Consider the following 57,671-nt stretch of genomic DNA (forward strand, 5'->3'; position numbering starts at 1 on the left):
AAGCGGCTCTGCACGAGGCCATCGGTTGGATTACTAGCCAAGATGCGCGCAACTGGTTTGACCACTGTGGGTATCACACTCAACCAGCTAAATGAACGGACGAACCGTTCACGAATCCGCTATATATTATACGCCGTTTTATTCATACATCTCAAGTACATATTTTACGTTGTCGTTATTTAAACCTTTTAATTTCTCTAAAGCATTATTAGAAATATCTGTATTGATTGTCTGTAATGCGTGAACACATTTTCTCAAAGTTGACTCCAGCTCATCATCTTACCATCGAAATGTTTCTCTATTTAAGGCAATATTTACAATCGGTTCTACAAATCTATCATCACGTAGACTCTCCAAGTAAATTGTATTCACTAAGTCTTCGTGTTGGCCATGCCAAGTTGCAATCAACAATTTTTCAATATATTCAAAACTATCAGTCTCAAACTTATTTTGATTTGAAAAGTCAAGACACTGAATAAGTCCCTCTTCGTCTTCATTTTCTACAGCTCGTTTTAGTTCGTCTTTCATTTTTACACGGATTTTTCAAAATGGCATATAACATTAGGGTTGTCGAAACTCGGCAAACTTACAAGTTTCGGCAACCGGCGCTATTTACACAAGTAGTCTTCGGGAAGCATAGCCAGATTGGTATGCTTCCCGGAACTCCGGTTCAAAGTCCCAACGTATCGAGGGGTGAAGCTGGGCGGGAGGTTTGGGCCACATGGGTGTAGATTTCGGTGGTTTTGATGCTGCTGTGCCGCAACAGGTTCTAGAATAGGCAAATATCGGCACCAACCTCCAACCAGCTACGCCCCTCGTCTTTTTTGCAGGAAAACCGTAATAGCACGGCGTATTCCTACAGTCATTACGTACCGGCTAACCTTCCGAGCTTCGGCTCCGGGCCTGTAGCCAACGTACAGCTGCTCCGGATACCTTTGCAGCGGCCTGCCGCCCAATAACCCGGGCACGCGGGCCGGCTGCACGCTTACAACACTGCTTTTTTCACCCAACCAACCTACATGGCCTCCGGACTTTTTGCATTACTAGATGATATTTCGGCTTTAGTGAAAGTCAGTGCCGCCAGCCTGGACGATGTGCCGGCGCAGGTGGCCAAAACCACCGGCAAGGTGTCGGGCATCGTGATTGACGATACGGCCGTGACGCCCAAGTACGTGGTCGGCCTCGACCCCAGCCGGGAGCTATCCATCATCTACCAGATTGCCAAAAAGTCGCTGTTCAACAAGCTGCTGATTCTGACGCCGGCGGCGCTGGTGCTGGGCTACTTCGCTCCCTGGGCCATTACGCCCATTCTGATGCTGGGCGGGGCCTACCTGTGTTACGAGGGCTACGAGAAGGTGCATTCCCTATTCAGCAAGCACCCCGAGGCCCACGCGGAAACCGAGCAGCTGGAAACCATTACGCCGGAGGAGCTGGAAAAGCAGCGCGTGGCCGGCGCCGTCCGCACCGACATCATTCTGTCGGCCGAAATCATGGCTATTGCCTACAGCCAAGTAACCGACCAGCCCATCCTGAACCAGGTGCTGGTGATGCTGGCCGTGGCGGTATTCATCACAGTGGCCGTGTACGGCTTTGTGGGGCTGATTGTGAAGGCCGACGACATAGGCCTTCACCTGGCCGAGGGCGACAACAGCGCGGCCACCAAGAGCTTCGGCCGCGGCCTCGTGAAGTTCATGCCGAAGTTTCTCAGCATCCTGAGCTACGTGGGCACCGCCGCCATGCTGTGGGTGGGCGCCGAAATCATTGCCCACGGCATCCCCTTCACCGCCCACCTCCTGCACGAGCTGGAAGTAGCCCTGGCCTCCATGCCCGCCGTGGCCTGGCTGGCCAAAGTAGTGGCCTGCGGCCTGGGCGGTCTGGTGATTGGCTTCGTGATTGACCAGGTAGTACGGCTGGTGAAAAAGCTGCTACCGGCTAAGAAGGAGGTTGCGCAGTAGCGCGAACTTTGCAGTTCGCGCTACTGCATCTTATATAGCACGTCATGCTGAGCTTGCCGAAGCATCTCTACCGCTTCGTTGCAATCCTAACCTAACGAAGCGGTAGAGATGCTTCGGCAAGCTCAGCATGACGTGCTGGTGTTCTGCAGCCGTGTTTTCCCCCTTGTCATTCCCATGCACATCTTCGTCATCAACTCCGGTAGCAGCTCGCTGAAGTACCAACTGTTTCGCTGGCCGCAGGAGCAGCCACTGGCCCGCGGGCTGGTGGAGCGCATCGGGCTGCCCGATGGCCAGCTCACGCACACCACCCTACGGCCCGATGGCCAGGAGCACACCGTGCGGCGTATTTTGCCCATTCCCGACCACCGCGCCGGCCTGGAGGAAGCTATGCGCCTGCTCACCGACCCTGAAACCGGCGTGCTGCAGAACCCTGAGGACGTACAGCTGGTCGGCCACCGGGCCGTACACGGCGGGGAGGAATTCCGGGAGCCGACGCTGGTGACACCGGAGGTGAAGGCCCGCATCCGGGAGCTGTTTCCGCTGGCTCCGCTACACAACCCGGCCAACCTGTTAGGCATGGAAGTGGCCGAGCAATTGTTTCCGCAGGCCCGGCAGGTAGCGGTGTTCGACACGGCGTTTCACAGCACGCTGCCTCCCTACGCCTACCGCTTTGCGCTGCCCGAGGAATTGTACACCAAGCACGGGCTGCGCGCCTACGGCTTCCACGGCACCAGCCACCAGTTCGTGAGCCGCGAAACCCTGCGCTACCTGGGCCAGCCCGACGCCCGCGTTATCACAGTGCACCTGGGCAACGGCTGCAGCATGACCGCCACCGTGGCCGGCCGCGCTGTGGATACCAGCATGGGCTTCGGCCCTATGAACGGGCTGGTGATGGGCACTCGTGCCGGCGACACCGACCAGGCCGTCATTTTCCACCTGGTAGAGCAGCTGGGCTACTCGCTCGATGACGTGAAGAACCTGCTCAACAAGGAAAGCGGCATGCTCGGCCTCACCGGCCACAGCGACATGCGAGACATCACGCGCCTGCTCAACGAAGGCGACCCGCGCGCCCGCCTCGCCTACGACCTCTACGCCTACCGCATCAAGAAGTACCTCGGCAGTTTCCTGGCCGTGCTCAATGGGGCCGAAGCCGTGGTATTCACGGGCGGCGTGGGCGAAAACGACGCGCTGGTGCGCCAGCTGGTGTGCGCCAACCTGGATTTCATGGGCATCCGGCTCGATGAAACCGAAAACGCCCGCCGTGCCCCCGGCATCCGGGACTTATCGGCGGCCGGCACCCGGGTGCGGGTGCTGGTAGTGCCCACTAACGAGGAGCTGGAAATTGCGCGGCTGTGTGCGGGAATTGATGTATGATTAGTAGTTAGCCGGAAAGCACTGTGGGCCGATAGCACCGCCACCATATTCCAGCACTAGCTCTTCCGACTGAACAATATGAGTGCAACCGCGTGCGTATTGTTCCCGAAGGCTGTCCGCAATTGGCCTGCTGAAAACATTGAACGAATACATGCCCATACCGCTTCTCTTGAAGCCCAAAACGGCCGGCTCACCGTTCTGAATGGAAATACAGTCGGCGGCCTCCAGCTTTTCCTGAAGCTGTTGAATTGCAGCCTCACTCCACCCCAAACTGGTGACTAAACTATCAAGTTGGTGTTTGGACGAACTGGCCCACGCCAAACTGTACGTGGGATGTTGCGCAGGACCTTCTTGCACTACTATCCGGTCAATAGCACCATCTTCAAACTCAACTTCTACCTGCTTGCCAGCTGGCACTATTGAATCGTAATAACCGATGGCCGTTTGAATTGCGGAATAATGTTCGGTATAGCTATCCACTATTTCTTTTCGGGTATAGTCTTTATCAAATACCCCAAAGGCATGTGCAATGAATCCCACATACCCGAGAAACGCGGCCATCAGCACAACAATAACAGTACGTATACCAATGATAATCTTTAACGCTAGGCTCACTACAAATCAATTTTATCTGTATCTGAATCGAAAGCTCAAATTCAAACCTACTTTTTCTCCAGCTCCCCCGCAACCTGCTACCTTCGCTACCCGGCCCCGGCGCGCGGCGCAACTATGGGCGCGGGTTTGGGGTTTTTAGGTTCACACTGATTTCTGTCGGCTTTTGCTGTTATCTGCTTCTCCCTGGTTTATTGCGCTGTGCCTGCTGGTGGGGCTGGGCTACGCGGTCCTGCTGTACTCGGCCAAAGCTCCGTGGAGCCGAAGCGTGAACTACGCGCTGGCGGCCGTACGCTTTGCGGTGGTGAGCTTCCTGTGCTTTCTGCTGTTGTCGCCGTTTCTGAAATCCACCACCACTACCCGACAGGAGCCCACGCTGGTGCTGGCGCTGGATAACTCGCAGTCGGTGGGGCTGTTTACGCCCCCGGCGGTGCTGCGCCAGGCCACGCAGGGGCTGCAGCAGCTGGCTACCGAGCTGCGCGGCCAGGGCTTTCAGGTAGAAACCCGCACCCTAAGTCCCAGTTCGTCCACCCGACCCGATTCAGTGCGGTTTCAGGCCGCCGCTACCGATGTGGATAGGCTGCTCGCGGGCATCGATAACGAGTTTGAAGGACGCAATCTGGCGGGTGTGGTGCTGCTGTCGGATGGGCTGGTGAACCAGGGCCGGGCTCCGCAGTACGCTGAGTATCCCTTCCCGGTGTACGCCGTGGGCGTGGGCGACACTATTCCGAAGAAGGACGTAAGCCTGCCGGCCCTGACTTATAACCGCGTTGCCTTCAGCGGCAACCAGTTCCCCATTGAGGCTGAAATCGGGTACGATGGGTACGCGGGCAGTACAGCCACCGTGCAGGTGCGCGAAAACGGCCGGGTGCTGCAAACCCGGCAGGTACGCCTGCCCACCGGGCAGCGGCGCGTGAAAACAACTTTCCTGCTCACGGCCCCGGCCCCCGGCAAGCGCCGTTACGAGGTGGTAGTGGCCCCGCTGGCCGGCGAGTTTACCCGCCTCAACAACCAGAAGTTCGCCTACCTCGACGTAGTGAAAGGCAAACTGCGGGTACTGCTGGCCGGGGCGGCTCCCCACCCGGATTTGAAGGCATTGCGGGCTGCTATTCTGCAAAACGACAACTTCGACCTGACTACGTACCTACCCGGCATCACGCCTCTGAAAACGCAGGACTTTGACGTGGCCATTCTGCACCAACTGCCCGCGCAAAGCGGCGTGGGTGCCGAGGTGCTGGCCCAGGTGAAAGCCCGCCGGGTACCGGCCCTGTACGTGCTGGGCTCCCAGACCAACTTCGGAGCCTACAACGCCCTGGGCACCGGCCTTACCGTAACGCCCCGGGGCGGCCAGACCGATGAGGTAACGCCCGTACCCAACCCCAGCTTCACGCGGTTTTCCTTCGAGGAAGATGCGTTGCGCCGGTTTCTGGCGTACCCGCCCGCCGCAGTACCGTTTGGGGATGTGCGCGTGGGCGGAGGTGCTGAAGTAGCGTTGTGGCAGCAGGTAGGCCGCCTAAAAACCCAGAAGCCGCTGCTGGTTTTCGGCGGGTCGGCGGCCCAGCGCCAGGCCACCCTGCTCACGGATGGCAGCTGGCAGTGGCGCCTGCAGGAAGCCGTGGAACACGACGACCGGCCCGAAGCATATGACCGGCTGGTGCTGCGTACCCTGCAGCTACTCACCCAGAACGCCAACAAGAAGCGTCTCGACGTGTACCCGACCCAGGATGCCTTCGATACCCAGGACGATGTCACCTTCGGGGCCGAAACCTACAATGCCATTTTTGAGCGCATCTATAACCAGCAAATCACACTCACCCTCACCAACGAGCAGCAGAGAAACCGCACGTTCACATTTGCCAATTCCGAGGATGGGGCTCCGCTGCACCTGGGCCCGTTGCCGGCCGGCCTGTACCGCTACACGGCCCGCGCTACCGTAAGCGGGCAGCCCCAGCAGGACCGGGGCGAGGTGTTAATACAGGCTCAGCAGCTGGAAGCCACCCAGTCCAAAGCCGACCACAACCTGCTGGCGCAGGTAGCCCGGCGTAGCGGGCAGCGGCTGTATTTTCCGCAGCAGCTGCAGCAACTAACCCAGGACATCCGCAAAGCCAATTATAAGCCCGTTTTGTATGAGCAGGAGGATTTGCAGGATCTGATTAATCTGAAATGGCTGTTTTTCCTGCTGCTGGGGCTGCTGACCATAGAATGGGCCACACGCAAGTATTCCGGCGGCGTGTAAGGCGCGGTTCGGGGCCAGTTCTTTCTTTTTTCTTGATATGAAACGCTTTCTTCTCCTTCTGCTGCCGGCTACGGCTCTACTGGCCAGCTGCTCGAAAACCACCGAAGAGCAGGCCAAGCTGGCCGTGCAGGATTTCGTGCGCACCCGCGCCTCCGACCCCAGCAACTACTTCCCCGAGAAGTTCCGGTTCCGCGCCTATACCAAGCGTGATTCGCTGCTGTACCTGGCCGATATGGCCCGCATCAACAACCTGCCGGCCCCTCCCGCCCCTACGCCTAAAGACTCCGTACGCATTGGCACGCTGGTACACCACAGCTACCGGGACCAGATGCGCAACGGCGTGATGGTGCAGGACAGCGGCGAGTTTGTGGCCCGGGCCAACGGTACCGTGCGCAGCTTAGTGGCCGAAAGCCTCCGGCGTAAGCGGTTGGCCGGGAAGTAGCCGTACCTTTGCCGCATAAATTTCACGGTGAGCCGCAAGGCTCATGCCCCGCATGCGCTACATTCTGCTCAACAAGCCCTACGAAGTCCTGACCCAGTTTACCGACGAAAACGGCCGGCAAACGCTCAAGGACTTCGTATCCGTACCCAACATTTACCCCGTCGGCCGCCTCGACTACGACTCCGAGGGCCTGGTGCTGCTCACCGATGATAAGCAGCTGCAGCATCGCCTCTCCGAGCCTCGCTTCAAGGTGCCCAAAACCTACTGGGTGCAGGTGGAGGGCGTGCCGACGGAAGAGGCGCTTGCCACCCTGCGCCGCGGCGTGGACCTGAAAACCGGCTTCACCACCCCTGCCGAGGCTGAGCTGCTGCCCGACGCGCCCCAGCTCTGGGAGCGAAGCAAGCCGGTGCGGTTTCGGGCCAATATCCCCACCAGCTGGGTGCAAATCCGGATTTCGCAGGGTATGAACCGGCAGGTGCGCAAAATGACAGCCGCCGTGGGCTTCCCCACTCTGCGCCTGGTGCGCGTACAGCTGGCTGACCTGAAAGTGGCTGACCTCCAGCCCGGCCAGTGGCGCGAATTGACGGAGAAGGAAGTGCAGGCTCTCACCGAAGACATGGCCGCCCAGACAGCCGCCGCCGGCACCTTCAAAACGCCCAACAAAGGCTCCGAATACTGGCCCGGCGGCATCCGGCCGGCCAATGCCAAACCAGCTCCCACGGGTGGCTTCAACCGCACCGCTCCCAAATCTGCGCCGGAAGGCACCAAACGGGGCACCGGCAGCCGGGGCGCGGGCCGCGCAGCGGGCACTGGCTCGTTTGCACCTAAGTCAGCGGGCGGCAAAAGTGGCGGCAAAGCGGCTACGGGTGGTGCCGGCCGGAAGCCCGGCGCTAAGCCCACCGGCCGCGGCCCGGCCACTCCGGGTGGCCGCCCCGGCAGCACCGGCCGAAAGCCGGGTCCCACGGGTGGCAAACGCTCCGGGCGCGGCTAATGCGTACTCATCACATCTTCCGCCACGGCCGCCGCACCCTCGTGCTGGCGGCCGTGGTATTTGCGGGCCTGAATGTGGTAGCTGCTTTCCACGCCTGGCGCTTCACGCACTTCACTGTAGCGGCCGGAACTCATACCGACAACCCCGAGCAACTCACGCCACTGCAGAAGCTGGGGGTGTTGCTTACGGGTATCAAAAACCCCAAACCGGTCAACCAACAGTACCCTTCCTTCCCATTCGCCACGCTGCACCTGGCCAGCCCCAACGGCCGGCTGGAATGCTGGTACGGGCCGGTGGCGCAGCCCCGCGGCACGGTGGCCCTGTTTCACGGCTACACCAGCTCTAAGGGCAAGTTACTGACGGAGGCGGCCCACTTCCGCAGCCTCGGCTACAACGTGCTGCTGACCGATTTTGCCGGCAACGGCGGCTCCACGGGCAACGTGTGCACCGTGGGCCACCACGAAGCCGCCGACGTGGCCACGGTGTTGCGCTGGCTGCAGCGGCGGAACAGTCCGGTGTTTGTGTATGCCAATTCCATGGGGGCCGTGGCTACGCTGCGGGCGGAGGCCGAGTTGGGCGTGCAGCCCACGGCCAATGTGCTGGAGTGCCCCTACGGCTCCATGCTCGAAACGGCCCAAAGCCGGTTCCGCTCCATGCGGGTACCCTCTTTCCCCATGGCCAACCTACTGGTGTTCTGGGGCGGTGTAGAGAATAACTTCTGGGCCTTCGACCTCGACACCAAGCACTACGCAGCGCATGTAACTACCCCCACCCTCCTGCTCTGGGGCAACGCCGACCCGCGCGTCACCCGCACCGAAACCGAAGCCATTTTTACGGCACTGGCTGGCCCTAAACAGCGGCAGGATTTTGCAGGCTCCGGCCACGAACCGTATTGGTGGAAGCACCCGCACCAGTGGCGCACCGTTACCGGAGAATTCCTGCGAATGCACTACCAAGCCACCACTCACAAATAGAATTATTTCTACCCAACCCCTTATAGATACGCAACTACTTTTCTATAGTGCGTAGCTGCCGTCTGACGGCCGTTGCTTGGCCTAAAATTGAATTTATTCCATTTAATTCAACTTTTCATTGATATATCATTCAACATTCAACCATATTAATCATCAAACTCATATTCAAAAAAATATAAGAACAGTAGATAGTTTTCAAAAAACCTCTTACTTGCGGATACTTAACAATTCCGTAACATGGAGGCAGAAACTGTAAAATACCCGGTTGTTCGCAACTACGTTGCTGGTCAGTTTGTCGATACTGAAGCTGCCAACACTCTAGCGGTGGAAAGCCCCCTGACGGGTGAGGTGCTGGCCGAAATGCCGCTTTCGGGCGCGGCGGCGCTGGATACGGCCGTGCAAGCAGCCAAAGCGGCATTCCCGGCCTGGTCGACCACGCCGATTAAGGAGCGAGTGCAGGTATTTTACCGCTACAAAACCCTGCTGGAGCAGCACATGGCGGAATTGTCGGAACTGGTGCATCAGGAAAACGGCAAGACGCTGGACGAGGCCCGGGCCGAAGTGGAAAAAGCCATTGAGCTGACGGAGTTTGCCTGCTCCCTGCCCCAATTGGTGGCGGGCGAGGTGATGGAAGTCAGCAAAGGCGTGGAATGCCGCATTGAAAAGCGGCCGTTGGGTGTAGTGGCCTCCATTGCCCCATTCAACTTCCCCAACATGGTGCCGCACTGGACCATCCCTAATGCCCTAGTGCTGGGCAATTGCATGATTCTGAAACCCTCGGAGCTGGTGCCGCTGAGTGCTATGCGCATTGCGGAGTTGCTGAAGGAGGCCGGCCTGCCCGATGGCGTGCTCAACGTAGTAAACGGCGACAAGGAAATTGTGGAAGCCATCTGCGACCATCCCAGCATTCAGGCCGTGTCGTTTGTGGGCTCCACGCGCATTGCGCAGGTGGTGTACCGCCGGGCCACCAGTAACCTGAAGCGGTGCGTAGCCCTGGGCGGGGCCAAAAACCACCTGCTTGTACTGCCCGATGCGCACGCCGACATGACGGCCTCCAATGTGGCAGCTTCCATGTCGGGGTGCGCGGGGCAGCGGTGCATGGCGGGCTCAGCCATGGTGGCCGTGGGCTCCGTGGACCACATTATCAGCAAGCTGGTAGAGGAAGCCCGCAAGATTGTACCCGGCCAGAACCTGGGCTCCGTTATCAGCCGGCAGGCCAAGGAGCGGATTGAGCGCTACATTACCGAAGCTGAACAGGCCGGCGCAAAAGTGCTGCTGGATGGTCGTAACCCGACCGTAGCGGGCAACGAGAACGGCTACTACGTGGGCCCTACCGTTATCGACTACGTAACACCCGATATGGCCATTGCCAGCGAAGAGGTGTTTGGCCCGGTACTGGCCATTATGCGCACCAATACGCTGGATGAGGCGCTATCCATCGAAAACGCCTCCAATTACGGTAATGCCGCCGCCGTATTCACGCAAAGCGGCGGCCTGGCCCGCCACGTGATGGAACAGGCCTCGGCCGGCATGATTGGCGTGAATATCGGCGTGCCCGTACCCCGGGAGCCCTTCTCCTTCGGCGGCTGGAATGAGTCGAAATTCGGGGCCTGCGACATCACCGGCAAAAGCTCCATCGAGTTCTGGACCCAGATGAAGAAGGTCACCACCAAGTGGAACCCCGAGTCGCGCACCAACTGGATGTCTTAAATGAGTTTCTAGTTGCTGGTTTCTGGTTTCTAGTTGTCCTGACGACGGACTACTCAGACTCGCGCATCAGCAAACCCGACAACTAGAAACTAGAAACCAGCAACTAGAAACTTCCTCGTATGGAAACCACCTTCGACACCGACAAGCATCAGATTCTGCAGGACAACCTCGACCACACGCTGTTTTCGTGGTCGAAGCAGGCGGGGCTGAACCCGATTAGCGCGGAGCGGGCCGAGGGTGTTTACCTCTGGGACCGGGACGGCAAGCGGTATATCGACTTCTCCTCGCAGCTGATGAACGTAAACATCGGCCACGGCAACCAGAAAGTGACGGAGGCGGTGGCCGCCCAGATGCGGGAGCTGAGCTACGTGTACCCCGGCATGATTACCAAGGCCCGCGGCGACCTGGGCCGGCGGCTGGCGGAAATCACGCCACCCAACCTCACCAAGGCCTTTTTCACCCTGGGTGGGGCCGAAAGCATCGAAAACGCCGTGAAGCTGGCCCGCGTATATACCGGCCGATATAAGATTGTCAGCCTGTACCAGTCGTTTCACGGTGCTTCGTACGGGGCCATCAGCGTGGGCGGCGACCCGCGCAAGTTCGCCGTAGATTCGCAGGCCATGCCCGGTACGGTGCACGTCGAAAATCCTTACTTCTACCGCTGCCCTTGGTACAGCAGCACCCCAGAGGAATGCGCCGAGCGGGCCGCTGCCGCGATGGAGCGCATCATTGGGTACGAGAATCCGGGCAGCGTGGCGGCCGTTATCCTGGAGGGAGAATCGGGCACCTCGGGCTGCATCAAGTACCCGCCCGGCTACTGGCAGCGGGTGCGCGAAATCTGCGACAAGCACGGTATTCTGCTTATTGCTGACGAGGTGATGTCGGGCTTTGGGCGCACCGGCAAGTGGTTCGGCTCCGACCACCACGGCGTGAAGGTGGATCTGATGTGCATGGCCAAGGGCATTACGGCCGGGTACCTGCCACTCGGCGCGGTAATGGTGGACGAGCAGATTGCCCACTACTTCGACGAGCGGCCCCTGCCGTTGGGCCTCACCTACTCGGCCCACCCCGTATCCTGCGCCGCCGCCGTAGCTGTGCTGGACATCTACGAGGAGGAAAACATGCTCGAAAACGTGCAGGAACTGGGCCATTACCTGGATGCCCGCATCTGTGACCTGATGGGGGAACACCCGAGTATCGGTGACTGGCGCAATACAGGTCTGTTTGGTTGCCTGGAGCTGGTGAAGAACCGGGAAACCAAAGAGCCGATGGCCCCCTGGAATGCCGCCCCTTCTCAAATGGAAGTGATGAACCAGGTGGCGGCCAAAATCCGGGAGCTGGGTATGTACACCTTCGTGCGCTGGAACTACATTTTCATTGCCCCGCCCCTCAACATCACCCGCGACGAGCTGGATGAAGGCCTGGCCATCATCAGCGAAGCCCTGCGCATAGCCGACGCCCATACCCACTAGGCTTTACCCCCGACTTCCTGCTTGATTTTTCGGCTCGTCAGCAGACGAGTCCAGCTGGCTTGTTTGCTTTTGCGGCGCGGAATTTCATTCGGCAATTTGTATCTTTTCCTTTTCCAATTCGCTCACAATCATCCTGTTTGATGGCAACTGTACTGGTAAAAAATGGCCGGGTAATTACTGCTGACTCCGACAGCGTGTGCGACATTCTGGTGGAGGATGAAATCATTACGGCCATTGGCAAAAACCTGCCCGTGCAGGCCGATGAAATCATTGACGCCACCGGCAAGCTGGTGCTGCCCGGCGGAATTGACCCACACGTACATTTGGATATGCCCTTCATGGGCACTTTCAGCTCCGATACGCACGAAACCGGCACCCGCGCCGCCCTCCACGGCGGCACTACTACCGTCATTGATTTTGTGCTGCAGAAGCAGGGCCATAGCCTGCGGGAGGCGCTGACGGAATGGCAAAGCCGCGCCAACGGCACGGCCGTGGGCGACTATTCGTTTCACATGGCCGTAACGGATTTCAACCCCAGCACCAAGGAGGAAATCAAGGATATGGTGGCCGAGGGCATCACCTCCTTCAAAACCTTCATGGCCTACAAGGGCGCGCTCATGATTGACGACGCGCAGATGGTGGGGCTGATGCAGGAGGTGAAGAAGCACGGCGGCCTCGTGACGGCCCACGCCACCAACGGCGACCTGATTGACACGCTCATTGCCCAGCACCGCGCCGCTGGTAAGCTCACGCCCCGCTACCATTACCTCTCCCAGCCCGAAGTAACGGAAGCCGAAGCCTCGGGCCGCTTCTGCGACATTGCCAACTACACGGGCGTGAATGCCTACATCGTGCACCTTACCTGCGAGGGCGCGCTCAACAAAGTGCGCCGCGCTACTGAACGAAACCAGCGCGTGCTGGTGGAAACCTGCATTCAGTACCTGTTGCTGGATGCCTCGCTGTATGGCGAAGAGTTTGAAGGAGCCAAGTGGGTGATGTCGCCGCCGTTGCGGGAGAAAAAGGACCAGGATACGCTCTGGGCCGGCATCAACCAGGGCCTGGTGCAGGTAGTGGGCACCGACCATTGCCCCTTCATGTGGGAGCAGAAGCTGATGGGTAAGGACGACTTCTCCAGGATTCCGAACGGGCACCCGGCCATTGAACACCGCATGGAGCTGCTGTTTTCGGAAGGCGTGATGAAAGGCCGCATCAGTCCGCAGAAGTTCGTGGAAGTGACCAGCACCAACGCCGCCAAAATCTTCGGCATGTTTCCCCGCAAAGGCACCATCAGCATCGGGGCCGACGCCGACCTCATCCTCATCGACCCCAGGAAGAAGCATACCATTTCGGCCGAGACCCACCACATGAATGTGGATTACTCCAGCTACGAAGGCTGGGAACTGACCGGTAAAATCGACACGGTGCTGCTACGTGGCAAAGTGGCCGTGGACCACGGTGAAACCAAAGTCGGGCGCGGCTACGGGCAGTTCATCAAGCGCGGAAAAGTGGGTTTCTAGAACCTGTTTACCACTCATTGTACGGCTTACGCATCCTCTTACACATCTTTCTCTCACCCCTATAACCGCTTACCTACAATGCCCAGAATTATCAAATCCGGCCTGATTCAGATGAGTTTGCCGATGACGGAAGGTGAAGGCAGCATCGAGGAAATCAAGGAAGCCATGGTGCAGAAGCACATTCCGCTGATTGAGGAAGCCGGCCGCCAGGGGGTGCAGATTCTGTGCCTGCAGGAAATCTTCAACACGCCCTACTTCTGCCCCGGCCAGGACAAAGCGTGGTACGCTTCTGCCGAATCGGTGCCCGGCCCCACCACGGAACGCATGGCTGAATACGCGAAGAAGTACAACATGGTGATGATTGTGCCGGTGTACGAGCGGGAGTCGGCGGGCTTCCTCTACAACACCGCCGCCGTAATCGATGCCGATGGCACCTACCTAGGCAAATACCGCAAAAACCACATTCCGCACACTTCCGGCTTCTGGGAAAAGTTTTTCTTTAAGCCTGGCAACATGGGCTACCCCGTGTTCCAGACCAAGTATGCCAAAGTGGGCGTGTACATCTGCTACGACCGGCACTTCCCCGACGGGGCCCGCGTGCTGGGCCTGAACGGCGCGGAAATCGTGTACAACCCTTCGGCCACCGTGGCCGGCCTGTCGCAATACCTCTGGAAGCTGGAGCAGCCGGCCCACGCGGCGGCCAACGGCTACTTTATGGGCTGCATCAACCGCGTAGGCGAGGAAAAGCCCTGGAATCTGGGCCGCTTCTACGGCAGCAGCTACTTCGTGGACCCACGCGGCCAGATTTTCGCCCAAGCCTCCGAGGAAAAAGATGAACTGCTGGTAGCCGAATTTGACCTCGACATGATTGAGGAAGTGCGCTCTACCTGGCAGTTCTTCCGTGACCGGCGCCCCGAAACCTACGAGAAGCTGGTGGAGCTATAGGAGTTTCTGGTTGCTGGTTTCTTGTTTCTTGTTGACAAGAAGCTCCGGCCTGCAAGCAGTAGGTTCCTGCTGTTGCGGATGAACTATGCATCCAACTAGAAACAAGAAACCAGCAACTAGAAACTTTTAAGAAATGGCCGAATACGCTACTCCAACTACTGAGCAGGAATTTGCCGGAAACTTTGCGCAGCTCAAGCCGCTGATGAGCAACTCGGAGGCCCTGCTGGAAAGCTCCCGCTGCCTGTTCTGCTTCGATGCGCCCTGTATCAAGGCTTGTCCTTCTGGCATCGATATTCCGCTGTTCATCCGCCAGATTAATTCCGGTAATGCCACCGGCGCGGCCCGCACCATTTACGAGGCCAACTACTTCGGTAACGCCTGCGGTAAGGTGTGCCCCACGGAGGTACTCTGCGAAGGATCCTGCGTGTACACGGCCACTGGTGCCAAACCCATTGAAATTGGAAGGCTGCAAAGCCACGCCACGCGCAAAGTGATGGACCAGGGCAAGCACTTGTTCCAGCCGGGCGCGGCTACGGGGTTTCGGGTGGCGGTAGTTGGGGCCGGACCGGCCGGTATTTCCTGCGCCTGCGAGCTGCGCAAGCTGGGCCACGAAGTAGAGGTGTTCGAAGCCCGCAGTCAGCCCTCTGGTCTGACGCTGTACGGCGTGGCCCCCTACAAAATCACCAACGAGGAAACGCTGGCCGAAATGGCGTATCTGGAAGCGCAATTCGGCTTTCAAGTGCACTACAACCATCTCATCAGTACTCGCGCCGACCTGGAAAAGCTGGAAAATGAGTACGACGCCATCTTCCTGGGCATTGGGCTGGGCCACACCTCGGCGCTGGGGTTGCCGGGCGAAGAGCGGGAGAACTGCGTGGGGGCGGTGGAGTTCATCGAGCAGCTGCGCATCCGGCAGGAGCAAACCGCCGTGGGCCGCAAAGTGGTAGTGCTGGGCGGCGGCAACACGGCCATGGACGCCGCTTCCGAGTCGGCGCGGCTGGGGGCGGAGCGGGTGGTGCTGGCCTACCGGCGCGGCAAGGAGGAAATGGGCGCGTATGAATTTGAGTACGACCTCGCCAAAGGAGTTGGGGTGCAGGGCCTGTTCAACGTAGCGCCGCTGGAAATCCTGGGCAATGGCAAGGTGGAAGGCGTGAAATTCGTGCGCACCGCCGTCCTCAATGGTCAGGTGCAGCCCGTGCCGGGTTCGGAGTTCGTGGAACCCTGCGACATGGTGATAAAAGCCACCGGCCAGGCCAAGCAGACCAGTTTCCTCCACCTCATTCCGGAGCTGCAGCTGGATGGCAAAGGCCGTATCGTGTTCAACCCCGGCACCGGTCAGACGACCAATCCGCGCTACTTCGCCGCCGGCGACGCGGCCAATGGCGGCGCCGAAGTAGTAAACGCCGCCGCCGACGGCAAAGCCGCCGCCCACGGCATTCATACGTTTTTGACTCGTTAAAACGTCATTCCGAGCGAAGTCGAGGAATCTCGCGTGCTGATGTTGCAATGGTAACTGTCATGCTGAGCTTGTCGAAGTATCTCTACCGCTTCGATTGGATTACGACCACACCGTCAGCACGCGAGATTCCTCGACTACGGCTACGCCTTCGCTCGGAATGACGTTCTGATGGCCCCAAATAGCCACCACCTAACGGCACAGGCACCGGCCAACCAGAAACCAGAAACACGAAACCAGCAACTAGAAACTCATTCCCATGCCTGACCTCTCCATCAACTTTGCAGGTATCAAGTCGCCCAATCCGTTCTGGCTGGCTTCGGCGCCGCCTACCAACTCCGGGTACCAAGTGATGAAGGCCTTTGACGCCGGCTGGGGCGGGGCCGTGTGGAAGACGCTGGGCGTGCCCGTGGTAAACGTGTCGAGCCGCTACGGCAGCGTGAACTACCGGGATAAGCGTATGATGGGCTTCAACAACATTGAGCTGATATCGGATAGGCCATTGGCCGACAACCTGCGCGAGATTGAGGAAGTGAAGAAGCGCTTCCCCCACCACGCCGTCATTGCCTCCCTCATGGTGCAGAGCCGGCAGGAATGGCACGACATTGTGCGCGACGTGACCAACGCCGGCTCCGATGGCATTGAGCTGAATTTTGGCTGCCCGCATGGCATGTGCGAACGGGGCATGGGCTCGGCCGTGGGTCAGGAGCCAGAGGTGCTGCAAACCATTGTGGAATGGGTGATGGAAGTGGCCCGCATTCCGGTTATCGTGAAGCTTACGCCTAATATCAGTGACATTACCGAGCCCGCTCTGGCCGCGCGGCGCGGGGGTGCCAACGCCATTTCGCTTATCAACACCATCCAGAGTATTGTGGGCGTGGATCTGGACCTGTTTGCCCCCTACCCCATTGTGGATGGCAAGGGCAGCAACGGCGGCTACTGCGGCCCGGCCGTGAAGCCCATTGCCCTGAACATGGTGAAAAACTGCGCCCAGCACCCCGATGTGCGCCTGCCCATTTCCGGCATCGGCGGCATCGAAACCTGGCGCGATGCGGTGGAGCACATTCTACTGGGAGCATCATCGGTGCAGGTGTGCACGGCAGCCATGCACTACGGCTTCGGCATCATCCGGGAAATGACCAGCGGGCTGGAGCAATACATGACGGAGAAAGGGTTCCATACCATTGACGACATGGTGGGCCGGGCCCTGCCCAACGTGAAGCACTGGGAAGACCTCAACCTCCAGTACAAAGTCACCGCCAGCATCAACCCCGACAAGTGCATTGGCTGCCAGCTGTGCTACACGGCCTGCGAAGACGGAGCCCACCAAGCCATCCGGCTGCAGCCCGGCACGCGCACCCCAGAAATCATCGACGAGAACTGCGTGGGCTGCAACCTCTGCTCTTTGGTGTGTCCCGTGGAGCAGTGCATCACCATGGAGCGCCGCGACGACGGCACCCAGCACCAAACCTGGAAGGAGCGCACGGCCGCCGACGACATTCCTACAACTTTTAACGACGAGCGGGCCGGCGGCCGCCACCACTGGGTACCCGAGCCCGCGGCGGCGTTGGGTAAGGAAAAGGAAAAAACGCTGCCCGGTAAGGCGCGGTTGTATACACCGGAGCCGGAGAAGCAAGTGGTAAATGAGTAGCTTTAACAGCCTCATTCTAAGAAAAAGCCTCTGCATAAGATATGCAGAGGCTTTTTATCGTTATTTACTTATGCTTTCCTCGTATTCAACTCAAACCCTTTCAGCCCTTCTTGAAGCCTTTCCTGACTTCCGGGATTCTGTAAACCTTCAGGGAGATTACTTCAGCATAAAACTAAATTCCCCTTCCGGGCTACCTTTCATTATCTCCTCTGAAAATGATGAACTGACTGTTTATTTCTCCGAGCACCACTGCCATTTCACCAGCGTTGATGAGCAAGGTAGTGTGGGCGGCTATCCATTAGATGATGCGGAAGATGCAATTGATTATATCCGAAAGTTAATTTCCGGCGAGGTGGCCTTAGCCGTTTGGACTAAAGACGGCAACTTCTCAATGTCTTCTACCTATCAGATTAAAGATGGGCCGTGGCCCATAGGAGCAAACTGGGTTACTTCCTGGCTCTGGCGTTGCTGGGCACGTAAACGAAAGTTGGAGACAATAAAATGGTCCTCCTAAGCCAAGGCCTCATCGCTCTGCTGCGTTGGAGCCCATTCGCTTTATAAAAATTCCATCTTGAACGAGAATGACCAATTTATTACAACGACTGCAATGCTGGTATACAACCAATTGTGATGGTGATTGGGAGCATGATCATGGGATTTCCATTGCGACTCTGGACAATCCAGGTTGGTATGTAATAATTGATTTACAGGATACTTGTCTTGAAAAAGCTGTTCTCCCTAATAAACCTGTAGAAGAACGTTCACCGACCAATTGGGTAACTTGGCATATCGAGGATTGTAAATTTATAGCATCTGGTGGGCCTATGAATTTGTCTGAAATACTATCCTATTTTTTGGATACGCTTTTACCAGAGCAGAAAGATGAGACACTTGAATACAAGGTCTACATTCCGCTCAAAGGCTATGAAGGTTTAATTTGGAGGCTGGCTCATGCTGTACTTATTACGGAAAGTCAACTCCGCATTGTTGATTTTCCTAATCCCGAAAGCACAAACTCCTACAGTGTAGGAGATGAGAGAGGATTTGAGCCATTTAGCTTACTAGAAGCTACCTCCTTGGGGTCGGCTGTTGCTGTTGCGGAAGTAGGTGATTTAATCGAAGTAACAATCGAGGAGCATCAGTTCAGCACCGACCTAGTTTATGTTGGTCATGTAAAGGCACAGGGAGTAGAATAACAATTACTGCCCGCCTGTCAGGAAATCCCGACGGTGATTTTCCCGTAGAAGTCAGACCGTCCGGAAAGAACGGCCCAGTTTGCCCCAAAATGACAATCTGTCACGAATAAAGGGCGTTTTTCGGGCTGGTACGCGTCTTGTAATTACCCCGGCGTGAGTGCTTCGGCGCTCTTTCTATCTGACACCTCAACACCCTAACGATACTCCTTAACATGGGAAAAATAATTGGTATTGACCTCGGCACCACCAACTCCTGCGTGGCCGTAATGGAAGGCAACGAGCCGGTGGTGATTCCAAACAGCGAAGGCCGCCGCACGACTCCGTCGATTGTCGCGTTCCTCGACAACGGTAAAGGTGAGCGTAAGGTAGGTGACCCGGCTAAGCGTCAGGCCATTACCAACCCGCATAACACCATCCAGTCCATCAAGCGTTTCATGGGCCGTAACTTCTCGGAGGTTTCCGAAGAAGCCAAGCACGTGGCCTACGCCCTGGGCAGCGGCTCCAATAACACGGTGGGCGTGAAAATCGGCGACCGGCAGTACACGCCGCAGGAAATTTCGGCCATGGTTCTGCAAAAAATGAAGCAGACCGCCGAAGATTACTTGGGCCAGCCCGTAACCGAAGCCGTTATTACGGTGCCCGCCTACTTCAACGACGCTCAGCGTCAGGCTACCAAAGAAGCAGGTGCTATTGCCGGCCTCGATGTGAAGCGCATCATCAACGAGCCCACGGCCGCTGCCCTGGCTTACGGCCTCGACAAAGACCACTCGAACCACAAAGTAGCCGTGTATGACCTCGGCGGTGGTACGTTCGATATTTCGATTCTGGAGCTGGATAACGGCGTATTCGAGGTACTGAGCACCAACGGTGACACCCACCTCGGCGGCGACGACTTCGACCAGGTTATCATCAACTTCCTGGCCGACACGTTTGCCTCGGAAAATGAAGGACTCGACCTGCGCAAGGACGCCATGGCTCTGCAGCGTCTGAAAGAAGCCGCTGAGAAAGCCAAAGTGGAGCTGTCTTCGTCGACGGAAACTGAAATCAACCTGCCTTACATCACGGCTACGGCTTCAGGCCCCAAGCACCTGGTGGTGAAACTGAGCCGCGCCAAGTTCGAGCAGCTGGCTGATTCGCTGATCCGTCGCTCGATGGAGCCGGTGAAAAAAGCCCTGCAGGACGCTGGCCTGAGCACTTCGGACATCAACGACGTGATTCTGGTAGGTGGCTCGACCCGTATTCCGCGCATTCAGGAAGAGGTAGAGAAGTTCTTCGGCCGCAAGCCTTCGAAAGGTGTTAACCCCGACGAAGTAGTAGCCGTGGGCGCTGCCATCCAGGGCGGTGTACTGACCGGTGAAGTGAAGGACGTGCTGCTGCTGGACGTGACTCCGCTGAGCCTCGGTATCGAGACGATGGGTGGCGTGATGACCAAGCTCATCGAAGCCAACACCACCATCCCGACCAAGAAATCGGAAACCTTCTCGACGGCTTCGGACAACCAGCCTTCCGTGGAAATCCACGTGCTGCAGGGTGAGCGCCCGATGGCTTCGCAGAACCGCACCATCGGTAAGTTCCACCTCGATTCCATCCCGCCCGCACCTCGTGGCGTGCCGCAGATCGAAGTAATCTTCGACATTGATGCCAACGGTATCCTGCACGTAACGGCCAAGGACAAAGGCACCGGTAAGGAGCAAAAAATCCGCATCGAGGCCTCCTCGGGCTTGTCGGATGCTGACATTGAGCGCATGCGCCAGGAAGCAGCGGCCAACGCTGAGGCCGATAAAGCCGAAGTGGAGCGCATCTCGAAGCTGAACGCAGCCGACTCGATGATCTTCCAGACCGAGAAGCAGCTGACCGAATACGGCGACAAGCTGAGCGGCGGCAACAAAACGGCCGTGGAAACGGCTCTGGCCGACCTCAAGAAAGCCCACGAGAGCAAGGACCTGGGTGCCATTGATACGGCTATGGCCGCCATCAACACCGCCTGGCAGGCTGCTTCGCAGGAAATGTACGCTCAGAGCGGCCCCGAAGGGCAGCCCGGCGCGGAAGGTGGCAACCCCTTCGGCGGTGCCGGCCAGCCCGGCGGCAACGGCCAGCAAGGTGCCGGCCACGACAACGTGACCGATGTGGACTACGAAGAAGTAGGCAAGTAAACTACAGATAGTGCTGATTTCGCGGATAACGCAGATGCAGCGCTGAGTTAGAAAAGGCCCGGAGCAGCTTGCTTCGGGCCTTTTTGCGTGTTACCCTGTACTTTTCGGCTGTATGACTGACTTTCTGATAATCGGGGCGGGTATTGCCGGGCTGGCGGCGGCGCAGGCGGTCCGGCAGCTGGGCTACACGGTGCAGGTGCTGGAAGCCGCCCCGGAACTGCGCGAAATCGGGGCGGGCGTGGTGCTGGGGGCCAACGCCATGCGCGCGCTGGATACGCTGGGCCTGCACGATGCCGTGCACGCGCGCGGCTTTGTGGTGGAGAGCATCGGCCTGCTGGATGAGCACGGCCGCCCGCTGAACGTGGTAGACACCCGCCCGTTCACCCAGCGGCTGGGCTTCGATAACCTGGCCATTCATCGGGCGGAGCTGCAACAGGCGTTGCTGGCGGCGTTGCCCTCCAATATTGTGCAGCTGAGTAAACGCCTGGCCGGCTTCGAGCAGACGGCCGAGCACGTAACCGTTCGGTTTGAAGATGGCACTACCGCCACCGGCCGCGCCCTCCTCGCTGCCGACGGTATCCGCTCCCGGGTGCGGCTGCAATTGCTGCCTGATAGCCAGCCCCGATACGCCGGTTATACTTGCTGGCGGGGTATCATGGATGCCACCGGCCTGCCGCTGGTGCCGGGCCGCACCACCGAAAGCTGGGGCCGCCACGGCCGCTTCGGAGTGGTGCCGCTGGCGAACGGGCGCGCTTACTGGTTTGCCTGCATCAATAGCAGCACGCCCCGCAACCCGGAGTTTCAGCAGTTCACGCTGGCAGATTTGCAGCAGCACTTCGGGCATTTCCACGCGCCCATTCCGCAGGTGCTGGCCCATACCCAGCCCGGACAGCTGCTGTGGGGTGATATTCTGGACTTACGGCCCCTACCCCGCTTCCACTTTGGGCGGGTGTTGCTGCTGGGCGACGCGGCCCACGCCACCACGCCCAACATGGGCCAGGGCGCGGGTATGGCCGTGGAAGATGCCGCCATGCTCGCGCGCTGCCTGCGGGACCAGCCCCACGACTGGCCCGCGGCGTTTGCCCGGTTTACGGAGCGCCGACGTCCGCGCACTACCCGCATTGTGGAACAGTCATGGCAGTTGGGAAAGGTGGCCCAGCTGACGAGTGCGCCGCTGGTGAGCCTGCGCAACTGGGTAATGCGCCACCTACCTCGGCAGCTGAACGAGCAGCAGATGACGTTTCTCTACGAAGGCGAATAAAAAACCGTCCCCGGCAGTAGCCAGGGACGGTTTTTTATCAGAGAAGCGTGAGTAGCCGCTGTAAATGATCAGCTCCCTTTTTCGTCAGTTTTGGCTGCTTCTTCGGCTTCTTCTTCATCCTCTTCCTCAAAGCCTTCCTTTATTTTTTCGTTGGCTTCCTCATGGTCGCCGGCATCGGCTTCTTCGCAGTTTTCTTCCTGCTCCTCCTTGTCGTGGGGCTCGTAGCTGAGCTTAATGTAGATGGGAAAGTGGTCGGAGCCGACGTAGGGCAGGCGCTCCATATCGTCCACTTTAAAATCGGCCGATACGAACACGTGGTCGAGGGGCCAGCGCAACAGGGAATAGTCAGCGTGGAAAGTAGGCAGCAGGCCCCGGCCCACACGCGGGTCCATGAGGCCGCTGATACGCCTAAACAGCTCGGAAGTATGCGACCAAGCCACATCGTTCATGTCGCCGAACACGATAGTGGGTTCATCCTTTTTGTCGATGGTTTTGCCCACTAATAGCAGTTCGGCGTCGCGCTTGGTACTGGTCTTGGACTCGGCGGGGGCTGGCGGCTTGGGATGCAGGCCGTAAATCCGCACCCAGGTGCGGCCATCGGGCAACTGCACGCGGGCGTGCAGGCTGGGTACGTCGTCGTCGAGTAGGTATTTGATTTCGCAGCTTTCCAGCTTCAGGCGCGAGAAGAACAGCAGGCCGTAGGTGTTATCCAGCGGCTCGTGGCAGGTGTACGGATGGGTTTCCTCCAGCGGCTTAAGCTGCTGATACCACCACTCGTCCGTTTCCACCGCCATAATGATATCGGGGTCAGCTTCCTGCAGCACCTGTAAAGCCTTACGGCCCTGTTTGTTGTATTGCAGCACATTCATCATAGCCAGGCTCAGATGCCGGTTGCCGTCGGAGAGGGTACTGTCCCCGATCTGCTTACTCACCAGCCGGGTATAAGGCATAATCCGGAAGCCCTGGTACAGCACGGCTACCGTGAGGGCCACCAGCAGGCCAATGCCGTAGTAACCGGGCAAATCCGTCCAGCCCAGGGCCAGACCGCCCAGTATCACAACCAGCAGTACGCCTACAATCTGCAGGCGAGGAAAGTCGAATACCCGAATCCACCACGCAGTCTGGCGCAGCAGAGGTAATACCGTGGCTACCAGCGCAGCTACGGCCAATAATGCCGTAAGGCCGTGCAGAAGGGTAAGCCAGAGAGGAAGTGAGTCGAAGTCAGGCAAGGGGCGGGAGTAGTAAGGGAGAATGAGGGCAGATACGGACAGGCGAAGGGGCGGTTAATCGTCGTTGAGGCCGCCTTTGCGCAGCTCCTCAATGGTACGCATGACTTTATCCTTGAGTGAGGTTCGGTATTTTTCCAGCGCATCCTGCAGGCGGGCGTTGCTGAGGGCCAGCATCTGGGTAGCCAGCACGGCGGCATTGGTAGCACCATCCAGCGCCACGGTAGCCACAGGCACGCCGGCCGGCATCTGGAGCATCGACAGAATGGAATCGAGGCCGTGAATGGAGGTAGCCGAGTTGATGGGCACCCCAATAACGGGCAGCGTGGTGAAGGAGGCCACCATACCGGGCAGGTGCGCGGCCCCACCCCCACCGGCAATAAGCACGCGCAGCCCGCGTTTGCGGGCCGTTTCGGCGTACTCTACCAGCCGGTGCGGAGTGCGGTGGGCCGATACCAGCGTGAGCTCATACGGAACGCCAAACTGGCGCAGCAGCTCAGCCGCCGCCGTCATAATTTTCAAATCGGACTGAGAGCCCATGATAATACCAACCAGGGGCGTATCGGTGGGTACGGCTTCGGAATTGGGAGCGGGAACGGCGGTGGTCATACTACTGGGAGAGAAAAATTGGGCGGCACCTGACCCGGACTGGCTTCTACGGGCCGTTGCGGCCATGGTTGAGACTCTAAACATAGCATTTTCCCTGTTTGCTGATTCTCAAAGGCTCGTACCTTTACCTGCCGCCTACCGCCCCCTGCCGATGGAGATACTACTTGCCACCTTCACTACCCTGTTTTCCGTGGTTAACCCCTTCGGGGCCATGCCCGTGTTCCTGACGCTCACGGAAGAAGACAGTCCGGCCGAACGGGCCAATATCGGCCTGAAGGCCTGCCTGTACATGGTGGGCGTACTCACGGTTTCGTTTTTCGCGGGCCAGTATGTGCTTAACTTCTTTGGTATCAACATTCACCACCTGCGCATTGCGGGTGGCATCCTGCTCATGCGCTCGGCCTTCGATTTGCTGACGCCGGGCGGCAACCGGGCCAAGGTATCGGAAGCGACCCTGGAGGAAAGTATGCATAAGGATGATATCAGCTTCACGCCCTTAGCTATGCCCATGCTCTCGGGCCCCGGCTCCATGGCCGTGTGCATCGGCCTGTTCACCAAGAAGCTGAGCATCCCGGATATGGGTCTGATTGTGCTGGGCTTTGTGCTGGTAGCCCTAGCGGCCTACATCATCCTGATGTCGTCGTTGCGCCTGACACGGTTTTTGGGCCGCCCCGGTATGGCGGCGCTGGCTCGCATCATGGGCTTCCTGACGCTGGCCATCGGGGTGAACTTCCTGGCTACGGCCATTGTAGCGCTGTTTCCGGGGCTGAGCCGGTAGCGGTGCATGTGGGCTCTGATTGTTATTATTCCTGTACTGCTCATTTTGGCGTTCCTCGCCATTTGCTGGGCAGTGTACAGGTGGCTCCGACGGCGCATCGGCTATTGGGCAGGTATTCTTTTCCTAACCGGCGTGAGTTTACCGGTCTTCTACAGTCTCTACACAGCACTTCATCCCCTTGATGAGTTTTATAAAGACAAATACGAGCAGATAACCTTACATCCCTTTCCAGCTTCCGTCCGCATCATCAATAAAGATGCTTCCTACCCGAGTCTTCCCCAAGGCCACTACCAAGCTTGTGCGCTTATACAAGTGGCTCCGCAGGAGTACCGACAGTTGCAACAGCATCTGGCGCACAACTCCCAATTTTCGCCCCATTCCTGTGTTTTAGACACTGGTTCTGAGTACTATCGAAGCCAATCATTCGAAAAGGTAGCTGGTGCCATTCCATGCTCCCGGTACGCCTATGGTTATGCCCAGAAGGACAGCTTTCAGCTACTCTACATTGGCTTATTAAATGACGGTAAGTCTATTGTCATGTACAGATTCAGCATTTGAACTACTAAGCGTCTAACAACATACCTGGGAGACGTATCTTTGCGCTTCCTATGCTGAAGAACGACCTCCTCCTCCGTGCCGCCCGTGGCGAAGAAACTGAACGCACTCCTGTGTGGCTCATGCGTCAGGCCGGCCGTATCCTGCCCGAATACCGCGCCCTGCGCGCCCGCCTCAGCGGCTTCAAAGAGCTGGTAGAAACCCCCGACCTCGCCGCCGAAGTAACCATCCAGCCCATCGACGCGCTGGACGTGGACGCGGCCATCATCTTCTCCGATATTCTGGTAGTGCCCGAGGCTATGGGCCTCACCTACGAGATGGTGGAAGCCCGCGGCCCGCTGTTCCCGGAAACCATCAAAACGGCTCACGACGTGGAGCGCATGCGCATAGCCGACCCCGAGGAACACCTGGGCTACGTGCTGGAAGCTATCCGGGTAACCAAGCGCGCCCTCAACGGCCGGGTGCCGCTCATCGGCTTTGCCGGGGCTCCCTGGACGATTCTGGCCTATATGGTGGAGGGCCACGGCTCCAAAACCTTCAGCAAGGCCCGCCGCATGCTGTATGCTGAGCCGGAGTTGGCCCACGCGCTGCTGCGTAAAATCACGGCTACTACCATTGCCTACCTGCAGGCGCAGGTAGCAGCCGGGGCCAATATCATTCAGGTGTTTGATTCCTGGGCCGGCATTCTGCCGCCCGCCCACTACCAAGAGTTCAGCATCCGCTACATTGCCGAAATCTGCGCGGCCATGCCGGCCGATATTCCGGTAACGGTGTTTGCCAAGGGTGCTTTCTGGGCTGTGGAGGAATTTGCTCAGCTGCCCTGCCGTACCATCGGCCTCGACTGGAACCAGGACCCGCGCGCCGTGCGTCCTCTGGTAGGTGACAAAACCCTGCAGGGCAACCTCGACCCCTGCGCCCTCTACGGCACACCCGAGCAGGTGCGCCAGGCCACCATTGCCATGCTCGACCAGTTCGGCCCGCACCGCCACATTGCCAACCTCGGCCACGGCGTGTACCCCGATACCAACCCTGACAACGTGAAGGTGTTCATCAACACGGTGAAGGAATACAGCACGACACTGCGCAAATAGCTGTCATTGCGAGATGGAACGACGAAGCAATCCGTCCTTCACAACGCGCAAAGCCCTGAACCTATTCAAAAGCCCCTGACGCCAGCATGGATGTCAGGGGCTTTCTGCTTGTTCAATGTTTGGCGCACTGAATAGGAAGGATTGCTTCGTCGTTCCTCCTCGCAATGACAGGCTATAAGGCCAGCCCTACCCGCTCGGCTTCCTTCAGCAGCAGGTTTTTCTCGATGGGCACCACGCCTACCTGCTCACACACCAAGCCGCCGCCCAAGTTGGCCAGGGCAGCCGTAGCCGGGGCCGACAGACCCAGGGCCACGCACAGCGCGGCAATGCTGATGACTGTGTCACCGGCCCCCGACACGTCGGAGATGGTGCGCAGGTGGGCCGGAATGTACGTGCGAGTTAGTTGGCTGTTTTCCACGAAAACGCCACGCTCGGACAGGGTTACGAGGACCGACTCGGGTTGCAGCAGCTCACGCAGGCGGGTTACGGCGGCTTCGAACTGCGGGCGGGCGGCTTCGGTTTCGTCGAATTCCAGCTTCAGGCCTTCGCGCAGCTCCTTGAGGTTGGGCTTGAACAGGGTGCAGCCCCGGTAGGCCAGGAAGTTCTTTTTCTTAGGGTCCACCACCGTGGGCACGCCGTGCTGCCGGGCCAGTTGGATGAAGTGCTGAATGCTGCTTTCCTGCAGCACGCCCTTGTCGTAATCCTCGAAAATCACCACGTCGGCGCGGCTGAGCAGCTGCTCGAAGCGGGCAGTGAGCTGGGCGTTTTCCTCAGCGTTGAGGTTGGTTTCCACTTCCGAATCGATGCGCAGCAGCTGCTGGCCGTGGGCCAGAATGCGCTGCTTCACGGTAGTGGGCCGGTGGCCGGAGCGCACCATCCCGTCGGCCGACAGCCCGGTGGTGTGCAGCAGCTCCAGCAGCTGGTCGCCCCCTTGGTCCTCCCCTATCACGGCGCACAGCAGCGGGGTGGCACCCAGGGCCTGCACGTTCAGGGCCACGTTGGCGGCTCCGCCCAGGCGGTTTTCGGTGCGGCTCACGTTTACCACCGGCACCGGGGCCTCGGGCGAGAGGCGGGCGGCTTTGCCCCACACGTAGGCATCCATCATCACGTCGCCCACAATGAGCACCGTGAGGCGGTTGAAAGCGGCAAATAACTCGGGCAGCGAAGCAGGAACGGCAGCGGGCATTACGGCGTGTTCAAAGTAAGAGGCCGCAAAGGTAACCTACCGGAAGAAATAAGGCTTCTTTGGTGGCAGATGACATCCGAACGTCATTCCGAGCGGAGCGAGGAATCTCGCGTGCTGACGTCAGAATTACTCTGCAACATCAGCGTGCGAGATTCCTCGGCTCCGCTCGGAATGACGTTCTTTTAGGAAGTCTATTGCAGCTTAGCTAGGCTGTTTTTGATGCGAATGAAGGCTTCGCGCAGCTTCTCATCGGCAGCGGCGGTGCTGAAGCGCATGCAGTTGGGCGCGCCGAACGCGCCGCCGTCCACGGCCGCTACGTGGGCATCGTTGAGCATGTACAGGGCCAGGTCGGCGGCGCTGCTGATGACTTCGCCGGTGGGCGTGGTTTTGCCGAAGTAGCCGGTTACATCGGGGAAGATGTAGAAGGCCCCACTGGGCGTGGGCGTGCGGAAGCCGGGAATGTCTTTTACCAGTTCCAGCACCATGTCGCGGCGGCGGCGGTAGGCTTCCACCATCTCATCGGCTGAGGAGCGGCCGCCCTGCAACGCGGCCAGGGCGGCCCGTTGCGTAATGGAGCAGGTGGCCGAGGTAATCTGACTTTGCAGCTTCTCGCAGGCGGCGGCAATTTCCTTGCGGGCCGCCAGGTAGCCGATGCGCCAGCCCGTCATGGCGTAGCCTTTGGAGAAGCCGTTGACGGTAATTACCCGGTCCTTCACGGCGTCAAACTGGGCCAGACTGGCGTGCTCCCCGGTGAAGTTGATGTACTCGTAAATCTCATCGGCCAGTACGTACACCTGGGGGTGGCGGGCCACTACCTCGGCAAAGGCCGCCAGCTCTTTCCGACTGAATACCGAGCCGGTGGGGTTGCAGGGCGAAGAGTACATGATGAGCTTGGTGCGGGGCGTAATGGCCGCTTCCAGCTCCTCGGCGGTTACCTTGAAGTCGTTTCCCAGGCTGCCCATCAGCTGCACGGTGGTGCCCTCGGCCAGCTTCACCATCTCCTCGTAGCTTACCCAATACGGGGCCAGCACCAGCACCTCGTCGCCGGGGTTAATGAGGGCCAGTACGGCATTGGCCAGGGCCTGCTTGGCCCCCGTGCTCACCACAATGTTTTCGGGCTTGTAGCTGAGCTGGTTGTCGCGCAGCAGCTTGTCGCAGATGGCCTGGCGCAGTTCGGGGTAGCCGGGCACGGGCGTGTAGAAGGTGTAGCCTTCGTCCAGGGCCTGCTTGGCGGCATCCTTGATGTACTGCGGCGTCTGGAAATCCGGCTCCCCGAAGCTCAGGCTAATCACGTCCACACCCTCGGCGGCCAGCGCCCGGGCCTTCTTGGCCATGGCAATAGTCTGGGACTCCTGCATGGCATTGATGCGGTCAGATAGAACGAGGGGCGCGAGAGTGGTAGCGTCAGCCGACATGAAACAGGGAGAGTTTGGGAGAAAATGGGTGGAAGCAAAGGTACGAGTAAGGTACGGAGGTTTTGTGTGTGAACCGATGAGAGGTAACAGGAGAAGGGGCAGACAGTCATACTTCATCTGGCGTCCATCTGTCAACTTTCACTTCTTACCTGTCACCCTCTCCTACCCTTCTTCCCGGCCCAGCTTGCGGAAGCACTGCCACAGTACCCGCACATCGGTGGAGGGCTCGTAATCCTTGGCATACAGCAGCTCCAGGCGGCGGCGGGTGGCCTCGGTGAGCGGCTCCACGGCCTGCACCGCATCGGCGGGGGAAAGCACGGCCCGGGCCTGCCGACGGGGACTGGTGGCGTAGCGCAGCCCGACCCAGGTGCTGCGGCCGGCCACGACGCGGAGGCAGTTGCGCAGGAAACCGATTTTCTCCTCCTGTCGCCATACCAGCACCGGTGCCAGCCCCAACAGCCCCACCCCCAACAGCAGGTCCAGCACCCGCTTGTTGCGCACCTGCTGGGGCCGGTACAGGTTCAGGGTAATATCGAGGGCATAGTAGTCGCCGGGCGAGTCTTTGCCGGAGCTGCCGATGATGTACTCACTGTCCTGGGGCAGAATTTTGTAGGCCACCGGCGGGTGCTGGGGCAGCCCTACCATCAGCCCGATAATCTGGCTGGCGGGCAGGTCACGACCACAGAAAACCAGCTCGTTTAGCCCATAAATCCGGATAATATCTTCCAACTGTCGTACTTCACCCAGCAGGTCGTCGGGAACGGCCGGGGTGGCGCGCGGCGCCGCTGGGGGCTCCACGTAGCCGATTACCCGGGCAGGCACGGCGGCCTGCTCCAGCAGCTGGCGTACGCGCTGGCTTTCCTGCCAGGAGCCCACAATACCCACGTTTTTCTGCTGCCGGCTGGCCAGACTGAAAGTGTGGTAGCGCAGAAAATTACCAGCCATTCGGCGCAGAATCAGGGCCGCCGCAGCCCACACCCCGCCCAGCACAATCAGGGCCTTGGAGAAGCGCCAGGCGTCCAAGAAGTTGCTGAACGCCGAAATCAGGACCGTGCCTAAAAATACGCCCCGCACAATGCGGCTGGCCCGGGTGGGTGTATCGTAGGCCCCGCTAAAAAAGGCCGTCAGCAGCCACACGGCAACGTACACGGGCACGGCCACCAGCATAAACTGTGGTGGGTAGGCCGTAGGCACATATTTGTGGTTGTCCTCCCAGTAGTTTTTCAGGAAGTACATGCCCACGTATATCAGGGCCGCATCCAGCAGAATGGGTGCGGCCTGCGTTACCAGCCGCTGGGCCACGGCCGCGCCGGCCCGCAGCCAGATGGCCATGTTTATCAGAAAGCTGAACGTGCCCGCCCGCCCCGGCGCAAAGTGCTTACGGGCAAAAATGACCATAGCCCGGTAGAACACGAACACATAGTTTACACTCGTGCGCTTGGTGCTCTCGCCTTTGTAATGAATGATACGGGTACCCGCGAAGTAGTAGTTCTTCCAGCCGCCCAACGTGAGCCGGTAGGAAAGGTCAATATCCTCGCCGTACATGAAATAGTCCTCATCCAGCAGCCCCACGGCATCCAGGGCCGTTTTGCGCATGAGCATGAAGGCCCCGCTCAGCACCTGAATTTCGTGGGTCTGCTCGGAGCTGAGGTAGCCAAGGTGGTAGCGCCCAAACCGCCTCGACTTCGGAAACAACCTAGCCAGCCCGAAAATCTTGTAGAATGCCACCCAAGGCGTGGGCAGCCCCCGCTTGCTCTCGGGCAAAAACCGCCCCTGTCCGTCCAGCATCTTCACCCCCAGCCCACCGGCCTCAGGGTGCGCATCCATGAACTCGCAGCACAACCGGAAGGTGTCTTCCTCCACCACCGTATCGGGGTTGAGCAGGAGCTGGTACTCGCCGGTAGCCTGGCGCAGGGCCTGGTTGTTGGCCTTGCTGAAACCGGGGTTATCGTGGTTTTCGAGGAGCATGACCTCTGGAAACCGGGCCTTCACCATGGCTACCGAGCCGTCCACGGAGTTGTTGTCCACTACAAACACCTCAACCGGCGCACCCAACTTTTCCACTGCCCGCCGCACCGACAGCAGCGCCTGCTCCAGAAAGTAGCAGACGTTGTAGTTGACGATGACGACGGAAAGCTTAACGGACGCGGGCGGCACAGAAGAAGATCAGAAGGGCTCCGAAAGGTAGCAGATTTGGCTGCAAGCGTACATGTCAGACTGTACGCTTCGGTTGGAAATCACTGTCACAAAAAAGCCCCACCGGCTAAGGTGAGGCTTCAGAGGACATCAGTGACGCAAAGGTATTCGCATTACCGGGCCTGCCGCTGGCGCTCTACAATACTGCGGCCCAGGGTGATTTCATCGGCGTATTCCAGCTCTCCGCCCATGGGAATGCCACGGGCAATGGTGCTCACGTTGATTTCGGGCAGGTCGCGGAGCTTGCGCGAGAGGTAAAAGGCGGTGGTGTCGCCTTCCATGGTGGGACTGATGGCCAGAATCACCTCCTTGATTTCCGAGCCTTCCTTCGTCACCCGCTCTACCAGTGAGTCAATGGTCAGATCAGAAGGGCCGATGCCTTCAATGGGCGAAATCACGCCGCCCAGCACATGGTACATGCCTTGGTACTGGGCCGTGTTTTCAATGGCAATTACGTCGCGGATGTCCGATACCACGCACACGGTGCTCTGGTCGCGCAGGTGGTTGGCGCAGATGGCGCACTCGGGCGTATCCGAAATATTATGGCAGGTGTCGCAGTAGCGAATCTCGAAGCGCATCTTGGCCAGCGCCTCCGCCAGCGACGCCGTGCTGTCGGCCTCGGCCTTCAGCAGGTGCAGAGCCAGGCGCAGGGCAGTTTTTTTGCCCACGCCCGGCAGCTTCGATAACTCGCCAACGGCGTTTTCAATCAGTTTGGAGGGAAATTCCATTCAGGTCGGGAAGTGGGTAAAAGAACTGTCATCCGGGGTTTGCCCGGTACATCGCAGGGTCTGGCTGATAACACCAGATGGGCTCCGATAGGTCCTTGGCAAGCGCCGGATGACAGATTTTTTTGGGAGGACGCCGGCTACACTACGTCGGCCGAAATGCCCCGGTCGTGAATGGCAGTGCACATGCTGGCCAACTCCTCGTATACGCCGTGCTTCACGGTGCACTGGCCTTTGTAGTGAATCAGCAGGGTGCACTGCTCAGCCTGTTCCGGCTGGTGGCCGCACACGTCCATCAGGGTTTTGATAACGTGGTCAAACGTGTTGATATCATCGTTATACACCACCAGGTCACGCACATCAGTGGTTTCTTCCAGGAGCAGTACGTCCTCGTCGTACTCGATTTGCGGGTTACTGTTCATAGAGCAAAATTACGCAAAAACCGCTAAACAGGCGCAGGAAACACCCGACTTCGGACCGGTATAACTATCTGACTGCATGAATGGTTGAGCAATCCACCGCTGGTTGGGCTGAATATTGCGAGCTGCCCAGGCAGCGTGAAGCGTCGGCTCAGCCTGCTTATCAGGTGTAGCCACGGCAGCAACTGCTCCCGGCAGTGTACCCATTCTTGCGCCGTTGCGTTTGTAGCGTACTTTTAGTCTGCATCCGTTTCCTGCTCCACCCATGCCCGTTCCATCCGCCGAGTTCAAGCGTGCCCTTAAACGTCTCACTGATAAAGAAAAGGAGTCCCTGCTCCTGCGTGCCGCCCGCCGCGACGCGGAGCTCTACGACACGCTGTGCTTTGAACTGCTGCCGGATGTAACCACAGAAACCGTTTTCGAGCAGGCTTCCGACCAGATTCATGAGTTGTTTGCCGTGGGAGCCACGGGCCGCCTGCTCAACCGCAGCCTCACCAAGGCACTGGGCAAAGCGACCAAGGAAGTGGCCCGGGCCCGCCGCATCACTAAGGACAAGCGCCTGGAAATCGACCTGAACCTGTACACCCTGCGCCACATCTTCGAGAACTATACCGGGCAATTCGAGAGCGTGTACGCGGGGTTTTATACCGGCACCGCCCGTTTGGCGGCCCGCACGGCCCAGCTCATCCTCAGCAACCTCCACGAAGACCTCTGGCTAGAGTACAAGGCGGACTTGGATGATTTCCTGCAACAGCTGCACGCCCGCAGCAAAAGCCGTAGCCTCAAATTTGAACTACCCCGGGAGCTGGTGCTACCTGATTAATACTCTCAACAGACCATTGCCAGCCTGCCGAAGCACCGCGAGAATAGGCTCCTGCCCCGAGTGTTGACAGGGAACAGCCTAAGAAGGGTGCCAGCCAAAAACGAATAATCCCCGCTAGAGCACTCTGGCGGGGATTATTCGTTTGTACAGCTGACGGGTTAAGCGCCAGGTGCGCCAGAATTACTTCTTGGCAATTACGTTGAAGCTCATGGTGAATTCGTCCATGATGGCTTTGTCGCCGATGCTTTCAAAGAACGACTTCGAACCGTATTTGATGTCGAATTTGGTACGGTCGATGGTAGCCGTGCCACTGGCCGAAGCTACGCCACCTTTCACGCCCACTTTGGCGGGGAAGGAAATCTTCTGGGTGATGCCTTTAATGGTCAGGTCACCGGTAACAGTAGCATTGTTGCCGTTGGCGTCACCTTTCAGCGGGGTTACGCTGGTGATTTTGAACGTTGAGGTCGGGTTTTTATCGATGCTGAAGAAATCCTCGGAACGCAGATGGCCTACCAGCTTGGCGTTGTATTCGGCTTCCTTGATGTCCTCTACTTTCAGCGAGTTCATATCTACCACAAACGTGCCGCCTACAATCTGGCTGCCGCGCACCAACACCGTGCCTTCTTTGAACTGCACGTTACCGTTGTGCTGCCCGGTCACTTTTTTACCCAACCAGCCCAGCGTGCTCAGCTGTGGCTGCAGAGCATACGACTGCGAAGCCGCCTTTTCGGAACCGGGCGTAACTTTTTTCTGAGCCGAAGCAGGCGAAACCGCAAACAGAGCAGCAGCCAGCAGCGCCGGCATAAACAGTTTTTTCATGACGAAAAACAGAAAAAGGGAGTGAAAATGAGCGTATTTGATTGACTGAAACCGTCAGTCACGGATTTTATCCAAGAGGTTGCTAAGTTGAGCAGCTTCCTCGTCGGTGAGATGTTGCAGACCATTGCGGCGGTTTTCGAGCTCGGCATCCAACTGATGTAATAGCTCCAGGCCGGTCTCGGTAATGCGGATATCCACGGCCCGGCGGTTGCTGGGGCACACGGTACGCGTCACTAGCTTCTTTACTTCCAGCTTATCCACAATGCGGGAGGCATTGCTGGTTTTATCCAGCATCCGCTCGATCAACAGATTCACGGTGGCCGGCTTTGGGTGCTGCCCACGCAGAATGCGTAAAATATTGAACTGCGGCAGCGTCAGGCCATACCCTTTAAATAAGGCACTCTGCTGCTGCTGCACCCAACCTGTGGTGAACACCAGATTGATCAACGCCTTCTGGTGGTTGTCTTTGAAAGTTGGCTGCTTGATTTCGTCCTCGATTTTCATGTACTGCTGGAAAGTAACAGAACGCGCTGCAAATATATGTACATACATTTAATGTGCAAACATAGTTCCGGTTATTTCTGCAAAACTAGAAGAACCTGTCCGAATGTTGCCGGAGCGGGTGGCAATTATAGTGCCTGATGGAAACGCCGCACGCTGCTACCCGTAAGTAGCACTGTATTTGCCACTACTGTGCCTCTCACCACCATGAAAAAATTTCTGCTACCATTTGTGGGCCTGCTACTGCTGGCCAGCGCCCCGTGCTTTGCACAAACTGATAATTCTACCGTAGCCGGCCCCGTCGAGACTACCGCTTCCGACCGGTTTATCATGCAAAATGGTGAGGTAGTACAGGTACGCGGCCGGCGCCCCATGCCACTTACGCATAACGTATTGCTGGCCAACGGCACCAAAATCAACTATAAGAGTGGTATTGTGGAGTTTCCGGGCGGTAAAATCACTACGCTAAAAGAAGGCGACTACGTGCGTCCGACCGGCGACGTGGTGTTTGCGACACCGGGCAGTGCGGCACAGTCGCGCGGCGACAAGACGGTGCCCACCGACGCCAAGTTTGAAAGCTACATAGACCCCCGCCCCGCGCCGGCCACCCCGGCCGCCATGGAAACCCGCCTGACGGAAATGAACACCAAAATTGGTTTGATGGCAGAGAAGATTCAGCTGTTGAATCAGAAAATCAGCCTGCTCGGCACCAATGCCCAGCGCCCCACCGACACGTCCGTTCTGGACCAGAAAATTCAGGCCATTGATGCCAAGCTGAAGTAAACAGCCCCTATTTATCGGACATAGAAAGCGGAGTGTTGTGTTGCTTGCTCTGGCAACACAACACTCCGCTTTCTGCTGATATCAGCCAGCTACCAACATACCATCCCGCTCGTGCACCAAGCCAAACGGCTCGTCGCGCACGATGATGATGCCGTCCAGGTCGCACACGTCGGCCAGGGCACTGAGCTGCACCGCCGACCAGATACCCAGCGAGGTTTCCACCATGCAGCCTAGCATGGTTTGCAGACCATGGGCACGAGTTTCCCGCAGAATCCGGAGGCCGTTGAGGTAGCCGCCGGCTTTCATCAGCTTCATGTTCACGCCATCAAACTGCCGGGCTATGTCGGCGAAGTCGGCCTCGTCGGTTACTGATTCATCGGCGAAAACCGGGCACTGCAGCTGACCTTTCAGGGCGCGGTAGTCGGCGGCGCAGGTGGCGGGCAGGGGCTGCTCCAAGAGGCGCACGTTCAGACCCGGCAGCGGCAGTATCTGCTCCCAACTCCGGCGGAGGCTGTCGGCATCAGTCCAGGCTTCGTTGCCATCCACAATAAGCGGGTGGCCGGGTAGCAGGCGCGTTACCTCGCGCAGCAGGTCCACGGCCCCTTCCCGGTTCACCTTCACCTTCAGCAGCGGAAAACGGCTGAGCTGCTGGGCTTCCAGAAAACCGGCCACCTCGCCGGGCTCTATAATGGGCAGTGTGGCCGCCGTGCCCACCGCCGCCGGTGCGGGCACGCCCAGCCACTGCGGCACCGTCTGGCCCCGGCGGGCCGCCTCCCGGTGCACAAATGCCGACTCCAGCGCGAACCGTAACGCATGTGCCGGCTGGTGGTGCTGCAAAAAAGCCGTCAGCTCGTCCATGGTTTCACACTGGCCCAGGCCCGCTGCCTGCAGTTGCGCAAACTCCTGCTGCAGGCCTTCGGGGGTTTCGCCGTAGCGTATGTTGGGGGCGGCTTCGCCCCGCCCCTGCCAGCCTCCGCCGGCAACTTCCAGCAACAGGTTAGTTTTGAAGGTGGAGGAGTTACGGGAGATTTTCCAGGTGTAGCGCAGAGGCAGCTGCAGGGGCGTGAGAGTCCAGGTGAGCATGGAGAGGAACTGAAGAGAGGGCCGGAAGGCAGTTGGTAAACTTCATCGGCTACTGCCAAGAAGGAAATTTAACAACCACCGGGCCAAGCTACGGCATCGGGCACAGTTCTCAGCCCTGAGAAACCTATCTTTGTCCGGTTCCCACTGTTTTTCCTTTCCTGAATTGCCGCGCATGAAGTTTTCGCGACTCTCGCTCCTTGTTCTTATTCTGTTTCTGGTAGCGGCGGTACTCACCGTGCTGGCTGCCCAAACGCCCCCCGCCTTCGACCCGATGGTGGCCCTGGTAACGCGGTGGCTGGCCCTGGCCGGTATCATCTTCCTGGCCGCCAAGCGCCGCTCCATCACCTTCTGGATTGTGGTGAGCATGCTGGTGGGGGCTGAAATCGGCCACGACTTCCCCAAGCAGGCCGTGGAGCTGAAAGTGCTCAGCGACGTCTTCCTGCGGCTGGTGAAAACCATCATTGCCCCGCTGGTTTTTGCCACGCTGGTAGTGGGCATTGCCGGCCACGCCGACCTCAAGAAAGTGGGCAAAATGGGCCTCAAGGCGCTGGTGTACTTTGAGGTGGTTACCACCTTTGCCCTGTTCATCGGGCTGGCGGCCATCAACCTGAGCCGGGCCGGTGAGGGCGTGGACCGCAGCGGCATTGCCGCTGACACCGAGCAGCTGGCCACTGTCAAGCAAACCACCGCCGACATCATCCTACACATCTTCCCCGAGAACATTGCCAAATCCATTGCCGAGGGGCAGGTGCTGCAGGTGGTGGTGTTTGCCATCATCTTCGCTATTGGCTTGGCCATGGTGCACCAGAAGCACCGCCAGCCCATGCTGCAGTGGACGGAAAGCCTCTCGGAGGTGATGTTCAAGTTCACCAACGTGGTGATGTTCTTCGCGCCGCTGGGCGTGGGTGGGGCTTTGGCCTACACGGTGGGTAAGATGGGCTTTGCGCCGCTGCTGAACGCCTTCAAGCTGCTGCTCACGCTGTATGGGGCGCTCATTGCTTTCGTGCTGCTGGTGCTGGTGCCCATTGCGCTGCTGGCCCGCATTCCGCTCAAACGTTTTGTGCAGGCCATTGCCGAGCCGGTAAGCATTGCCTTTGCCACTACCTCCTCCGAGGCGGCCCTGCCCCGGGCCATGGAAGCCATGGAAAGCATCGGCGTTCCGCGCCGGATTGTAGCCTTCGTGATGCCCACGGGCTATTCCTTCAACCTCGATGGCACCACCCTGTACCTGTCACTGGCGGCCATTTTTGTGGCTCAGGCGGCGGGTGTTGACCTCACGTTCGGGCAGCAATTGGTGATGGTGTTTACCCTGATGCTGACCTCCAAAGGCGTAGCGGGCGTGCCCCGGGCTTCGCTGGTAATTCTGCTGGCTACGGTGGCCTCGTTCAACCTGCCCTCGTGGCCGGTATTTATTATTTTGGGAATCGACGCCCTGATGGATATGGCCCGCACTGCCGTCAACGTAATGGGCAACTGCCTGGCTACGGCCGTGGTAGCACGCTGGGAAGGTGAGTTTATCGACAACTACGTGGCCCCGGAGCCCGTGGGCGAGCTGGCCGAAGCCGATAGCACGCTGGCCCACCACGCGCACTAGCCGGCCATACTATCAACTATCTTTTTGGGATTCCCGCTTCCTGTTTTGGGGAGCGGGAATGTTTTTGCCAACTAGTACGTACTGCCGATAACCACCTGATTCCGGGCCACTCACCGAGTTTTTGCATAATTCCGGCCCGAGCAGTGAATTAGTGCCTGGTTACTGGCTATTTTTGAACTTCTTCGCGAATCAACGACCCTCTTCTACTTCCAGCCTATATGATGTACCGCTACGCCTCGCTCCTGTGCCTGTTGGGTTTTTTGGGTTTGACGAGCTGTAAATCGACGGAAAAAGCTGTGTACCGCACGGTTCGCTCCAACAATTCAGTAGCGCTGGGCCGCTTACCTAAATTGGACGCGGTAGTGGAGCCAGGTCCCATGAATATGCAGGAAGGCGAAGGAGCCCACCCCGACGATGCCAGCAAGCTATTCCGCCAGGAGCTCTCCTACCACTTGGCCGAGCCCCAGGACGATACCACGCGCTATGGCTATGCCAAATTCATGGTCACCAAGGCCGAACAGCAGCGCACCGGCCGCGTATTGCAGGCTTTCCAGATGCTCACCCTCATGACACCGAGCCTGCTGGGTGTGCCGCTGGAATGGTACCGTACCAACGTAACGGCTGAGGTACAGATCATCAATGCCCGGGGCGAGGTAATTGGTACCTACACCGGCACCGGCCGCAGCAAAGTGCGCGTGGCCATGTACCACGGCTACGGCCAGTCGAAAGCCGCCCGCCTTTCCGACGTGCAGGCCTTGCGCCTCGCCCTCGACCAGATTCGCCCGCAACTGGATGCCGACGCCGACACCCTCCGCCTGCAGCTGGCTACTTCCGGACCTGTAGAGGAAATTATTGGCTCGGCGGAGCTGAAGTAGAGTTAGCTCGATTAAACGTCATTTCTCGGCTGCGCTCTGAATGACGTTTTGTTTTTTTATCAGGCGAATCTCCTTTCTTCTTACCCCAAAAAAAACAACCTGCAAGCCCGGCCGGCCGGAGATAAAGCCTACCTTTGTTTCCCGTTATGCCAGACCGAAATTCCACTTCCGCGGCTGCCACTACGGCCAAATTCATTTTCGTAACGGGCGGCGTTACTTCCTCGCTGGGCAAAGGCATCATTTCGGCCTCCCTGGCCAAGCTGCTGCAGGCCCGCGGCTTCCGGGTCACCATCCAGAAGTTTGACCCCTACATCAACATCGACCCCGGCACGCTCAACCCCTACGAGCACGGCGAATGTTATGTAACCGACGACGGCGCCGAAACCGACCTGGACCTGGGCCACTACGAGCGGTTCCTGAACGTGCCCACCTCCCAGGCCAACAACGTCACTACCGGCCGTATCTACGACCACGTGATTACCAAGGAGCGCGAGGGCGCGTACCTGGGCAAAACCGTGCAGGTGGTACCCCACATTACCGACGAGATTAAGCGCCGCATGCTGCTGCTGGGCCAGACCGGGCAGTTCGACGTGGTGATTACCGAAATCGGGGGCTCCATTGGCGACATTGAAAGCCTGCCTTTCGTGGAATCGGTGCGGCAGCTGCGCTGGGAGCTGCCCGAAAACAGCTCCCTCGTGATTCACCTCACGCTGCTGCCCTACCTGAAGGCGGCCGGCGAGCTGAAAACCAAGCCCACTCAGCACTCGGTGCGCGACCTACGTAGCGCCGGCCTGCAGCCCGATATTCTGGTATGCCGCTCCGAGTACCCGATTCCGGCCGAAATGCGCCGCAAAATTGCCCTGTTCTGCAACGTCAACATCAACTCCGTTATCGAGAGCCTGGATGCCGACAGCATTTACTCGGTGCCCCTGCTCATGCTGAAGGAGCACCTGGATGAACGGGTTATCAAGAAGCTGAAGCTGCAGGGCGGCACCCACCCCGATCTGGAAGCCTGGAAAGACTTCCTGGGCCGCCTGAAAAACCCGACCGAGGAAGTAACTATTGCGCTGGTAGGCAAATACGTGGAGCTGCCCGATGCCTACAAGTCCATCATTGAGGCCTTCGTGCACGCCGGTGCGCAGAACGAGTGCAAAGTGACGGTACGCAGCGTACAGTCGGACCACATCAACGCCGATAACGTGGCTCAGCTGCTGCACGGCGTGGATGGGGTACTGGTAGCGCCCGGTTTCGGGGAGCGGGGCTTTGAGGGCAAGATTCTGGCCGTACAGCACGTGCGGGAAAACGGCATTCCATTCTTCGGAATTTGTCTGGGCATGCAGGTAGCCGTGGTGGAGTTTGCCCGCAACGTGCTGGGGCTGAAAGATGCCTCTTCCACGGAGATGGACGCCCAGACGGCCAACCCCGTCATTGCCATGATGGAGGAGCAGAAGAACATCACCCAGAAAGGCGGCACCATGCGCTTGGGGGCGTACGACTGCGAATTGCGCAAAGGCTCGAAAGCCGCCAAAGCCTACGGCCGCAACCACATCAGTGAGCGGCACCGCCACCGCTACGAGTTCAACAACGACTACTTGGAGCGCTACGAGGAAGCCGGCATGCTGGCCTCGGGCCGCAACCCCGAAACGGGCCTGGTAGAAGTGGTAGAGTTGCCCAACCACCCCTGGTTTGTGGCCGGTCAGTTCCACCCCGAGCTGAAAAGCACCGTGCAAAACCCGCATCCGCTGTTTGTGCGTTTTGTGAAAGCCGCCATTCAGTTCCGGAAAGGGTAGCATAGCACGTCATGCAGAGCGAAGTCGAGGAATCTCGCGTGCTGATGCTGTGGTAGTAATTCAGACGTCAGCACGTGAGATGCTTCGGCTGCGCCTCTGCATGACGTTGTGGAGGATTGCTTCTGTTACACAGCTATTTCACCCATTCCGGCTGACAAAAACGCCGGCCCGAAAAATATTCGCCTGACAACACCGACCTTTGTAGCAGGGTTGCCGGATTTTTGCTGGCCGCCCTGCTACTCTTTTTTATTTGCTTCACCAGTACCTAGATGGACAGAAATTCAGCAATTGGCGTCTTCCTGATGGCCGCCTTGCTTCTGATTTACCTGCAGTTTGCGCCCAAGCCGGAGCCGGAAAAGGCCGCCCCCGCCAAAACCACGGCCGCGGCCAAAGCGCTTGGTGCGGCCCCCGCTACCCCCGACTCGGTGGCGCTGGCCCGGCAGCTGGGCACGTTTGCCGCTGCAGCCCAGGGCACGGCCCAGACTACCGAGCTGAAAAACGACTTGCTGACGGTTACTTTCTCCTCGAAGGGTGGCCGCGTAGAAGCCGTGCGCCTGAGCAAGTACAAAACGTTCTTCGGGCAGCCGCTGGATTTGTTTGATGCCAAAAGTGCCCAGCTGGATACCCGCTTCCGCACCACCGACGGCCGGCAGATCAAACTCTCCGACCTGTACTTCCGGCCCGAGCCCCAGGGCAGCAACGCGCTGCGCTTCGTGGCCGACGTGGCCGGGGGCCAGATTGAGCAGCTGTACACCCTGCCCACCAACAGCTACGAGCTGAGCTACAACCTGCGCTTCAACGGTCTGAACTCGGCCGTGGCCCAGGAGCCGCTCACGTTCACTTTCGTGGACAATGTGCGCCAGACCGAGCAGGACCGCAAGCAGAACCGCAACCACACCACCATCAACCGCTACCTGGCTTCCGGCGACCATACCGCCCTGGCCGAAGCCTCGGAGAAGCCTGAGGAAATCAAGGTGACGGAGCCGCTGAAGTGGGTGGCCCACAAGCACGACTTCTTCGTGGCCGGTATTGTGGCCGACCACGAGTTTTCGTCGGGGCAGCTGAACTCTACGGTTGACCTGAACGACTCCACCTACATCAAAACCCTGAGCACCACGCTGGCCATTCCGGCCGCCGACGTGCAGCAGGGCAAAGCCAACTTCCGCTTTTACTTCGGCCCGAACTCCTTCAACATCCTGAAGGAAGTGGCTCCTGATTTTGACAGGAACGTGTACCTGGGCTGGGGCCTGTTCCGCTGGGTGAACCGCTTTGTGGTGCTACCCGTGTTCCACTTCCTGGAGCAGTTCATCAGCTCCTACGGCATCATCATTGTGCTGCTGGTGGTGTTGATTAAGTTGGTTACCTGGCCGCTCACGTACAAAACCTACGAGAGCCAGGCCAAGATGAAGGTGCTCAAGCCGGAGCTGGACGCCATCAAGGAGAAGTACCCCGACGACCAGGTGAAGCAGCAGCAGGAAACCATGAAGCTGCACCAGAGCATGGGCGTGAACCCGCTGAGCGGCTGCATTCCCACGCTGCTGACGATTCCGATTCTGTTTGCCATGTTCCAGTTCTTCCCGAACGCCATTGAACTGCGGCAGCAGCCCTTCCTGTGGGCGCACGACCTGAGCACCTACGACGACCTGATCAAGCTGCCCTTCACGGTGCCGTTCCTGGGCAACCACATCAGCCTGTTCACGGTGCTGATGACGTTGTCGACGCTGGCTATGACCTACCAGAGCAACCAGACCAACAGCGCCATGCAGGGCCCCATGAAGTTCTACAGCTACCTGATGCCGCTGGTATTCTTCTTCGTGCTGAACAGCTTCGCCGCTGGTCTGACGTGGTATTACCTGGTATCGAACCTGGTGACGATGGCACAGCAGGCCATTACCCGCCGCTTCGTGGATGACTCCAAAGTGCGCGCCAAGCTGGAAGCCAACAAGGTGAAGAACAAGGACAAGAAACCCACCGGCTTTGCCGCCCGCCTGCAGGACGCCATGAAGGCCGCCCAGGAGAAAGAGGCCCAGAACCGCCAGGGTGGCCGTGCTACCGCCGCCGCTTCCGATGATGATGATTCGGACGTAGAGCCCGGCACCGGGGCCTCGGATATTTCGCCGAAGAAGCCCCGCAAAACGCGCCGCTCGTAGAAAGCAGATACTTAACAGACCCGAAAAAGCCCCGTTACCCAAGTTGGTAACGGGGCTTTTTTTACATCTGGCATCAAGTTTGGCTATAGGGTTTCGGCTATATTGCTGTTCTCATTTCTCTCTCCCTCCCCGTTATGCGCCCCTCCCTACTCGTTCCGGTTATTACGCTGCTGGGTTTGGCGGCTTTGCCGGCCTGCACGGTCAACTACTACGTTCCGGCTGCTACCGATGCGCCTACGGTAAGTAATGTTCCGCGACGCATGCCACCGCGCGGCCGCTGGCAGCAGGCTCCGGGCCCGCATACATCGTATCCGCCAGTAGCTACGGCCCCGCCACCGTCGTATCCGGCTCCCGGGCCCGGCAGTGGCCCTATCCGGCACACGCCGCCGGCCCCCACTCCTGCCCCACCCCATCATGGTCCCGTCACGCAGGCTCCGGGCAATGGCCCTATCCGCCAGACGCCGGCCCCAACGCCTGCTCCGGCTCCATCTTCGCCCCAAACGTATCCATACCCAACTGGTGGCGTGAAGACGCCCAAGCCGGTAACACCAGCTCCGGCTCCAACGCCCACGCATAACCCGGCCCCGATACCCACGCCCAACCCGGCTCCTGCTCCAAGCCCGGCACCAGTTCCTACGTATCCATACCCAACCGGCGGCATCAAACCCAGCAAGGATATTGCCGTTCCGGCCCCAGCACCAGTGGCGGCACCGGCTCCGGCCCCTGCGCCCAGCAACTCGGAGCAAACGTATCCGTACCCGACCGGCGGTATCAAGCCCAGTAAGGAAAGCGTAGCTGAAACGGTACCGGCTCCCAGCCCGGTGCCGGTTGTGGTAGTGGCTCCGGCCCCAGCACCTGCGTCCGAAACTACGGTTGAAACCGGGGATATCAAGCCGAGCAGGGAAACCGGACCGTCGGCGGATGTAGTAACGACTACCCAGCCGGAAGCAGGTGGTGTGCGGCCTACCAAGGAAGAACAGGCGGCTGCTCAGGACCCCGTGATGGTGTTTAGCCGGACGCCCTGCTTCGGAACCTGCCCTCACTTCACGGCCCGGCTGTTTGCTGATGGCCGCGTGCAGTACGAAGGCTTCCGGTATGCGCCGGTGGAAGGTCAGCGCGACGCGAAACTGGACCCAGCTACCATCCGGGCATTTCTGCGGGAATCGGAGCTGATTGGGTTTCAGCAGCTGGAAAACAGCTACGTGAGTGGCGCTACCGATTTGCCCGCCACCGTCCTGACCATTACCTACCCCGACGGCTCTACCAAAACGGTGCGGGCCGAGGAAAGCGCCCCCGTGGAGCTGCGCCACCTGTTTGCCACCATCAACACGCACCTGAATAAAGCGCTGGGCGTCACGGCCGACCAGTAACAACCCGCTCACAGACACAAAAAGGCCTTCCTCTTGCACGAGGAAGGCCTTTTTTCATGTACTCTCAGCAGGTTATTTAGCCCTTGCGGGCTTCGTCGTAGCGGCTGCTGACCTCACCCCAGTTTACCACGTTCCAGAATGTTTTAACGTAGTCGGGGCGCTTGTTCTGGTGCTTGAGGTAGTAGGCATGTTCCCACACATCCAGGCCCAAAATGGGCGTACCGCGCTGAATACCGGCCACATCCATCAGGGGGTTATCCTGGTTGGCAGTGGAGGTAATCATCAGCTTGCCGGCTTTTTTATCGTAGATCAGCCAGGCCCAGCCGGAGCCGAAGCGGCCGGTGGCGGCTTTGGCAAATTCCTCGGTGAACTTGTCGTAGGTACCGAAGTCTTTGTTAATGGCCGCGGCCAAGCCACCCGTAGGCTGCCCGCCGCCTTTAGGCGACAGAATCTGCCAGAAGAAGGAGTGGTTCCAATGGCCGCCGGCGTTGTTTCGGATGGCATCGGGCTGCTTGCTGGCGGAGGCCAGCAGCTGGGCCAGGCTCATCTTTTCTTCGGGTTTGCCCACCACGGCTTCATTCAGCTTCGATACGTACGTTTTGTGGTGCGCATCGTGGTGAATTTCCATGGTTTTGGCATCGATATGCGGCTCCAGGGCATTGAAGGCATAGGGCAGCGCGGGCAGCGTGAACGGGCCATCGGCCATGGGAGTGGCACGGGCTTCGCGGAGCAGGTTTTCTTCGTGGGCAGCGGCCAGCACGGCTGGGCTTACCAAAGCGCCCACGGCCGTGAGCAGGGCATTTTTCAGGAAATCTCGCTTCAGCATGGGAATGGAAGAGAAGAAAGAGTGGAAGGACACACGGGCCGGCGGCAGGCCGGGGCGTTGCGCCCAAGGTAGGACTACTTACCCGGATTGGTAGCTTCCTGTTACGTTTGGCGGCTACTTTTGTGCAAGCGGGCACGGTTTTGGGTCGGGTCTGCGTTCCACTCTCAGCCGTTCCGCTGTTTCATCTGCCTGTTTTCCTATGCTGTCTGCTCGCCCCCGCTCCTTTTCTCCGCCCACTGTGATTTTTCAGCGTTTTTTGCCGCTGTTGTTTCTGCTGCTCGGCCTCGCTCACCTCAGCCAGGCCCAGGTGCAACTGCGCGGTGTAGTGCGCGACAAAGACACCAAGGAAGCTCTGCCCTTTGCCAGCGTGGCCGTACCCGGCACCACCAACGGCACCACCACTAACCTGGAGGGGGAGTTTACGCTGGTGGTGAAGCAGCTGCCCGTAACGCTGCTGTTCTCGGAGCTGAACCACGTGAAGGACACCCTGCGCATCACCTCGGCCGCGGAGGCCCTGACGGTGTCGTTGGCGGAAGCCACGGTAGTGCTGCCGGAGGTGAAAGTGGCCAGCTTCCCGTTCCAGCTGGTAGACCGCGCCTTCCGGAACCTGCAACGCAATTACCGCCGCACCTACTACGGCAAAGCTTTTTACCGCCAGATTACCCGCATTGATAAGCAGCCCACGGAGCTGCAGGAAGTAGTCTGGAACGTGAAGTCAAACCCGGCGCGCATTGTAGGCACCACGCTGGCTCAGGGCCGCTACGCCGCCGTGCAGGCGCCCATCAATCTGAGCAACTTCTCGGTGTACACCCGCAAGTTCGGCCTCTTCGATCCTGGCCAGGACAGCACTACCTCGCTGGCACTGCTGAGCCCGAACGTGGAGAAAAACTACCTGCTGGAGCTGAAGGGCATTGTGGGCGAAGACTCGACTGGCGGGGTGGCGGAAATTACCTTCGAAACCCGGCCGGAGGTGAAGTATCGCGCCCAGGGCACTATCTGGATTGATATTGAAACCGACCAGGTGGTGCGCTACCGTATGGTACAGCCCAGCTTTACGGGCAGCACCAACAACCCCCGCCAGAAGTTCGAAAATGCCAAGCTGAGCATCGAAATGGCCTTCCGCCAGGGCGGTAAAGCCCCCGTAGCCCCGCTGGAGTTGATGAAGATGGACCTGACCACCGACCTGACCGAGCCCGGCAAGCAGCCGCTGGCCATCAACGTGTCGTCGTTTACTTACTTCTTCGACCAGAGCACCAAGGCCCAGAGCCTGCCCTACGCCCGCGCCAGCCTTACCGACCGGGACCTGGATGCCATCAAAGCCAAGCCCTACGACCCCGAGTTCTGGGCCAACAACCCGGTAGTAAAGCGCACCCCGGCCGAGGATGAGGTAGTAAGTGCATTCGAGAAGAAAGGTGCATTCGGCTCGATGGTGAAGAAGGCTACTCCGAAAGCTGACGTTATTATCCGCAACGGACAGATTCAGAAGTAGTAACACCCTCATAAAAAAAGCACCGCTACAGCATAGAGCCACAGCGGTGCTTTTTTATGAAGGTATTTTTAGGCAGAACTCTCCTCTTCTTTACCCCAGAAATGCCACCAGCAGCATCAGTAGTAGGCCAATGAGGAAGGAGCTACCGATGCCGATGCCAATTGCTTTGAGCAGGCGGGCATCAGAGGTTGTGAAATGCGTGGGGCGGTCAGTCGGGCGGCGGTGGGACATGGCTACTAAACCCGCGAGACGGCAAAAAGTCTCCCGGAAAGCGGCTAATGTTTCGTTTTTACTGGCCATGGCGCAGCGGTGGGGCCCTGGACTGCATCTTTGGCCCATGAAAACAACCTTGCTCTGTCTGCTGACAGCCGGCTTCCTGTTTGGAAGGCAGCCAGCAGTTCAGGCCCAATCGACCCCAGCAGCTTCTTCCGAGTTGCGCATTGCTTTCGGCTCCTGCAACCGCCACGATTTGCCCCAACTCCTCTGGGACGATATTGCCCACGACCAGCCCCAGGTGTGGATCTGGCTGGGTGACAACATTTACGGCGACTCGGACGACCCCGCGGTGCTGCGGGCCAAGTACGACGCCCAGCGCGCCCAGCCCGGCTACCGCCAGCTGCAGGCCCAGGGCACGCAGGTTATCGGCACCTGGGACGACCACGACTACGGCCGCAACGACGGCGACAAAAACTACCCCTTCAAAGCTCAGAACCAGCAGCTGGCCCTCGATTTTCTGGGCGAGCCGGCCAATACCGCCCGCCGCCGTCAGGAAGGCATTTACACGTCGTACGAATACCCGGTGGGCAACAAAAAGGTGAAGGTGATTCTGCTGGACGACCGGTATTTCCAGGACCCGCTGTTCCGCGACTCGGCGCTGGTGTACCACCCCAACCCCACCGGCGACGTGCTGGGCGAGGCGCAGTGGCAGTGGCTGCGCCAGCAGCTCACCAACTCCGACGCCGACGCCCACATCATTGCCTCGGGCATTCAGTTTCTGCCCCAGGAGCACCGCTTCGAGAAGTGGGCCAATTTCCCACAGGCCCGGCAGCGCCTGCTCACGCTGCTCAAGGACACCCGGCCCAAAGGCGTGCTGCTCATCAGCGGCGACCGGCACATTGGCGAAATTTCGCGGGTGCCGGTGCCGGGCTTGCGCCGGCCGGTGTACGAGGTTACCTCCAGCGGCCTTACGCACCCGGCGGCCCACAACACCAGTGAGCCCAACCCCTACCGGGTAGGCCCGTTGGTGAATCAGAAGCACTACGCCCTCTTCCAGTTTCGGCCCCACGGCCGGCGGCTGGGCGTAACGGCCTCTCTGCGCGGCGACGACGGCAAGGTGTTCTACACCGAAGAAATCAAGCTGAACCGCTAGCTTCACCACTCATCCAACGCACAACTCCCCCGCCGGAAATTCCGGCGGGGGAGTTGTGCGTTGGGGTGGCACCACATGCAGACCGCCGCGCTACTGCTTCACGAGGCGGTGCGTGGTGGTGCGGCCCTGCTGCGTAATGCGCACGGTGTAGATGCCGGGCTCCAGGCTGCGCAGCGACACCTGAGCCGCCACCTGGCCGGGCGCGGCGGTGTGGGTGAGCACCTGCCGACCCCGGGCATTAAACACGGCCACTAGGGCCGGGCCCTGGGCCGGGGGCAGTGCCAGCGTCAGCTGCTCGCCGGCGGGGTTGGGGTACAGCGCGGCAGCCGCAGTTGTGGGCTCGGAGGCCAGCCGGGCCGTGGTGGTAGTGGCCGGCGCGAAGCGCCACCAGTTGATGTTGTAGCCCCCCGCAGGTACCCCAATGGCAATATCCTGGCGGCCGGCCGGCAACCACACCGTGTGCGATACGGTAGTCCAGTTCTGCCAGCCGCCGGTAGCGGGTACGTTCACGGTGCCGCGCATCGTGGTGCCCGCGTTCTGCTCCAGGCTGATGCGGCCGCCGCCGTTGAGGCTGGCCACCCGGTACTCCACCAGGTAGTTGCCGGCCGTGGGTACGTCCACGGTGTAGGCCATCCAGTCGCCGGTGTCAATCCAGCCCACGTTCAGGCCGCCGCCGGCGTCGGTGGTGGTTTCCGTTTGCACCCCGTTCATGGTGTGGTAGCTCTCGGCCTGCACCAGCGTGCCCGAGCTGGTGGGCGGTGGCGTGGTAGAGCCGTTCCAGTTCTGGATGTAGCCTTTCACCAGGGAGCCCGAGGGCGTGAGGAAACCATCGGACCAGGCGGCCGTGGGGCTGGTGCCGGGCTTCAGGGCCGAGGCCGATTCGGCTTTGTCGTTGATGGACCAGTTGGCGTGGCTGATGCCTTTCTGGCGCAAAAACGTCATCCACTCCTGGGTGGAAGTAGCATCCACGTAGCCGTTGCCCGAGGCCTCAGTGGTGCCGTATTCGGTGGCAAACAACGCCACGCCCCGGTTCAGGGCCGTCTGGGCTTTGTCGCGCAGGCTCTGCTTGTGGGTGGCGGCGTAGAAGTGCAGCGTGTAGGCAATGTTGGGGTAGCGCGTGATGGGGTCGGTGGCGGCCACGTCCACGTCCTGCGACCAGTTGGACGTACCCACAATAATCAGGTTATCGGGGTCGATGGCGCGGATGGCCACGGCCACGGCCTCGGCGTAGGGCTTGATGGTGCCGCTCCACGATACCTGCAACGGCTCGTTGTACACCTCATACATTACGTTGGGCGAAGTGCCGTAGGTGCGGGCCATGTCCTGGAAGAAGGCAATGGCCTGCTGCTGGTAGTTCTCGGCGTGGTGCGAGTGCCAGTCGATGATGACGTACAGGCCCTGGGCCAGGGCCGCGTCCACCACCGTTTTCACCTTCTGGCGGTTACCGGTGGGGTTGCCGATGTAGCCGCCCCCGTCTTCCACGCCCATGGCCACCCGAATCAGCTTGCTGTTCCAGCTGTTTTTCAGCCAGTTTACGGTGTTGGCGGTGTAGTACTTTTCGCCGCCCCAGCCGTCGTTGCTCCAGAACAGGCTGTTGCCGGCCACGCTCACGGGCAGGTTGTTTTTGTCGACGATTTTGTTGCCGGATACTTTCAGCAGACCATACTGCTGCACGGGCGTCTGGGCCTGCACGGTGCCGGCCAGCAGGCCCGCAAAGGCCAGCAGGCCCGCACCCCGCCGGAGGTACGGGAGGTAAGAAGCTTGTTTCATGGGTTTGGTTGTGGTAGTGGTGGATGGAAACGAAAAGAGAAGGTACACAATGGAAGCACACTCCACTGCACACCTTCTCATATTCAAGCAGATACCTTACTTTTTTCTTTAAATCCCGCTATTCGTGCACACGTTGCCACCGACCGTAGCCCCGGCCCCGTTGGAAGCCGTTACGGCTGCCTTTACGGCGCTGGCGGCCAGCACCGCTACCGTGTAGGGCGGCGTGAAGGCCGATTTGCCGTTGCCGGCTTTGGCCCCGCTCACGTTGGTAAACAGATTACCGATTTCCTGCACCGCCGTCGAGTTGTTGGCCATCAGGTCCAGCGGGTTGGTCACGTTTTCGAACACGTTGGCCTGCACCCGCAGATCGGCCTCAAACCCGGCCTGCACGCACGACTTGCTCACGCTGCTGTTGTAGAGGTTATTTACCAGGTGCACCTTGCCGAACCGCACGCGCGGCATGCGGGCCACGCAGCCCTGGGACCACCAGCAGCGGGCAAACGTGATGCGCAGCTTGCCCCGGTCGCCGGTAGCTCCGTCCGACGAGCCGATCAGGTCGGAGAAGCGGTGGTCGTCGGAGCCGCCCGGGCCGCCGGCTTTCGGAGGCTTCAGGTAGGCAAACTTCGTCCACGACACGGTGATGTAATCGGAGGCGTTCTTGATGTCGAAGTTGCCGTCCACCCCGTCGCGGAACTCGCAATGATCCACCCACACGTTGGTGGAAGCATCCACCGTTACGTTGTCCCAGCCGTCGGTATCGTAGGCCCCGGGGCCCTCGAACACGAGGTTGCGCAGCAGCACGTTCTTGCAGCGCTTGATGTACATAATGCCCGAATTATCCTTGGTCTGGTCGGCCGACACCAGCCTGGCCCCGGCCGAGCCGAAGATGGTTTTGCCGGTCTGGTCCTGAAAGGAAATGCGCCCGCTCGACGGGATGGTGATGGTGCCGTTGACCTGCACCACCTTCACGGCGGTATTTTCGATGGCGGCCTTCAGCTGCGCGTAGGTGGTTACCACGGTGGCCGCGGCCGTACCGCCGCCGGTGGTACCGCCGTTCTGCGACGCCCAGCCCTGGGCCCCGCAGGTAGCGGTGGTGGCATCAGTGGGTTGGGGGGCTGCCGCAGGAGTTGCGGGCGTGGGGTGGCTGGCTTCGCAGCCCAGCAGCAGGCCGGCCGTTGCCAGCAGCGCGGCGGCGGTACTGGAGTACGCGAAGGGTGTTTTGGTTGGCATGGGTAGAACGGTTAGAATGGGAAAAAAGAAAGGGGGCAAGGGCACGAATAAGCACACCCGGGCCACTACCGCCGGGGCGGAGCAAGGGGGGATGAACTGGTAGGTGTGAGCCGGCATAAGGCGGCAGCTAAACAGCAGCACGCGCCGGCGGCGGATGGGAGCAGGCAAGCTACTGGCCCTGGGGCGGTTCGCTATGCGGGGGCAGCAGGCGCGCAACAGCCGGTATGAATGGGGCCGGATACGGCGGCGCGAGAGCCGCGGGTCCGGGGGCAAATCTTAACGGCTCAACCGGCCCGTCCAAGCATTCCAGTGGGTTTATCTATGCAAACGATATCGGGAACGTTATCATCTGATAGCTAGCCCAATCACCCCAGCCTTTCAGCCCATCCACCGCCCTTGCCGGAGTACGCTAACTGAGGCGTGGGCCGGGCCGGAGCAGTGGGCCGGTACCGGCCGCGGCGGCGGGCGGCAACCCTGCGGGCTGGTTGGCTGTCAATAGCTCCCCTACTTCGCCTAACTTCGCAGCCTCACCTTTTGCCCTCCGCCGTTTTGTCCTTTTCGCGCTTCCTTTCTTTGCTGCTGCTGGCCCTGGTGCTGCTCAGCCCCGATTCCGGTTCGGCCCAGCGCCGCCGCAAAAAAGCCCCGGTCCGCCGCCCCACCCGCACCGTAGCCCGCCGCGTCCCGGTGCGCGCGGCCCGCGCCGTGGCCCCGGCCCCGCGGCGCGCCGTGCCCGCCACGCCGGTTGCCGCCGCGGCCCCCAAACCAGCCGCCAAGGCGCCTACGCCCACCAAAGGCCGCAATCAGCCGGTACCGTTTGCCGGGCCGCTGGGCCAGTCCCGGTGGGTTGATTCGGTGATGAAGACGCTCACGCCCGACCAGCGGGTGGCGCAGCTGTTCATGGTGGCCGCCTACTCCAACCGTACCCGCGTGGATGAGGACTCGATTTCGACCCTGATTCAGCAGCACGGCATCGGGGGCATCGTGTTTTTCCAGGGCGGGCCGGTGCGCCAGAGCCGTTTGCTCAACCGCTACCAGAGCCAGAGCAAAGTGCCCTTGCTGGTAGCCATGGACGCCGAGTGGGGCGTGGGCATGCGCCTGGATAGCGTGGTGCGCTTTCCGTACCAGATGAGCCTGGGCGGCGTGCGCGACAACCAGCTCATCTACGACATGGGCACCGAGGTGGCCGCGCAGTTCAAGCGGCTGGGCATGCACGTAAACTTCGCCCCGGTCATCGACGTGAACAACAACGCTCAGAACCCCGTCATCGGCTTCCGCAGCTGGGGCGAAAACCGGGAGAGCGTCACCGAAAAGAGCTACCTCTACATGAAGGGCATGCAGGACGCGGGCGTGCTGGCTGTGGCCAAGCACTTCCCCGGCCACGGCGACACCGACACCGACTCCCACCTGGCTTTGCCCCTGCTGCGCATTGATAAAAAGCGGATTGACACGCTGGAGCTGTTCCCGTTCAAAAGCCTGATTCAGCGCGGCATCGGGGGCATGATGGTGGCCCACCTCAACATTCCGGCCCTCGATACCACGGGCATGCCGTCTACCCTGTCCAAACCCATTATTCAGGGGCTGCTGCGGCGCAAACTGGGGTTTGAGGGCGTGGTGTTTACCGATGCCATGAACATGAAGGGCGTCATCAGCAAATACCCGCCCGGCGACGCCGACGTGCGGGCCCTGGTGGCCGGCAACGACGTGCTGGAGTTCTCCAAGAACATTCCGCTGGCGTTGCGCATGGTGCGCGAGGCCATCGACCGGGGCGAGCTAAGCCAGGACGACATCGACCGGCGCTGCCGCAAGGTGCTGGCCCTGAAACAGTGGTCTGGCCTCGATAAGTACCGCCCGATTGAGCTGCGCAACATCACCGCCGACCTGAACACGCCCCACGCCCAGTACCTGAGCCGCCAGCTCTCGGAGCTGAGCGTGACGGTGCTGCGCAACCAGCGCAGCCTGCTGCCCCTGCAGCGCCTCGACACGCTGCGCCTGGCCACCCTCACCATCGGCACCCGGGATACCACCGATTTCCAGCGCATGGTGGCCGATTACGCGCCGGCCCGCCACTTCTGGCTGCCCGCCACGCCCACCATGGACGAGCTGACGCGAATGCGCGAAACCCTGCGCCCCTACAACACCGTGCTCCTCGGGGTGAACAACCTGGGCCGCCAGCCCGCCACCAACTTCGGCATCAGCCCCGAAACCAACGTGCTGCTGCGCGAGCTGGGCGGCAAGGGCCAGCGACTGATAGTATCGGTGTTCGGCTCGGCCTACGCCGTGGCCAAGCTGCGCGACCTGGACCGCGCCGACGCCGTGGTGCTGGCCTACCAGGAAAGCAAAAACGCCCAGGAAGTAGCCGCCGAGGTAATTTTCGGCGGTATTTCGGCCAGCGGCCAACTGCCCGTTACCATCTCCGACCGGTACCCCTACGGTTTCGGCTTGAAAACCCAGGGCGGTACCCGGCTGCGTTACAGCCAGCCCGAGGCCGTGGGCCTGAACAACAACCTCGAAAGCCGCGTCGATTCATTGATGAACCGGGCCCTGGCCGCCCAGGCCTTCCCGGGGGCGCAGGTGGTTATTGCCCGGCGCGGCACGGTGGTGTTGCAGAAAAGCTACGGCACTCACACCTACCCCACCGCCGGCCGGCCGGCCCGCCCCGTGCGCAGCACCGACCTCTACGACCTGGCCTCGCTCACAAAGGTATCGGCCGCGCTGCCGGCCTTGATGAAGCTGCAGGACGAGGGCAAGTTCAACCCCGATATGACGATGGGCCAGCTGTTTCCGGAGCTGATGGGCACCAACAAGCAGGACCTGAAACTGCGCGACGTGCTCACCCACCAGGCCCGCCTGAAAGCCTGGATTCCGTTCTGGAAAGACTATACCAAGCCCCAGGGCTTCCTGAACGCACTGCTCGGCAAGAGCCCCGCGGCCAAAGACGTATCCGCCACGAAACCCGCGGAGCTGAACCGCCGCTACTTCCGCCCCGATTCGTCGGCGCGCTTCCCGCTGCCGGCCGGCCCACGCCTGTGGGCCCGTAAGGATTTCCCGGAGCGCATTGTGAAGGCCATTGGCGAGTCGCCGCTGAACGAGAAGCCGAGCTACGTGTACTCCGATTTGTCGTTTATCCTGTACCCGCGCTTTGTGCAGCGCGTATCGGGCAAGCCGCTGAACCGGTTTGTGACGGATGAGGTATACCGGCCGCTGGGGGCTACCACCCTGGGCTACAACCCCACCCGCCGCTTCCCACTCAGCCGCATTGTGCCTACCGAGTACGACTCGCTGTTCCGCCACGGCCAGCTGCACGGCACCGTGCACGACGAAGGCGCGGCCCTGCTGGGCGGCCTCTCCGGCCACGCCGGCCTGTTCGGCTCGGCCAACGACCTGGCCAAGCTGGTGCAGCTTTACGCCTGGAACGGCAAGTACGGCGGCCAGCAGCTGCTCAAAGCCGAAACCGTGCAGGAGTACACCCGCTGCCAGTTCTGCCCCGATAACCGCCGCGCCCTGGGTTTCGATAGGCCCGCCGCCAACCCGGCCGTGAATTCGGCCCCGCTGGCCTCACCCCAGAGCTACGGGCACACGGGCTTTACGGGCACCTATTTCTGGGTCGACCCCAAGGAGGAAATTACCTGCGTGGTGCTCACCAACCGCGTGAACCCCACCCGCCGCAACAACAAAATCACGGAGCTGAGCGTGCGCAGCGGCATTCTGCAGATTGCGCTGCAAAGCGTCCGGCAACCGCAGAAGCAGGAAGTCGAAAGCACCGTTCCGAAGGAGGACTAAGCACAGCGCCCCGGCCAGATGGTCGGGGCGCTGTTGGTTTATGGCGTTTTGGTCTCGGCCATGTACACCACATCAATCGGGCGGGTGGCTTCTTCCAATGTAAGCCCCAGCTTCTGCAGGTGCTGCCGTACTTCAGCCATTTTGTCTTCCGGCTGCAATTCCAGCATGATGTCGTAGCGGCCCGTCAGCCCGGTTTCATCCACCACAGGCTTGCTTGACATATTTTCCAGAAACTCCCGCAGCATTTCGACGCGTCCCCCTTCCGCCTCGAATCCTCTGCCTGACCACGAGGCTTGCTCGGCTTTGCTGGATGGCGGCCACGCCGCGGCGTTGGGCAGGCGGCGCAGTACATACACCGGCCGATTTTCGGGCCGCACCGTTACCTGCAGCCCGAACCGCGGCCCCAGCTCCGGCCGCAGCCGCTCCAGCAGCTGCCCGCCCTGCGCGCGGGGCACGATTACATCCACGCAAAACAGGTTGGCGGGCTCGAATTTGTTCCGGCTGGCGGGCAGCTGATTCTGCACCCGCAGATGCGACACGTGATACACCTGCTGCACCAGGTTTTGCAGCGTGGTATTGATAAACGTCACCCGGCGGCCCCGCAGGCCCGGCGTTTGGTCGCGGCGCATCTGGGAGCCTACGCCCGTCAGGTAAGGCAGCACCTTGAGGGAGGAGCGGGTACTGGTATCGGCCGGGAAGAAGATTAACGGGTTGCGCAGCTCGTCGTGCTTGGCCTCCACTACCGCACGTTGGCCCGCCAGCCACTGCCGCACCACGGCCGGCGTAATCTGTCTGGGCTCGGTGATGGCCAGCACCTTGCCATCGGGCCCGATAACGACCGTGTGCGGCACCGTCCGGTGGGGGAAGTAGCGGTACAGCGGGGCCTGCTCATCAGGCAGCGGAGCCAACGGAATATGCACCGGGCGGCGCTGCAGAAACGTGCGCACCCGCGCTTCGGGGTCGGCCGCCACGCCCACTACCTGCAGCTGCTGAGGAAACGCCTGCTGCAAAGAATCCAGGTGCAGCAGCGCCGGAATGCACGGACTGCACCACGTTCCCCAGAATTCTACCAGCAGCAGCTTGCCGGCGGCTTCCGCGGAAGTAAATGTGGGCCGCGGGCTGTTGAGCGTAGCCAGCGTAAACGCAGGCACCTGGTCGCCTTCGTGCAGGCCCTGGGCCCGCAGGGCGGTTACGGGCACGGCCAAGAGCAGCGCCATACCGAGCAAGGAAAAAATACGCATCAGAATAGCAGAAGGAATAGCAGCGTAACGGTCATCAAGCTACTGAATTTCTGACTAGCTTACCCGTCACTGCGAAACCCTGCGTCTCCCACCCCGAACCACTGCGCGAAACCCCACCCTACCATGCTACAAGGCCTCATGATGAACACGCCCCTGCGCATTGCGGGGCTGCTGGAACACGCCGAGAAATGGCACGCCGACACGGAAATTGTGAGCCGCCTGCCCGAAGGCGGGCTGCACCGTACCACCTACGCCGGCCTGGGCCGCCGCAGCCGGCAGCTGGCAAATGCCCTGCGCCGCCTGGACATCCGGAGTGGCGACCGGGTGGGCACACTGGCCTGGAATACGCACCGCCACTTGGAGCTGTACTACGCCGTGTCGGGCTCGGGGGCGGTGTGCCACACCAGCAACCCGCGCCTATTTCCGGAGCAGCTGGTGTACATCATCAACCACGCCGAGGACCGGTTGCTGTTCTTTGACCTCACGTTTCTGCCGCTGGTGGAGAAGCTGGCCCCTAGCTGCCCCACCGTGGAAGCCTGGGTGCTGATGACCGACCGGGCCCACATGCCCGAAACCACCACCCTGCCCGACCTGCGCTGCTACGAGGACCTGCTGGCCGCCGAAAGCGACGAGTTTGAGTGGCCGGTGTTCGACGAGAATACGGCCTCCTCCCTGTGCTACACCTCCGGCACCACCGACCAGCCCAAGGGCGTGCTCTACTCCCACCGCTCCACGCTGCTGCACAGCTACGCCGCCGCGTTGCCCGACTGCTTCAACTGCTCGGCCCGCGACGTGATTCTGCCCGTGGTGCCCATGTTCCACGTCAATGCCTGGGGCATTCCGTACCTAGCGCCCATGGTGGGCTGCAAGCTGGTGCTGCCCGGGCCGGGCCTGGATGCGGCCAGCCTCTACGAGCTATTCGAGACGGAAGGCGTTACGTTCACGGCCGGGGTGCCCACCATCTGGTTCGGGCTGCTCACGTTCATGCGCGAAAAGGAGCTGCGGTTTTCTTCCTTGCGGCAGATGATTGTGGGCGGGGCCTCCTGCCCGCCGGCGCTGCTGCGGGCCTTCGATGAGGAGCTGGGCGTGACCATCCGCCACGCCTGGGGCATGACGGAAACCTCGCCCCTGGGCACCGTGTGCACGCTCAAGCCCCAGCAGCTTAGCCTCAGCCCCGACGAGCAGTTTGCCATCCAGACCAAGCAGGGCCGCGTGATATTCGGAGTGGATATGAAGATTGTGGACGGCGAAAGCCGGGAGCTGCCCCACGACGGCGTGGCCTTCGGCGACCTGTTGGTGCGCGGCCCCTTCATCGTGGCCGATTACTTCGGCACCGCGCCCGGCCACCTCACCCCCGACGGCTGGTTCCGCACCGGCGACGTGGCCACCATCGACCCCAGCGGCTTCATGCAGATAACCGACCGCAGCAAGGACGTCATCAAATCGGGCGGGGAGTGGATTTCGAGCATCGAGCTGGAAAACCTGGCCATCGGCCACCCCAGCGTAGCCGAAGCCGCCGTCATCGGGGTGCCCCACCCCAAATGGAGCGAGCGGCCTCTGCTGCTGGTAGTGCGCAAACCCGACCACGACCTCAGCAAGGAGGACATCTTGGCCTATTACGACGGGAAAGTGGCCCGCTGGTGGGTGCCCGAAGCCGTAGAATTCGTAGAACAACTGCCCCACACCGCCACCGGCAAACTCCTCAAAACCCAGCTCCGCAAGGATTTCGACGGGTACCAGTGGTAGCCTGAGTGTCAAAGCGAGGCAGCCCTTCGGCCACCGTCATTGCGAGGACGAAGGACGAAGCAATCTTTCCTTTTCAGGCCAATAGCCCCCGAACAAGCAGAAAGCCCCTGACGTCCGTGCTGGCATCAGGGGCTTTCTGCTTATCAAGGATTGGCACCCTGTGCAGGACGGATTGCTTCGGCTCCGCCTCGCAATGACGGTGGGTTTAGCGCAACCAGCTGGTTACTTTACGTCGGTGGGAGCCTGGGTTTTCATCTTTTCGGCAATGGCCTGCTGCAGCTCGGGCA

The 57,671-nt window shown here is 59.9% G+C and carries 48 protein-coding genes (1 of these 48 running past the window's edge); 30 read left to right on the forward strand and 18 right to left on the reverse strand.

Annotated elements, in window-relative coordinates:
- Nucleotides 1-279: 279 nt before the first annotated feature.
- Complete coding sequence (locus tag EI291_RS17210; RefSeq protein ID WP_125422853.1) at nt 280-528, reverse strand: hypothetical protein; 249 nt, start codon at nt 526-528, stop codon at nt 280-282.
- 491 nt (nt 529-1,019) lie between these two features.
- Here EI291_RS17210 and EI291_RS17215 point away from each other — a divergent pair, with 491 nt between their 5' ends.
- Nucleotides 1,020-1,955 (forward strand): DUF808 domain-containing protein, encoded by a 936-nt coding sequence (locus EI291_RS17215; protein ID WP_125422856.1) that lies wholly within the window; start codon nt 1,020-1,022, stop codon nt 1,953-1,955.
- Nucleotides 1,956-2,129: 174 nt separating this feature from the next.
- Nucleotides 2,130-3,329 (forward strand): acetate/propionate family kinase, encoded by a 1,200-nt coding sequence (locus EI291_RS17220; protein WP_125423109.1) that lies wholly within the window; start codon nt 2,130-2,132, stop codon nt 3,327-3,329.
- Here EI291_RS17220 and EI291_RS17225 read toward each other — a convergent pair whose 3' ends face one another.
- Nucleotides 3,330-3,890 carry a hypothetical protein gene (locus tag EI291_RS17225; protein WP_125422858.1) on the reverse strand — a complete coding sequence of 187 codons (561 nt, stop codon included), beginning with the start codon at nt 3,888-3,890 and terminating at the stop codon, nt 3,330-3,332.
- Between the two features lie 217 nt (nt 3,891-4,107).
- Between EI291_RS17225 and EI291_RS17230 the strand changes: the two genes are divergently transcribed.
- From EI291_RS17230 to EI291_RS17295, 14 genes are all read left to right on the forward strand, one after another.
- Nucleotides 4,108-6,177: a VWA domain-containing protein gene (locus EI291_RS17230; RefSeq protein WP_240635582.1), complete on the forward strand. Its 2,070-nt coding sequence runs from the start codon at nt 4,108-4,110 to the stop codon at nt 6,175-6,177.
- A 37-nt stretch (nt 6,178-6,214) separates the two neighbouring features.
- Nucleotides 6,215-6,619 carry a hypothetical protein gene (locus tag EI291_RS17235; protein ID WP_125422861.1) on the forward strand — a complete coding sequence of 135 codons (405 nt, stop codon included), beginning with the start codon at nt 6,215-6,217 and terminating at the stop codon, nt 6,617-6,619.
- A 52-nt stretch (nt 6,620-6,671) separates the two neighbouring features.
- Entirely contained in the window at nt 6,672-7,610 is a 939-nt protein-coding gene (locus EI291_RS23040) for a pseudouridine synthase (protein WP_205701623.1), read from the forward strand.
- Nucleotides 7,610-8,584 (forward strand): alpha/beta hydrolase, encoded by a 975-nt coding sequence (locus tag EI291_RS17245; protein ID WP_125422864.1) that lies wholly within the window; start codon nt 7,610-7,612, stop codon nt 8,582-8,584. The genes EI291_RS23040 and EI291_RS17245 overlap by 1 nt, the downstream gene beginning before the upstream one ends.
- Before the next feature lie 237 nt (nt 8,585-8,821).
- A complete protein-coding gene (locus tag EI291_RS17250; RefSeq protein ID WP_125422867.1) occupies nt 8,822-10,294 on the forward strand; it encodes a CoA-acylating methylmalonate-semialdehyde dehydrogenase in 1,473 nt (490 codons plus the stop codon).
- Between the two features lie 119 nt (nt 10,295-10,413).
- Nucleotides 10,414-11,766 carry an aminotransferase class III-fold pyridoxal phosphate-dependent enzyme gene (locus tag EI291_RS17255; RefSeq protein ID WP_125422870.1) on the forward strand — a complete coding sequence of 451 codons (1,353 nt, stop codon included), beginning with the start codon at nt 10,414-10,416 and terminating at the stop codon, nt 11,764-11,766.
- 140 nt (nt 11,767-11,906) lie between these two features.
- Nucleotides 11,907-13,283 carry a dihydropyrimidinase gene (gene hydA, locus EI291_RS17260; RefSeq protein ID WP_125422873.1) on the forward strand — a complete coding sequence of 459 codons (1,377 nt, stop codon included), beginning with the start codon at nt 11,907-11,909 and terminating at the stop codon, nt 13,281-13,283.
- A gap of 78 nt (nt 13,284-13,361) precedes the next feature.
- Nucleotides 13,362-14,228: a nitrilase-related carbon-nitrogen hydrolase gene (locus EI291_RS17265; protein ID WP_240635583.1), complete on the forward strand. Its 867-nt coding sequence runs from the start codon at nt 13,362-13,364 to the stop codon at nt 14,226-14,228.
- Between the two features lie 133 nt (nt 14,229-14,361).
- A complete protein-coding gene (locus EI291_RS17270) occupies nt 14,362-15,687 on the forward strand; it encodes an FAD-dependent oxidoreductase (protein WP_125422876.1) in 1,326 nt (441 codons plus the stop codon).
- Between the two features lie 256 nt (nt 15,688-15,943).
- Complete coding sequence (preA, locus tag EI291_RS17275) at nt 15,944-17,335, forward strand: NAD-dependent dihydropyrimidine dehydrogenase subunit PreA (RefSeq protein ID WP_125422879.1); 1,392 nt, start codon at nt 15,944-15,946, stop codon at nt 17,333-17,335.
- A 70-nt stretch (nt 17,336-17,405) separates the two neighbouring features.
- Complete coding sequence (locus tag EI291_RS17280) at nt 17,406-17,849, forward strand: hypothetical protein (protein ID WP_125422882.1); 444 nt, start codon at nt 17,406-17,408, stop codon at nt 17,847-17,849.
- A gap of 67 nt (nt 17,850-17,916) precedes the next feature.
- A complete protein-coding gene (locus EI291_RS17285) occupies nt 17,917-18,531 on the forward strand; it encodes an immunity 53 family protein (protein WP_125422885.1) in 615 nt (204 codons plus the stop codon).
- A gap of 212 nt (nt 18,532-18,743) precedes the next feature.
- The gene (gene dnaK / locus EI291_RS17290; protein WP_125422888.1) at nt 18,744-20,684 is read left to right on the forward strand and encodes a molecular chaperone DnaK; all 1,941 of its coding nucleotides are present in this window, start codon (nt 18,744-18,746) and stop codon (nt 20,682-20,684) included.
- 112 nt (nt 20,685-20,796) lie between these two features.
- Nucleotides 20,797-21,945, forward strand: coding sequence for an FAD-dependent monooxygenase (locus tag EI291_RS17295; RefSeq protein WP_125422891.1), 1,149 nt, complete (start codon nt 20,797-20,799; stop codon nt 21,943-21,945).
- Nucleotides 21,946-22,013: 68 nt separating this feature from the next.
- On the opposite strand, the gene EI291_RS17300 is transcribed toward EI291_RS17295, so the two are convergent.
- Together EI291_RS17300 and purE are read right to left on the reverse strand one after the other, a co-directional pair.
- Nucleotides 22,014-23,174 carry an endonuclease/exonuclease/phosphatase family protein gene (locus EI291_RS17300; protein WP_205701624.1) on the reverse strand — a complete coding sequence of 387 codons (1,161 nt, stop codon included), beginning with the start codon at nt 23,172-23,174 and terminating at the stop codon, nt 22,014-22,016.
- A gap of 54 nt (nt 23,175-23,228) precedes the next feature.
- Nucleotides 23,229-23,780: a 5-(carboxyamino)imidazole ribonucleotide mutase gene (purE, locus tag EI291_RS17305; protein ID WP_125422894.1), complete on the reverse strand. Its 552-nt coding sequence runs from the start codon at nt 23,778-23,780 to the stop codon at nt 23,229-23,231.
- A 151-nt stretch (nt 23,781-23,931) separates the two neighbouring features.
- Between purE and EI291_RS17310 the strand changes: the two genes are divergently transcribed.
- Genes EI291_RS17310 through hemE form a run of 3 tightly spaced genes read left to right on the forward strand, consistent with a single transcriptional unit; the run spans nt 23,932 to nt 26,204 of the window.
- The gene (locus EI291_RS17310; protein WP_125422897.1) at nt 23,932-24,558 is read left to right on the forward strand and encodes a MarC family protein; all 627 of its coding nucleotides are present in this window, start codon (nt 23,932-23,934) and stop codon (nt 24,556-24,558) included.
- A 45-nt stretch (nt 24,559-24,603) separates the two neighbouring features.
- Nucleotides 24,604-25,116: a hypothetical protein gene (locus EI291_RS17315; RefSeq protein ID WP_170172702.1), complete on the forward strand. Its 513-nt coding sequence runs from the start codon at nt 24,604-24,606 to the stop codon at nt 25,114-25,116.
- A gap of 50 nt (nt 25,117-25,166) precedes the next feature.
- Nucleotides 25,167-26,204, forward strand: coding sequence for a uroporphyrinogen decarboxylase (hemE, locus tag EI291_RS17320; protein WP_125422903.1), 1,038 nt, complete (start codon nt 25,167-25,169; stop codon nt 26,202-26,204).
- Nucleotides 26,205-26,376: 172 nt separating this feature from the next.
- Here the strand turns inward: hemE and EI291_RS17325 are convergent, their stop codons facing one another.
- The 5 genes from EI291_RS17325 to EI291_RS17345 form a co-directional block, all read right to left on the reverse strand.
- Nucleotides 26,377-27,390: a bifunctional heptose 7-phosphate kinase/heptose 1-phosphate adenyltransferase gene (locus tag EI291_RS17325; RefSeq protein ID WP_125422906.1), complete on the reverse strand. Its 1,014-nt coding sequence runs from the start codon at nt 27,388-27,390 to the stop codon at nt 26,377-26,379.
- 191 nt (nt 27,391-27,581) lie between these two features.
- Nucleotides 27,582-28,805, reverse strand: a complete 1,224-nt coding sequence (locus EI291_RS17330; RefSeq protein WP_125422908.1) for a pyridoxal phosphate-dependent aminotransferase — start codon at nt 28,803-28,805, stop codon at nt 27,582-27,584.
- Nucleotides 28,806-28,967: 162 nt separating this feature from the next.
- The gene (locus EI291_RS17335; RefSeq protein WP_125422911.1) at nt 28,968-30,962 is read right to left on the reverse strand and encodes a glycosyltransferase family 2 protein; all 1,995 of its coding nucleotides are present in this window, start codon (nt 30,960-30,962) and stop codon (nt 28,968-28,970) included.
- A 152-nt stretch (nt 30,963-31,114) separates the two neighbouring features.
- On the reverse strand, nt 31,115-31,729 hold the full coding sequence (recR, locus tag EI291_RS17340; RefSeq protein WP_125422914.1) for a recombination mediator RecR: 615 nt from the start codon (nt 31,727-31,729) through the stop codon (nt 31,115-31,117).
- Nucleotides 31,730-31,866: 137 nt separating this feature from the next.
- The gene (locus tag EI291_RS17345) at nt 31,867-32,148 is read right to left on the reverse strand and encodes an ATP-dependent Clp protease adaptor ClpS (protein ID WP_125422917.1); all 282 of its coding nucleotides are present in this window, start codon (nt 32,146-32,148) and stop codon (nt 31,867-31,869) included.
- 262 nt (nt 32,149-32,410) lie between these two features.
- Between EI291_RS17345 and EI291_RS17350 the strand changes: the two genes are divergently transcribed.
- Nucleotides 32,411-32,968: a hypothetical protein gene (locus EI291_RS17350; RefSeq protein WP_125422919.1), complete on the forward strand. Its 558-nt coding sequence runs from the start codon at nt 32,411-32,413 to the stop codon at nt 32,966-32,968.
- Nucleotides 32,969-33,148: 180 nt separating this feature from the next.
- Here the strand turns inward: EI291_RS17350 and EI291_RS17355 are convergent, their stop codons facing one another.
- Nucleotides 33,149-33,787: a YceI family protein gene (locus tag EI291_RS17355; protein WP_125422922.1), complete on the reverse strand. Its 639-nt coding sequence runs from the start codon at nt 33,785-33,787 to the stop codon at nt 33,149-33,151.
- Between the two features lie 54 nt (nt 33,788-33,841).
- Complete coding sequence (locus tag EI291_RS17360; RefSeq protein WP_125422925.1) at nt 33,842-34,291, reverse strand: MarR family winged helix-turn-helix transcriptional regulator; 450 nt, start codon at nt 34,289-34,291, stop codon at nt 33,842-33,844.
- A 204-nt stretch (nt 34,292-34,495) separates the two neighbouring features.
- On the opposite strand from EI291_RS17360, the gene EI291_RS17365 reads away from it, so the two are divergent.
- Nucleotides 34,496-35,071 carry a DUF6799 domain-containing protein gene (locus tag EI291_RS17365; RefSeq protein WP_125422928.1) on the forward strand — a complete coding sequence of 192 codons (576 nt, stop codon included), beginning with the start codon at nt 34,496-34,498 and terminating at the stop codon, nt 35,069-35,071.
- 81 nt (nt 35,072-35,152) lie between these two features.
- Here the strand turns inward: EI291_RS17365 and EI291_RS17370 are convergent, their stop codons facing one another.
- On the reverse strand, nt 35,153-36,154 hold the full coding sequence (locus EI291_RS17370) for a dipeptide epimerase (RefSeq protein ID WP_125422931.1): 1,002 nt from the start codon (nt 36,152-36,154) through the stop codon (nt 35,153-35,155).
- Nucleotides 36,155-36,326: 172 nt separating this feature from the next.
- Here EI291_RS17370 and EI291_RS17375 point away from each other — a divergent pair, with 172 nt between their 5' ends.
- From EI291_RS17375 to EI291_RS23370, 5 genes are all read left to right on the forward strand, one after another.
- Nucleotides 36,327-37,748, forward strand: a complete 1,422-nt coding sequence (locus EI291_RS17375; RefSeq protein ID WP_125422934.1) for a dicarboxylate/amino acid:cation symporter — start codon at nt 36,327-36,329, stop codon at nt 37,746-37,748.
- 218 nt (nt 37,749-37,966) lie between these two features.
- Entirely contained in the window at nt 37,967-38,623 is a 657-nt protein-coding gene (locus tag EI291_RS17380; RefSeq protein WP_125422937.1) for a hypothetical protein, read from the forward strand.
- Between the two features lie 146 nt (nt 38,624-38,769).
- On the forward strand, nt 38,770-40,413 hold the full coding sequence (locus EI291_RS17385) for a CTP synthase (protein ID WP_125422940.1): 1,644 nt from the start codon (nt 38,770-38,772) through the stop codon (nt 40,411-40,413).
- Between the two features lie 269 nt (nt 40,414-40,682).
- Entirely contained in the window at nt 40,683-42,563 is a 1,881-nt protein-coding gene (yidC, locus tag EI291_RS17390; protein ID WP_125422943.1) for a membrane protein insertase YidC, read from the forward strand.
- A 134-nt stretch (nt 42,564-42,697) separates the two neighbouring features.
- Nucleotides 42,698-43,933, forward strand: coding sequence for a DUF6438 domain-containing protein (locus tag EI291_RS23370; RefSeq protein WP_125422946.1), 1,236 nt, complete (start codon nt 42,698-42,700; stop codon nt 43,931-43,933).
- Between the two features lie 76 nt (nt 43,934-44,009).
- Here EI291_RS23370 and EI291_RS17400 read toward each other — a convergent pair whose 3' ends face one another.
- Nucleotides 44,010-44,759, reverse strand: coding sequence for a superoxide dismutase (locus tag EI291_RS17400; protein WP_125422949.1), 750 nt, complete (start codon nt 44,757-44,759; stop codon nt 44,010-44,012).
- A 199-nt stretch (nt 44,760-44,958) separates the two neighbouring features.
- Between EI291_RS17400 and EI291_RS17405 the strand changes: the two genes are divergently transcribed.
- On the forward strand, nt 44,959-46,248 hold the full coding sequence (locus tag EI291_RS17405; protein ID WP_125422952.1) for a carboxypeptidase-like regulatory domain-containing protein: 1,290 nt from the start codon (nt 44,959-44,961) through the stop codon (nt 46,246-46,248).
- 90 nt (nt 46,249-46,338) lie between these two features.
- Here EI291_RS17405 and EI291_RS22945 read toward each other — a convergent pair whose 3' ends face one another.
- Nucleotides 46,339-46,479, reverse strand: a complete 141-nt coding sequence (locus tag EI291_RS22945; RefSeq protein ID WP_170172703.1) for a hypothetical protein — start codon at nt 46,477-46,479, stop codon at nt 46,339-46,341.
- Between the two features lie 106 nt (nt 46,480-46,585).
- Between EI291_RS22945 and EI291_RS17410 the strand changes: the two genes are divergently transcribed.
- Entirely contained in the window at nt 46,586-47,617 is a 1,032-nt protein-coding gene (locus EI291_RS17410; protein ID WP_170172704.1) for an alkaline phosphatase D family protein, read from the forward strand.
- A gap of 90 nt (nt 47,618-47,707) precedes the next feature.
- Here the strand turns inward: EI291_RS17410 and EI291_RS17415 are convergent, their stop codons facing one another.
- The gene (locus tag EI291_RS17415) at nt 47,708-49,387 is read right to left on the reverse strand and encodes a cellulase family glycosylhydrolase (protein ID WP_125422958.1); all 1,680 of its coding nucleotides are present in this window, start codon (nt 49,385-49,387) and stop codon (nt 47,708-47,710) included.
- 108 nt (nt 49,388-49,495) lie between these two features.
- On the reverse strand, nt 49,496-50,617 hold the full coding sequence (locus EI291_RS17420; RefSeq protein WP_125422961.1) for a pectate lyase family protein: 1,122 nt from the start codon (nt 50,615-50,617) through the stop codon (nt 49,496-49,498).
- Nucleotides 50,618-51,166: 549 nt separating this feature from the next.
- On the opposite strand from EI291_RS17420, the gene EI291_RS17425 reads away from it, so the two are divergent.
- Entirely contained in the window at nt 51,167-54,397 is a 3,231-nt protein-coding gene (locus EI291_RS17425) for a glycoside hydrolase family 3 N-terminal domain-containing protein (protein ID WP_240635585.1), read from the forward strand.
- 38 nt (nt 54,398-54,435) lie between these two features.
- On the opposite strand, the gene EI291_RS17430 is transcribed toward EI291_RS17425, so the two are convergent.
- A complete protein-coding gene (locus tag EI291_RS17430; RefSeq protein WP_125422964.1) occupies nt 54,436-55,638 on the reverse strand; it encodes a TIGR03435 family protein in 1,203 nt (400 codons plus the stop codon).
- A 123-nt stretch (nt 55,639-55,761) separates the two neighbouring features.
- Between EI291_RS17430 and EI291_RS17435 the strand changes: the two genes are divergently transcribed.
- Nucleotides 55,762-57,384 (forward strand): 3-(methylthio)propionyl-CoA ligase, encoded by a 1,623-nt coding sequence (locus EI291_RS17435; RefSeq protein WP_125422967.1) that lies wholly within the window; start codon nt 55,762-55,764, stop codon nt 57,382-57,384.
- 222 nt (nt 57,385-57,606) lie between these two features.
- Here EI291_RS17435 and EI291_RS17440 read toward each other — a convergent pair whose 3' ends face one another.
- Nucleotides 57,607-57,671, reverse strand: the final stretch of a protein-coding gene (locus EI291_RS17440; RefSeq protein WP_125422970.1) for a DUF2059 domain-containing protein. 448 nt of this gene lie beyond the right edge of the window; 65 of the gene's 513 nt are visible here — the last part of the coding sequence; its start codon lies beyond the right edge, outside the window — the gene reads right to left on this strand; its stop codon occupies nt 57,607-57,609.

Origin of the sequence: Hymenobacter rigui (assembly GCF_003944715.1) — a bacterium.
In the GTDB taxonomy this organism is placed as follows: Bacteria; Bacteroidota; Bacteroidia; order Cytophagales; family Hymenobacteraceae; genus Hymenobacter; species Hymenobacter rigui.

What these genes read in the sequence shown, in the direction of transcription:
- EI291_RS17265 (WP_240635583.1), top strand. Translation starts at nt 13,362, where the DNA reads ATGCCCAGAATTATCAAATCCGGCCTGATTCAGATGAGTTTGCCGATG.
- EI291_RS17285 (WP_125422885.1), top strand. Translation starts at nt 17,917, where the DNA reads ATGACCAATTTATTACAACGACTGCAATGCTGGTATACAACCAATTGT.
- EI291_RS17330 (WP_125422908.1), bottom strand. Translation starts at nt 28,805, where the DNA reads ATGTCGGCTGACGCTACCACTCTCGCGCCCCTCGTTCTATCTGACCGC.
- EI291_RS17375 (WP_125422934.1), top strand. Translation starts at nt 36,327, where the DNA reads ATGAAGTTTTCGCGACTCTCGCTCCTTGTTCTTATTCTGTTTCTGGTA.
- EI291_RS17280 (WP_125422882.1), top strand. Translation starts at nt 17,406, where the DNA reads ATGCTTTCCTCGTATTCAACTCAAACCCTTTCAGCCCTTCTTGAAGCC.
- EI291_RS17255 (WP_125422870.1), top strand. Translation starts at nt 10,414, where the DNA reads ATGGAAACCACCTTCGACACCGACAAGCATCAGATTCTGCAGGACAAC.
- EI291_RS23040 (WP_205701623.1), top strand. Translation starts at nt 6,672, where the DNA reads ATGCGCTACATTCTGCTCAACAAGCCCTACGAAGTCCTGACCCAGTTT.
- EI291_RS17370 (WP_125422931.1), bottom strand. Translation starts at nt 36,154, where the DNA reads ATGCTCACCTGGACTCTCACGCCCCTGCAGCTGCCTCTGCGCTACACC.
- purE (WP_125422894.1), bottom strand. Translation starts at nt 23,780, where the DNA reads ATGACCACCGCCGTTCCCGCTCCCAATTCCGAAGCCGTACCCACCGAT.
- EI291_RS17210 (WP_125422853.1), bottom strand. Translation starts at nt 528, where the DNA reads ATGAAAGACGAACTAAAACGAGCTGTAGAAAATGAAGACGAAGAGGGA.
- EI291_RS17245 (WP_125422864.1), top strand. Translation starts at nt 7,610, where the DNA reads ATGCGTACTCATCACATCTTCCGCCACGGCCGCCGCACCCTCGTGCTG.
- EI291_RS17420 (WP_125422961.1), bottom strand. Translation starts at nt 50,617, where the DNA reads ATGCCAACCAAAACACCCTTCGCGTACTCCAGTACCGCCGCCGCGCTG.
- EI291_RS17365 (WP_125422928.1), top strand. Translation starts at nt 34,496, where the DNA reads ATGAAAAAATTTCTGCTACCATTTGTGGGCCTGCTACTGCTGGCCAGC.
- EI291_RS17250 (WP_125422867.1), top strand. Translation starts at nt 8,822, where the DNA reads ATGGAGGCAGAAACTGTAAAATACCCGGTTGTTCGCAACTACGTTGCT.
- EI291_RS22945 (WP_170172703.1), bottom strand. Translation starts at nt 46,479, where the DNA reads ATGTCCCACCGCCGCCCGACTGACCGCCCCACGCATTTCACAACCTCT.
- EI291_RS17325 (WP_125422906.1), bottom strand. Translation starts at nt 27,390, where the DNA reads ATGCCCGCTGCCGTTCCTGCTTCGCTGCCCGAGTTATTTGCCGCTTTC.
- hemE (WP_125422903.1), top strand. Translation starts at nt 25,167, where the DNA reads ATGCTGAAGAACGACCTCCTCCTCCGTGCCGCCCGTGGCGAAGAAACT.
- dnaK (WP_125422888.1), top strand. Translation starts at nt 18,744, where the DNA reads ATGGGAAAAATAATTGGTATTGACCTCGGCACCACCAACTCCTGCGTG.
- EI291_RS17310 (WP_125422897.1), top strand. Translation starts at nt 23,932, where the DNA reads ATGGAGATACTACTTGCCACCTTCACTACCCTGTTTTCCGTGGTTAAC.
- yidC (WP_125422943.1), top strand. Translation starts at nt 40,683, where the DNA reads ATGGACAGAAATTCAGCAATTGGCGTCTTCCTGATGGCCGCCTTGCTT.
- EI291_RS17235 (WP_125422861.1), top strand. Translation starts at nt 6,215, where the DNA reads ATGAAACGCTTTCTTCTCCTTCTGCTGCCGGCTACGGCTCTACTGGCC.
- EI291_RS17295 (WP_125422891.1), top strand. Translation starts at nt 20,797, where the DNA reads ATGACTGACTTTCTGATAATCGGGGCGGGTATTGCCGGGCTGGCGGCG.
- EI291_RS17345 (WP_125422917.1), bottom strand. Translation starts at nt 32,148, where the DNA reads ATGAACAGTAACCCGCAAATCGAGTACGACGAGGACGTACTGCTCCTG.
- EI291_RS17355 (WP_125422922.1), bottom strand. Translation starts at nt 33,787, where the DNA reads ATGAAAAAACTGTTTATGCCGGCGCTGCTGGCTGCTGCTCTGTTTGCG.
- EI291_RS17435 (WP_125422967.1), top strand. Translation starts at nt 55,762, where the DNA reads ATGCTACAAGGCCTCATGATGAACACGCCCCTGCGCATTGCGGGGCTG.
- EI291_RS17215 (WP_125422856.1), top strand. Translation starts at nt 1,020, where the DNA reads ATGGCCTCCGGACTTTTTGCATTACTAGATGATATTTCGGCTTTAGTG.
- EI291_RS17380 (WP_125422937.1), top strand. Translation starts at nt 37,967, where the DNA reads ATGATGTACCGCTACGCCTCGCTCCTGTGCCTGTTGGGTTTTTTGGGT.
- EI291_RS17405 (WP_125422952.1), top strand. Translation starts at nt 44,959, where the DNA reads ATGCTGTCTGCTCGCCCCCGCTCCTTTTCTCCGCCCACTGTGATTTTT.
- EI291_RS23370 (WP_125422946.1), top strand. Translation starts at nt 42,698, where the DNA reads ATGCGCCCCTCCCTACTCGTTCCGGTTATTACGCTGCTGGGTTTGGCG.
- preA (WP_125422879.1), top strand. Translation starts at nt 15,944, where the DNA reads ATGCCTGACCTCTCCATCAACTTTGCAGGTATCAAGTCGCCCAATCCG.
- EI291_RS17225 (WP_125422858.1), bottom strand. Translation starts at nt 3,890, where the DNA reads ATGGCCGCGTTTCTCGGGTATGTGGGATTCATTGCACATGCCTTTGGG.
- hydA (WP_125422873.1), top strand. Translation starts at nt 11,907, where the DNA reads ATGGCAACTGTACTGGTAAAAAATGGCCGGGTAATTACTGCTGACTCC.
- EI291_RS17400 (WP_125422949.1), bottom strand. Translation starts at nt 44,759, where the DNA reads ATGCTGAAGCGAGATTTCCTGAAAAATGCCCTGCTCACGGCCGTGGGC.
- EI291_RS17415 (WP_125422958.1), bottom strand. Translation starts at nt 49,387, where the DNA reads ATGAAACAAGCTTCTTACCTCCCGTACCTCCGGCGGGGTGCGGGCCTG.
- EI291_RS17220 (WP_125423109.1), top strand. Translation starts at nt 2,130, where the DNA reads ATGCACATCTTCGTCATCAACTCCGGTAGCAGCTCGCTGAAGTACCAA.
- recR (WP_125422914.1), bottom strand. Translation starts at nt 31,729, where the DNA reads ATGGAATTTCCCTCCAAACTGATTGAAAACGCCGTTGGCGAGTTATCG.
- EI291_RS17270 (WP_125422876.1), top strand. Translation starts at nt 14,362, where the DNA reads ATGGCCGAATACGCTACTCCAACTACTGAGCAGGAATTTGCCGGAAAC.
- EI291_RS17410 (WP_170172704.1), top strand. Translation starts at nt 46,586, where the DNA reads ATGAAAACAACCTTGCTCTGTCTGCTGACAGCCGGCTTCCTGTTTGGA.
- EI291_RS17385 (WP_125422940.1), top strand. Translation starts at nt 38,770, where the DNA reads ATGCCAGACCGAAATTCCACTTCCGCGGCTGCCACTACGGCCAAATTC.
- EI291_RS17350 (WP_125422919.1), top strand. Translation starts at nt 32,411, where the DNA reads ATGCCCGTTCCATCCGCCGAGTTCAAGCGTGCCCTTAAACGTCTCACT.
- EI291_RS17360 (WP_125422925.1), bottom strand. Translation starts at nt 34,291, where the DNA reads ATGAAAATCGAGGACGAAATCAAGCAGCCAACTTTCAAAGACAACCAC.
- EI291_RS17430 (WP_125422964.1), bottom strand. Translation starts at nt 55,638, where the DNA reads ATGCGTATTTTTTCCTTGCTCGGTATGGCGCTGCTCTTGGCCGTGCCC.